This window comes from Alishewanella agri BL06 (genome assembly GCF_000272005.1).
GTDB classification, from domain to species: Bacteria; Pseudomonadota; Gammaproteobacteria; order Enterobacterales; family Alteromonadaceae; genus Alishewanella; species Alishewanella agri.
The window spans coordinates 1-57671 of sequence record NZ_AKKU01000006.1; the positions used below are offsets into that span (position 1 = coordinate 1).

A 57671-nucleotide genomic window follows, 5' to 3' on the forward strand; every position below is an offset into this window, starting at 1 on the left:
ACAACTCTCAGACTCCGGTACGCCCGCCGTACCGGAGTCATCCTGCGATAGTGATAGAAAATATTAAGCCAAACGCCACCAAAGACTTATCACAGAGAACTGTAGCAACAATATCAACCGCCAAACAGTGCTACCAGGGTAGCAAGCAGCCGTGAATACAATCCTTTTAATTTAACAAAGTAGTGAGAGGTCGCCGCATACCAAACAATTTGCCGCAACCATTCTGTGACCTTTGCCGTATAACTTATATCTAAGATTTCTGGAAAACGTATGACGCAAAATAACTCAAAAGTACCGGCACATCGCTTATCGCGCTTTGGTAATTTAGCTTCTCTTGCCGGTCGGGTTGCTGGGGGCATGTTGGCAGAAGGCGCGAGGCAGTTGGCTAAGGGGCAGTTGCCAGCAAAAAAAGATTTATTACTGACACCAGCCAATATACAGCGAGTGGCAGATCAGTTAGCACATTTACGTGGTGCTGCAATGAAAATTGGTCAGCTGTTATCAATGGATGCTGGCGAACTTCTACCACCGGCGTTGGCTGAAATTCTTGCCAGGTTACGAGCCAATGCTAATCCAATGCCAGCAAAACAACTGGCTCAAGTGTTACAGCGGGAGTGGGGCGATAACTGGCAGCGTCATTTTGTTGATTTTACCTTTGTTCCTATGGCTGCCGCGTCGATCGGTCAGGTACATCAGGCTTACCATGATAATGGCAAATGTTTAGCGGTGAAAATTCAGTATCCTGGGGTTAGGCAGAGTATTGATAGCGATGTGGATAATGTCGCAGCACTATTGCGGATCAGTGGCTTATTACCCAAAGAGGTTAATTATCAGGGGTTATTAGAAGAGGCGAAAATACAACTAAAACATGAAGCTGACTATTTACTGGAAGCGCGTCATTTAAATCAGTACCGACAGTATTTGATACACAATACTGATTATCGTTTACCTGAAGTACTTACCGAACTCACGACCCAAAATATCCTGGTGATGAGTTATGTTGAAGGCAGTCATATTGAATCCCTTGTTCATGCCAGTCAGGCTGAGCGTGATCGGGTGATGACTTTGTTATTTAGTTTATTCTTTCGGGAATTATTCGAATACCGACTGGTACAAACCGACCCGAACTTTGCAAATTATTTATATGATCACACCCGCCAGCAACTCGTGTTATTAGACTTTGGCGCTTGTCGGGAATATCCTGCAAGCTTTAGTCAGGGTTACCAGCAGCTTTTTAATGCTGCATTACATGATAATCAGGCATCTATGGTGCAAGCGCTGACACAAATTGGCTTTTTTAGCCAGCAGATATTACCTGAACAGAAGCAAGCTGTACTTAACCTGGTGAAATTAGCCTGCGAGCCATTAAAACATGCGGGTGCTTTTGATTTTGGTGTCAGCGATCTGGCAATACGACTACGAGAAGCAGGAACAGCGTTAAGTATGCAACAAAATTATTGGCATACCCCACCGGCCGATGCCATTTTTTTGCACCGAAAAATCGCAGGTTTATATTTGCTCGCCGCACGCTTAAAAGCCAGAGTAAACGTCTGTATATTGCTAACTCCCTACTTAGATTCCCCGACATTATTATCGGTTGCTGACGCGCAGCTATAAGTGAATTGCCATGGTATCTGTTGCTCGGAAAATTCCCGGGTGGTACCAAGAACGAGCAGTGCAAGTGCTGCGTGGTCATGCTGATTAGCCTGACCGCGCATCTTTAACCTGCGCCTCGAATCTAAATGATAAAAACGGAACGCGACGTTAGTAATACCATCAATATGGTGCAAATCCTGAGCTAATTGACGCTCGGCCAGTGACAAATCATTTGGATGGCGTTTCTAACGCACCAGATGCCACTGAGTTTGGCGGCCCGCCAAATAGATCACCTGCTTACCATCAAAGTAAGCACTTTGTTCCAGCATAATTTGGGCAAGCTGGTTTCGCCATTCCGGAATAGCCTGTTTGATATTACCTTCGATAGCATAGGCGGTATTGGCATACAACGGCCAATCACCCTGGACGGGAGTGGTGCTCTGATTATCCCACATGCCGATGGTTGGCCCCGGCGCATGCCCGAAAAAACCCAGCGGATGAGAATAGGTGCTGCTTAGAATACCTGCCGCCTTTGCTTTTTGCTGGGTCGCTTTCAGGATTTCATTGCCGGTGCGCCCGGCGACAAATTGCCTGGTTAGGATATCCTGCCACTGATTGCCGGTAGCCAGAGCTGCTTTTAAACCTTCAGGCACATCTTGTTCATCTGCTTTGAGGACATACGCCATCTCTTGAGTATCGGTGCACAGTTTTAAATAACAAATACCAACGTCAGTATGCAAAATGTCGCCGCGCCGGATAACGCCACTCTGGCCACAAAATGCGGTATCCTGCTCGCAAGTTAAACCTGGTCGTTGCAGGGTAACGTAAGGCATAAACCACACGGGCAACTGCAGCTGGCTAAAGCGCTCCCGTAAATACCAGGCGACGTCTTCAGTGGTGGTAACACCCGGCGTAATGACTTTGCTGCTGAACGCTTCCGCTATCGCGCTTCTGGCCAGACTGACAATGTGTGGATAAATGGCCAACTCAGTGTCGGTTCTTTGTTCAAGCCACCGCACAACAAGCTGTTCTGCCGATACTAAACGATTATGAAAGGGTTGTGGTAACACCGACTTTAACCGACTGTGTAAGGCTGATGTTAAACCGTCTGCAACTGGCCACTCGTCAGAAACATTAATACCAATTCGCTGTGGATCTTTGGCGATTATTAACTCCGCGAGTGCCTGCCATTGTTGCTCCAGACTGCCGCCCTGCCAGGCTGCGGTAAAAGGCGCTCCCAACGGATAGCGGTTTACGGTAAGTTTTTCTACGCTACCATCGGCCAGCCGGTGAAAGATCAACATTGTGGTGCGGCGTGCGGCGAAAGTAGGTTGGGGCACCAACGTAAAGTAAATTGGGTCTTCGGCTTTTTCGCGATTAATCACCAGCCACATATCAAGCTGCTGCTCGGCCATTAGTTTTGGCAACAGCGTATCCAGCCGCTCGAGTAGCAATTGGTTCTCTGGTGCAACGCGCTCGCGTGGTGACAGGATGGCAAAATCATTGACGCTGCTCATCTGCCTGCCTTGAGCAAAACTGGAGTTGGCTTGAGTAGTACTGAAAACAAGATTCAGCAGCACTGCGCTGCATGTTAATAAGACTAATGATTTCATCGGTTAAATACCTGGAATGTCAAAGGCTAGTAGCACGCCCTTGCGCCGGCATAGCAGTGTTAAGCCGCTACCGGCGCAAAAGGCTAGAGTTTTAAATACGAAATTTTTGTACTAATTGATGTAACTGTTCTGCCAATTTGGCTAATTCATTACTCGACGCGCTGGTTTGATTTGCGCCAGCAGAAGTCTGTACCGACAGATCGCGGATATTCACCAGATTCCGATCCACTTCACGTGCTACCGTGGCTTGCTCTTCGGCAGCACTGGCAATGGTAAGGTTTTGTTCGTTAATCTGGACAATCGAGGTTGCGATTTGCTCCAGCGCTTCACCCGCTTCCTGAGCGATTTGACGGGTGCGTTCGGCCTTTTCGGTACTGACTGTAATAGCTTTTACGGTATTAGACGTTTCATGCTGAATAGCCTGCATCATGCTTTCAATTTCTTTTGTTGACTGTTGGGTGCGATGAGCTAGAGCCCTAACCTCATCAGCTACAACGGCAAAGCCGCGTCCGGAGTCACCTGCCCGGGCGGCTTCTATGGCTGCATTTAAGGCCAACAGGTTAGTTTGCTCAGCGATAGCCCGGATCACATCCAGTACCTGACTGATGTCTTTGATTTGATTAGCCAGAGTTTGCACACCGCTACGGGTATTGGTGATTTCCAGCTCCAGCTCGCTTACTGTACTGATGGTATGTTTAACTTTATCTCGTCCGGATTTAGCTTTAGTGTCTGCCAGATCTGAATTTTGCGAGGTCGCCGCTGCATTGCGGGCGACTTCTTCTACTGCTGTGGTCAGTTCAGTTACCGCCGTTGCGGCTTGTTCCAGTTCATCACTTTGGGTATGCAGGATCCTGGTTGATTGCTCGGTAACCACGCTGAGCTCTTCGGCAGTTGTCGACAATTGATTTGACGAGTCATTAATCGCGATGATGGTATGCTTAAGTTGTCGTTGCATAACAGCTAACGAGCGGATCATTTCAGCCATTTCATCCTTATTTTCATCCTGAAACTGGCTAGTCAGATCACCGCTTGCGATGGTTTGGCTAGCGGTAAGCGCCATTTTTATTGGTTTTAGCAAACTGCTGCTAAATATCCAGGCAAATACCACCACCAAGATCACCGCGATAATAATGGCCGTGATCATTAAGGTATTTGATGTTGCGATAATACCTCGGACGTCATCACCAGCACTGGCTGCACGCTGCTGCTGGTAACGTCCTAATTCGTTGAGAGTATCGGTTACCTTAAAGCCGAGCTCGTTGAAACCCTGATGACGAAAACGGTCGGCCTGCACCATATCGCCGGCACGGATATATTCCATCAGGCGGGCATGCTGCGCGTCATACTCGTTGCGGCTACTGGCGATTTGATTAAGTAGTTGCTTGCCATCTGCAGACTCAACAAAACCGGCCATTTTTTGCATATTGGCATTAAAATTATTGTTTAACTCAGTTAACTGATTAATCGCTGTATTACGACCTTGCTCATCGGCAGCATAGATAGCATTTACGGTTTGTAGCCGGGTGAGCAGAAAGTCACGCCTTAACTCACCCACAGTAATAGCGGCAGGCACCCGCATATCAACCAGCGTGTTGACTACCTGGCCGGTGCGGTTAAATTGGCTGATTGCGATAATGCCCAGAATCAGGGTAACCAAACCAAGAATACCGAATGCCAATATTGCACGCTGACCGATTTTAAGTTGTCTGATCATCCAGGCTCCCTCCATATTTTATTAGTCGAAATGAACAACACCAGCCGCGGCAGATGCAGGTAAAGGTTTAGCAGATGTAAAGAAAAAAGTAAACCAATTAGCAGCTTAGCGTAAGCGCTGTCAGAAATCATTAATCTGACTGAAAAGGCGACACTTGCTTAAAACGACACTGGCTTATTTTTTCAGGCGGCTTATCATGAACGCCTCTGGACCAAAAAATACAGGAAGCATTAAAAGTGGCAGAATTAAATACGGGTTTTTACGGTGTGCTGGCTGCGGCTGCATTTGGCGCACTGTTGCTGGGTTATTTATTGGCCAGTGTGCGGTTAAAACAGCAACTAAGTGCTGTTATCACCGAGTCAGGCGAGCGGCAACAGCAGTTAACAACCTGTCAGCAACAGTTGGGGCAGTTACAGCAACAGTATCAATTGGAACAGGAAAAATTACAGCAATTGCGTTTGGTAGAAATCAAGCTCAGCGAGCAGCAGCGTTACAGTGATGCGACCAGTCAACGCTTGCAGCAGCAGTTAACGCAAACGTTAGAGGAATTAAAACAAGCTCAGCTTGAATATCATAACCTGACTAACCGTTACACCCGGCTAAAAACGGAGCTGGATGAGCGTGACGCCAGTCACCAGCGCGAGCTGGTGAACTTTGAAAAGCAAAAACAAAGCTTAGTTGAACAGTTTAAAGCGCTATCCAACGAGATCCTGGACGCGAAAGCACAAAGTTTGCAAGAGAGCAGCAAAACCAGTTTGAACGCGATGTTAAGTCCGTTTCAGCAATCCATCGATGCGTTTAAAAAGGAAGTTCAGGATATTCACCACCGTGAAACGACCGCTCAAGGGGAGTTGAAGAAGGAACTGCAATCGCTAAAAGAGCTGAATCAGCAAATTACGCAGGAGGCACATCAATTATCGACCGCGCTGCGTGGTCAGAAAAAGCTGCAAGGTAACTGGGGTGAACTGGTGCTGGAAAATGTCTTGGATCGCTCAGGTTTACAGCTGGGTAAAGACTACCAACGCGAAGTAAGTTTTAATACTGACGAGGGTAAATTCCGCCCGGATGCAATAGTGTATCTGCCACAGAACAAGCATCTGGTTATCGATGCTAAAGTTTCCCTTAATGCCTACACCCGTTATGTTAATGCTGAGCATGAAGCCGAACGTGCTCAGGCACTAAAAGAGCATGTGCAGGCGATAGCAGGCCGGATCAAAGAGCTTTCAGCCAAAGACTATTTTCGTCTGCCAGGTTTAAACTCGCCAGATATGGTCTTTATGTTTATCCCAATCGAATCGGCCTTTGTTGAGGCACTAAAAGCAGATGAAAACCTGTTTCAACAAGCGATCGAAAATAACATTCTGGTTGCCACGCCAACCACCTTATTAACCAGCCTGAATATTGTGCGCCAGCTGTGGCGCTATGAAGATCAAAATAAACATACTGCGGCGCTGGCGGATAAAGCAGAGGCGGTATTTAAGAAATTAAACAGTTTTCTGGGCAGCTTCGAGAAGATAAAACGGGGCTTAGATACGGCCGGAGCCGCCTATATCGCGGCGGAAAATCAGCTTGTCAGTGGTAGGGGCAATTTGGTGAAACAAGTCTCTGATTTTAAAAATCTGGCGCCCGCGATTAAAGCAGAGTTACCACAGTACTTTGTCGAAAAGGCCGAATTGGAAATTGATTTTATTGCCAATGAGTCTGAACAGACACCAACACAGCCATCGGAATTCTCTGATGATTAACAAGATCAGGGTAAGGCAGTGAGTTGATGAGTGGACAGGCCTGGAAAGGGTTTGGCTTTGCTGTCAGACAGTAACAGTTGCTGGGCAATGCGAATATCGGCGGTGTAATACAGCGACGCAAAGCCCAGCCGGTTGCGGCCAAGATTGTGGAATACCATACCAAAGGCAATATCACCGGCACTAAATTGTTGATGGTTAGCGGCGAAGTAGGTTGCTGGTTTATTTAACTCTGCATCAAGCAACAGCGATCTGACGCGTCCGGGCCCGCCATGGTAAGCCTGGATCAATAATAAGCGATACAGCTGCTCTTGTTTATCCTCCGGCAGATGTCCAAAGGTTGCGGCGAAAACCGGTTGCAACATCCGATGATTGCGTTCGAATAACCAAAGTGCGCAGTCTACTTGCGCAATGCGATGTAATTGTTTATTGGCAGGGACACCACAATCTTTTAGCGCAGTGGGCGTAAGCTGTAAAATACCGCGTGCGTTGGCTTTGGATTTCGCCTCACGCACTCCGCCACTTTCAATAATTAACATACCCGCTAAATCCGGTAGTAAATTTGCCGGCAGTGTAATGCGCTTTTGTTGTACCCGACGCTTATATACGGTTTGTAGTACGTCGTGTAATGAGGCTTGTTTTTTAGGTGTACCAACAGAAATACCATTCCAGTTGCCAGATAAACGGCCATCGGGATGCTGACCCAAGTAGCGGGCTATAGCTCGTGGTAAATCGACATAAGGCTGGTGACAACGGATAGCAAACGGATAACCAACGGAGTTACTGCTGCCGGCAACCCAGGTCGGTACTAAACCTTGCTGAGCTAACTCCTGACGGCTTTGATTAATTTTTACCTGGGTTTGCTGCGAATTAGCCGCATCTTCTACGTATTTCAGCAGGTTGCCCCGCATATCAAACAACAAATGGCGATTCAGGTCGCTGCAATAACCAGAGCGAGTTAGAATAGCGCGCCGCACACTCATCATATTGTCATAAACACCGCGGCTGTCATCGAAGGCTTTGGTGCGCACTACATCGGTCCAGCTGGAAAACGGAGCAACAGCGCTTTGCGATAGCACTGCGGGTGAGAAAACTGAGCAAACCAAGCTAGCCAAGGCCAGGCGACGGCTGCTGTTACGTTTGAAAAACGTCATCTTTGCTCCGGAATAACAAAACTGAAATAGCGCAGAACACATGGCCTGAATCATATTACTGAACCGCCCCTGAATACAATATGCCCGACACTAATCTGTTGGGCGTTTCGCGCGTATAAACTGCAGTAATAGACAGGAAGGATTAGTCATGAAAATTGCTATTTCGATACTAGTCAGCATGTTGTTGATTGGTTGCTCAACATTCGGGCATTCGGAAGTAGAAATTGCGCCTTACACAGTACTTAAAACTGACGAGCAACAGGCAATAGAGGTGCGACGCTATGAACCTATGGTGCTAGTGTCTACCAGTATGGCCGGTGATGGCAGAAATAGTGCTTTTCGCAAATTATTTCGTTACATCTCCGGCGAAAACGAGGGGGCGGCTGATATTGCTATGACAGCTCCGGTGATAATGACAGGGCAGCCTGCCACTGCGGGTACTAAGATCGCGATGACGGCACCCGTGTTTATGTCGGGTAACAGCCAGCAAGCCCGGATGGCCTTTGTAATGCCAAAACATTTTACGCTCGACAGCACGCCCAAGCCGACTAACCCAGATCTGAAGGTAGAGGAAGTGCGCGACTATACCGCCGCTGCTATTCGCTTTAACGGCACCTTATCACGACGCAATGTTCAGCGTTACAGCGAGCAATTACAGGCCTGGATTGCCAGCAATGGCTACAGTGCGGTCAGCGAGCCGGTTGAGGCCGGATATAACGGCCCTTTAACGCTGCCGATGCTTAGGCGGAATGAAATTTTGATCGAGGTTCGTAATACAATAGACTGACATTAGAAAAGTAATTGCTGCTGGAAAATTGCCGCTGCTTTGTGTAATGTCGGACCAGTTGCTAATGCCAGGTTATTCATCTTCTAATGCAGTTACATATTCTTCAAGGCTATATTCAGCATATTTATCTGGTGCAGCATGACAACAGCTTGTTACTGCTCGATGGTTGCAGCCGCGCCGATATCACTACGGTAAGTGATTATATTCAGCAGCAATTAGGCTTGCCGTTGGAGGCGTTAAAGCTGATTATTGTGACCCATATGCATCCTGATCATGCTGGCGGTGCACATAAACTCAGGCGTTTAACCGGCGCCCGCATTGCCAGCCATCCCAAAGCGCGGCGTTGGTATAGTGGTCTGTTGGGCCGTACTGCGCATCTGATTGATGTTAGTCTGACCTGGTGGGTAGCCACCAGGCTGGGTAAGCCAAAACGGCATATTTGGTATAACCCGCTGTTAAAGCCAGACTTGTTATTACTGGACGGGCAGCAGGTACCAGGCTTTGCTGAGTGGCAAGTGCTGTTCACCCCGGGCCATACCGATCATGATTTGTCGTTGCTGCATCTGCCAACCAGGCAGTTGTATATCGCGGACCTAATCGTATCGGTTAAAAAACGGCTGGTACCGCCATATCCGGTGTGTCATCCGAACCAATATAAGCAATCATTGCAGCGGGTGCAGGAGCTTGCACCCAGTCAGATCTATTTTGCCCATCTGCCGGCACGTGCAGCTGAGAGTATCGACTTTGCCGCGATACTAGCGCAGGCACCAACCTTACCAAAAAATCATTGGCACTCGATGAAAAACCGCATCTTGCACACTCTAGGCCGACAAAACCGGTCGCATTAACTGATTGTGAGCGATCTGATCTTTGTGAAGAGCGAACCGGCGACCTTCGGGTTTTTCCGAATTCGACACCGGCGATCCTTATGAGAAAGGTATAAGCCCCAAATGACGACCTTTCTTTGTCTAAGGCGGGATGCTATTTCAGTCAATAGACAATGATTTCTTGATATCGCAGATCCTTGCCATGAGTACTAAAGGATCAAACATTGATTCTTTAAAGCCAAATTTTTTGTAAAACGCTTGCGCACTGTTATCGATAGCATGTACTAAAATTCCGGCACCACCGACAGCATTCATTGCTTGGACAGAGCGAATAATACAATCTTTTAATAAACCTGCTGCAATACCGCGACCTTGATAAGCGCTATCTACCCCAAGCCTTGCTAAAACTACCATTGGAATGGGATCAGGGCTATTTCTTCGTAGTGAGCTAAATGCTTGCTCTCTCGATACTGAGCCCATGGCAATAGCATAGTACCCAACGACCTGTTGAGCCCTTGTTTCATTGACAACATACACTCTCGCGGTTCCTCGCTGTTGGCTCTTCAACGCCTGTTTTCTTAACCACGTATCGAGTTCTTCAATACCACATTGAAAGGTATTAAGCTGATGCCCATCATTCAATAGCGTTGGTGCACTTATTCCCAAGGCGCTCTCCTATTGAACAGATCTTTCATGCCTTCAAGCGTCTGAGGCTCTGCACGAAGTTCATTGTCGAAAGCTTCAAAAGCCTTTGCTTCAAGGGCAAAATCCCGCTGTTCGGCCAGTATGCTATGCGCCTCATTGAGCGCTGCTTGCTGAATAAACACGGTTCTATCTACTTTTTTTAAACTTGCTGCTGCATCAATAATATCCCTCACCGACGGCTGTACTCGCATATTGATTGACGCTGTTTTTGTAGTCATAACACCACCCTGTATATCTATTTAATACACAGTCTAAATGATCTATCTGTGTAGTCAATAGATATACTTTTTTTAGGTTTATCATTCAGCAGCTCAGACGAGATAGCCTTTACTTTCTGAGAGCATACGCCCAATAATCAAGTGGGTTTTCTTTCATCTTAAAGCTCTGGCTGGTTCTTTGGCGGGTTATAAGTTCTTAAATTGCGTAGTCTAGTGGCACACTAAATATTGCCACATGTTTAAAGATAATTTGCTGGGTTCACTAAAAATCGAATGTCTGTAAAGAGGGCATCGCAGAGATTCATTTGTTCGAAATCGCCTGATCTGAACAGCTGCAATTCGCTCAAAGCGCCAATTAGCAGAAGTTTGAACTGAAAAAATTACTAACCCAATAACGCTGCAAGCTTTGTGGCGTGAATTTTTATCTGTGTTGTGATGGCCTGGTTTATTTAACCAATAGGCGTTAATGTCTTTTGATGCCTGCTGGCGCGCAATACCAAAGCTATTACACAAATGATTGGTAGTTAACCGGCCTTCCCACAGTGCGACGATTTCAATCAGCCGGTAACGCATCAGGAGCTCCCAGCGCAGTGGCCAGCCGCTGTCATCCAGGCAGTTTGGTAACTCAGTTTTCAGGTTATGCATCCCAGCTCCTGTCAAATATGTCTGTTTAGTATGCTGAACTGCGACTTATTTTGTCGTGGTAAGAGGTTAGACTGCTGTCATGATTAACTCCATCGTCTGATATAGCGTTTATTTAATGAGCAGGATAGTATAGTGAATCAGCCAGCAACCAAAATCGTGATTATCAGTGGCGCCGGTATCAGTGCTGAGAGTGGCTTAGCGACCTTTCGCGATCCCGATGGCTTATGGCAGCAATATGATCTGGAAGACCTTGCCACCCCACAAGCCTTTGCGCGTAACCCCGCATTAGTTCATCGCTTTTATAATTCGCGGCGCATACAAGCAGCGAAAGCCGAGCCCAATGCAGCGCATTTAGCTATCGCCAAGTTAGAGCAAGCCTTTAATGTGGTGGTAGTAACACAAAATGTTGATGATTTGCATGAGCGGGCAGGGTCGAGCAAGGTTCTTCACCTGCATGGCAAACTTAATGAAGCTCGCAGCAGCAAAAATCCAAATCTGATTGAATTTATCGGTCAGCGCGAATTAAAAGTGGGAGAGCTCGCCGCTGATGGCTCAGCGCTGCGCCCTAATATTGTCTGGTTTGGCGAAGAGGTACCCGCCATGGAGCCTGCCATTAAAGAGATCCAAAGTGCCGATAAAATTTTAGTTGTCGGCACCTCGCTGCAAGTTTACCCAGCCGCGTCACTACTGTTTTATGCGCGCAAGGAAGCGGAAAAAGTCCTGATTAACCTGGAAGCTACCGACAATGATGCTGGCTATCAATTTATACAAGGAAAGGCGGCTACGGAAGTTTCGAAGTTAGTAAAGAAGTGGTTAGGCTGATTGCAAATTAATATCAGTTTCTCTAAAGTTCTAGCTGTTGCTCAGTTCAGCCGGGATAAGAGCATTTAGTAGCCGATATTTCGGGTGTTTAAAAGGATTTAAATGAAAGTCTATAAAATTTATGACGTTTGGATGGCGCTTCGAAAAGCCGGGGCTAACCTGTTAATTTTAAGCGCTATTGCAAGTTTTATTTGCTACCTGTTCGATTTGCTGCAATTTCTGCCGCTGATCCTGATAGTGATCTTAATCCAAAGCACAATTATCTATCGGGCAAATCATCTTTATAAAATTGATCAGGTAACTCAAACCTTTACCTTTCCAGCAAGTGATCTTGAAAACAGTATTCTGGCTATTGTGCTAATGCAGCCATACTGGAATTTGATGCGACGAAAATCGGTACCACTTTCTACAATTGAGAATCTCTATCTGGATACTCAGCGCTGGAGCACTAAGCAGCAAGTCGTTACCGGAACAACTGCCAAAGGGAAGACAAAATTCAAACAAACTACTAAACAGCATGTTCGATATTGCCTGAATGTAGCTGGTGCTTTTGGTTCAGCGAATCTTGATTTTCTAAGTCGTCAAAAGCGCGATGAGGTACGCAACGCGTTACAGCAAAGTGTTAAAAATGCCTCCATAGATAGCAAAGTTTCTGAGATGGCATAATTTTCAAGCAACAAGGATGTTTATGAAAATATTACGTTTTATTGTTTTCGCCATGTTCTTTTGGGGTTCCGGCATTTTCCTGTTGCCACTGGCCTATGATTCGGTATTGTTTTTCGTTCACCAACACGCCAGCGAAGCTATTGCTAGAGTGCATCTGCGTTTTGTACCAGACAAAGAGTTCAATATTCACCTTAAAGCTGCGCTAGAGGAAAATGAAATTGAGCTTGCTAATATTATCCGTGAAATTGGCACAGAGCAGGGTATCGAATTTGAACCCGCTCTTATCAGCCAGCTTGATAAAGAGAATGGTTCCTGGCAAACGGTCTCACGCAACAGTCGTAAGGTTTTAGAGGGAGCTAAAACAGGCGAAATTACTTCAGGATATGCAATGGCTGGTGCTTTGGGTTCTGATCTATTTGGCATATCGGATTTTCGTGATCATGCAAATGAATTGCAAGCTTATCCGGATTACAACTCCTTTAACGTGGGCTTGTCCCTAGTCGGCGTGGTTGGCACCGCACTGACTGTGTCAGCAGTTATTAATGGTGGTAGCAGCGCTTTAGCCGGCGCACCTTTGCGATTTTCCGTTACTACCATAAAAGGAGCCAAAAAAGCCGGTAAATTATCAAAGAAACTTGAGAAGTTTGTCTCAGGTCATCTGGATAACATCGTAGATAAAAATGCCGTTGACGAACTAGCTCTCGCTTTTAAAAAAATCGACATTGACTCAATCAATAAAAAGCAAGCCGATGAATTGCTTGAACTTAGCAAAAAGTCAGTCAACATTAAGGCTCTTGAACCCTTGGCTTCCGGTGTTGATGATCTGCGAGTTATCAGCGGTAGTTCCGGATTTCTGGGACTTTCACGAACCCTAGCTATTGCAGATGACTTTAACGATACCGCCCGCTTGTCAAAACTTGCTAAAGCTACGAAAAACCGCTACGCGGGCTACATCACTCTGGCTCCGAAGTTGGCAAAATCCATCACTAAAGCGCTACGCATACTGCTCGAGGCTATAGCAACCCTTATTAGCGCCCTGATTTGGTTGCTGGGGGTAGTTTGGTACTTCTTCAGCGCAGTAAGGCTAGTTTTCCGGAAGACATAGTTTTTAAGTACTATGAAATTAACAAAAATACGCACAAAGCTTGCAGATTAAGTGCTTATAATCATAATGCTTGTTTTTCATTTAGGAACATTGATTGGCTTAGCACGATTAAAAATTTATCTGCCACTAAAGAGACGTCCAAACTGTACAACCATGACTAATAAGGGTAAATTTAGTAGTAATTGCTAATTCAGGGACGAGCTGATTTGTGCGGCAGTTTACAGTATACAACTTAAGCTAATGCCCAAGCCGACACTAACAGGGAAAAATGCAAAAGATGATATCAACCAATTTTGAATTTTTAAGACCAGAAAACGACAACCTGGCAAACCTGTGCGCCTTAGCTGAAGCAGTGTTGTATATCGATCCGGGTAGCACATTAGTGCGCCTGCGTAGCTTTGCTGAAGAACTCACCAAAACCATTTATAAAGAAGAATTGCTGCCGCGTATGCCGCAGGCAAGTTTTTATGAACTGCTGAAAAGCCCCGTTTTTGAAGATTGTGTAAGTAAATCCCTCATCTACCAAATTAACTTTATAAGGGTTAAAGGCAACGATACCGCCCACGGTGCTGAAGGGGAGATACAAAATGCACAAATGGCGCTGCGTACTGCTCATCAACTGGCCATTTACCTGGCGGTAAAATATTACGGTAAAGATCAAAATCAATTACCCGGCTTTGCCGAGGTGCCAGATCCGAGCAAAACACTTATTCAGCTGCAAAAAACGGTATTTGAGTACGAAAAAGAGCTGAAAAAGCAGCAAGAAGATCTGGAAAAGGTTTTTGAAAAACTGGATGCCGAACGCGCTAAAAATGCCGATAAAATTGGCTTACCGCCTAAACCTGTACTGCAACGGCAGAAGCAGCAAAGCCAGCAAGTGGCTGATAGCCTGCAGTGGAGTGAAGCAAAAACCCGGGCATTAATGATCGATGCCATGCTATTACAAGCGGGTTGGGATGTCTCTGATCCGGAAAAGGTCGGGCAAGAAGTTGAGGTCGACTTTCCCAATAACCCAAGCGGAAAAGGCTTTGTCGATTATGTGTTGTGGGCCGACAACGGCCAGCCATTGGCGGTAGTCGAGGCGAAAAAGTCGGGTAACACCAGTTTACAGGCTGGGCGTGAGCAGGCGCGCATGTATGCAGACTCACTTGAACGAATGGGGTATCAACGGCCGGTTATCTTTTATACCAATGGTTATGAAACCTTTATCTGGGATGATACCCAATATAATACCTACCGGCCGGTATATGGCTTTTATGGCAAAGACAGCCTGGATTATTTGATTTACCAGCGAAACTACCGCGCTGCAGAGTTAGAGCGTTTTAACCCAGATTTAAACATCGCCGATCGGCCTTATCAAATTGAAGCGATAAAAACCGTAGCCGAACATTTTCAGAACCAGCGACGTAAAGCATTAATCATTCAGGCTACTGGCACAGGCAAAACCCGTGTTGCCATTGCTCTGGCAGAATTATTACTTAGAACCGGTTGGGCCAAACGTGTGCTGTTCCTCTGTGATCGCAAAGAGTTACGGGTACAAGCTGACGATGCATTTAAACAAAACTTACCCTCAGAGCCACGCTGTGTCATTGGCGAAACGAATAAAATAGATCAAAGCGCCAGGGTATATATCGCTACTTACCCTGGCATGATGAACCGTTTCGCCCAGCTGGATGTTGGTTTTTTTGATCTGATTATTGCTGATGAGTCACATCGTAGTATTTACAATAAATACCGCGACTTATTCGAGTACTTTGATGCGTTACAGGTTGGCTTAACCGCAACGCCAGTGAAGTTTATTAGCCGCAATACATTTGATATTTTTGATTGCGAAGCCACCGATCCTACCTTTGAGTTTGGCCTGGATGCCGCTATTAATAACGAGCCACCTTATCTGGTGCCGTTTCGGGTAAAAGATCTTACTACGGATTTTTTGCGTGACGGTATTCACTATAGCCAGCTAACTACAGAGCAACAGCGTCAATTAGAAGAAGATTTGGGCGAAGACGAAGCGCGAAAAACAACCATAGCGGGTAAAGATATCGGCCGGAAAATTTTCAGTGAAGATACGGATCGTATCATTCTTGAAAACCTGATCAACAATGGCATCAAAGATGAAACCGGCTCCCTGGTTGGGAAAACCATTATTTTTGCCCAGCGCCAAGACCATGCTGAACATTTAGCCAAGTTATTCTGTGAAAAGTTATATCCACAATATGGCGCAAAGGTTTGCAAGGTTATCCATAACGATATTCCGCATGTTGAAAGTTTAATTAAAGAGTTTAAAAAGGCCGATAACGATTTTCGCATCGCCATTTCGGTAGATATGCTCGATACCGGCATCGACGTACCCGAGGTAGTCAACCTGGTTTTTGCTAAACCGGTTAAAAGCTGGGTGAAGTTCTGGCAAATGATTGGCCGTGGCACTCGGTTGCGGCAAAATTTGTTTGGCCCGGGTAAGCACAAAACAGAATTTCTGATTTTCGACCATTACGGCAACTTTGAGTTTTTCGAGCAGGAATATCAGGAGCCTGAAGATACCGGTGGAAAATCTTTACTACAATCCACCTTCGAAGCACGTTTAACGCTGGCACAGGCGGCATTAAAACATAATCATGCCGAAGCATTTGATGCCGCAGTGGCCTTGTTGCGGGCAGATATCAATGATCTACCCGATAACAGTGTCGCAGTTAGGCGGAAATTGCGTATCGTTCATCAACTACAACAAACCGATTTACTAAACAAGCTGGATGCGAAAACCCTGCATCTGTTGCTAAACGACATTGCTCCCTTAATGTCGGCTCGCGTACTGCGTGATAAGCATGCAACGCAGTTAGATAAATTGATGGCCACTATAGAGCGCTGCATGGTAGAGCAAGCCAGCTGCTTCGCAGATGGCCGCAACGAATTATTAGCTGATCTGGATAAATTGGCCGTCAATATTCAGGCTGTGCGGCAAAAAGATGAAATTATTGCCAAAGTACGCAGTGGCGCATTCTGGCAAAACCCCAGTATTCCTTCGCTAGAACATGTTCGGGAAGAGTTGCGTGGCATTATGAAGTACCGCCAACCAGGCACCGGCCCGTTTTATGAAACTGCCACAACCCGCACCCTGGATGGTGGGATAAAAGAAGCTGTGCGAGAAGTGAAAATTGCTGGTGCAGACGAGGCCATGTTATACCGGCGAAGGCTAAAAACCATTTTAGAGCAAATGATTGCCGCTAACCCGACATTGCAAAAAATCCGTAAAGGCGAGCCTATTGCTGAGCACGAGCTGCAAAGCCTTACCTCAACCATACTCACCAGCCACCCAGGCGTCAGCCTTGAAGTGCTAAACGAGTTTTATGGCAGAACCGCCAAAGAGCTGCATATCACAGTACGGGAAATGATTGGGGTAGATGTGCAAGCCATAGAGGAACACTTTAAACGGTTCCTGCACAGCCACCCGAGCTTAACAGCAAAGCAGGTAAATTTTATGAACCTGCTAAAAACGTATATCGCGCAGCATGGCAGTATTGTCATTGAAAAGCTGTATGACGCCCCCTTTACTGCTGTATCGCACGAGGGTATCGATGGCGTATTTGCTGCTGACGACATTACCGATTTAATTTCTGTGCTTAAACCCTTTATGCAAACTGTACCGCCAATAACATCAAACCAACCTATCGCTTCACAGGAGTGACAATGCAGAGTATTGAATGGACAACAAGCCTGATCGTAATGGCAGTTATTGCCGCCATAGTGTTACTGGCGCTGGGATATTTTATCGCCAAAGCAGTTGCTAGCAGTATGGTTGCCGCATTAAACGTGCAGTTGCAGCAAGCCCAACAAGCAATGGAGCAAGCCAATAGCCAAAACCAGCAGCTACAGCTAAAACTGGGCCAGGCAGATGATGCGCTGCGGCAAAAAGAATTGTCAGAGAGCAAGCTACAAACCCAGCTTAGTGCTGCGGAGAGCACCGAGCAGCGTCTAACCGCAGAGCTTGGTGACCGTAAAAATGAATTCAACAATCAAAGTCAGGTATTAGAAGTTGTAAGAGCGCAGCATCATAATGCGGAGAAACTGTTGGAAACGGCGCAGGCAGATAACCGCAGTCTTAAAGAGCAGGTTCAGGAGTTACGTAGCCGCTTAGATAAATCGGAGCAGGGTTTGCAGCAAGAGCGGTTACAAGTAAATCAGCTAAAAGATTTATTGGCGGAAGAGGGCAAAGCAACGGAGTCCTTGAGTAGTAAATTGGAAGAAGCTCGAAAACATTTCGCAGAACAAAGAGAAAGCCTGATGGCAGAAAAACAGCGGAATGAAACGTTACAAGCTGAACATCAAGCTTTGGTGAAAGCACATACTCAACTTAAAACAGAATTAGACGAACGAGAAGCTAGCCATGCTCGTGAAGTAGCCAATTTTGAGAAGCAGAAGCAGAGCTTAGCTGAGCAATTTAAAGTTCTGTCGAATGAAATATTAGAAGCTAAGACTAAGTCATTGCAGGAAAGCAGCAAGCTGACGTTAAGTTCGGTTATGAGTCCATTTCAACAGTCAATTGATAGCTTCAAAAAAGAAGTACAGGAAATACATCACCGTGAAACTACGCAGCAAGGTGAGTTGCGCAAAGAGCTAGAATCACTGAAAGAACTTAATCAGAAAATCACCACAGAAGCGCATGAGCTATCAACGGCTTTGCGTGGACAGAAAAAATTACAAGGAAATTGTGGTGAATTAGTTCTTGAGAACGTGCTGGATCGTTCTGGTTTGCAGCTTGGAAAAGATTATCAACGTGAAGTGAGTTTTACTTCGGAAGAGGGCCGTCAAAGACCTGATGCCGTGGTGTATTTGCCACAGGGCAGGCATTTGATCATCGATGCCAAAGTGTCACTTAATGCTTATACTCGCTTCGTTAATTCGGAAGATGACCTGGAGCGGTCTCAAGCTTTGAAAGAGCATGTTCACGCTGTAGGTAGCCGCATTAAAGAGTTAGCCGATCGCAATTATTACAAGTTGCCAGGTTTAAACTCGCCAGAAATGGTATTTATGTTCATCCCTATTGAGTCGGCATTTGTTGAAGCGCTAAAAGCTGACGAAACGTTATTCCAACAGGCGATAGAAAATAATGTTTTGGTTGCGACTCCAACCACGCTGCTAACCAGTCTTAACATAGTGCGTCAGTTATGGCGCTATGAAGATCAAAACAAACACACTGCAGCTTTAGCGAACAAAGCGGAAGCAGTATTTAAAAAATTAAACACCTTTCTTGGAAGCTTTGAACGGATTAAGAAAGGTTTGGACACCGCTTCTGATGCTTATGCCATGGCTGAAAACCAATTGGTTAGTGGTAAGGGTAACTTGGTAAAGCAAGTTGGCGAGTTTAAGAATCTTGCACCGGCTATCAAAGGTGAACTTCCAAGCTATTTTGCCGATAAAGCGGCGCTTGAAATCGACTTTATTGCAGCAGAGCAAATGCTGATTGCTGAGACACAAACTGAAATTAAGGATGCCAGTGCTGATGACATCCAAGAAACTGAAATTGAGAACAACTAAATGCTAACAGGCCACATTCGTAACGATATCGACAAACTTTGGGAAAAGTTCTGGACCGGCGGTATCACTAACCCGCTTACGGTTATCGAGCAAATCAGTTATCTGATGTTTGCCCGCATGCTGGATATGCAGGAAGACATGGCCGAACGCAAAGCTAACCGAACCGGTAAAGCCTTTTCGCGTATTTTCCCCAATACACCAGAAGGCCAACTGCTGCGGTGGAAAAACTTTAAGCAAAAAAGCGGTAAAGAGCTGCAAAACCATTTAAAGCAGCAGGTGTTTCCATTTTTTGCCACGCTGGGTAAAAAGTCTGATCAGCAAAACGGTTTGGGCGAAGAGGGTAGCGCTATAGAGGCGCTTGGTCACATTGGCGAGTATATGCAAGATGCCGATCTTGAGATAAAAAACGAGTCGGTATTGGTAAGCGCCATAGAAATGGTAGATGCCTTGCCGCTAACGCAAAGCGATGTAAAAGGCGATATATACGAATACCTGTTAAGTAAGCTCACGACGGCCGGTATAAATGGCCAGTTCCGCACGCCACGGCATATTATTGATGCCATGATCGAGCTGATGGACCCGCAGCCAACTGATGTTATCTGCGACCCTTCTTGCGGCACCGCAGGCTTTTTAGCCCGCACTATGGAATATCTTAACCGGGTGCATTCCAGCGAGGCTGGCACCTTTACCGATGAAGACGGCAATAAGCACTACACCGGAGACAAATTAGAGCCGTTCCGTGACCATATTAACAAACAGATGTTTTGGGGTTTTGATTTCGACACCACCATGCTGCGCGTCTCAAGCATGAACATGGCGCTGCACGGTGTTAATGGTGCCAATATTCTGTATCAGGATAGCTTAAGTAAGTCGATTAAAGAGAATTACCCACGCCAGGAAGAAAACTTCTTCGACGTTATTCTGGCCAACCCGCCATTTAAAGGCAGCCTAGACGAAACCAACACCAACCCCGATGTACTAGGTTTGGTTAAAACCAAGAAAACCGAGCTGTTGTTTGTCGCACACATTCTGCGCTCGCTTAAGCTTGGCGGCCGCGCCGCGGTAATCGTACCCGACGGCGTGCTGTTTGGTTCATCCAAAGCACACCAGCAATTACGCCAGGAGTTGTTGGAAAATAACCAGCTTGAAGGCATCGTCAGCTTACCAAGCGGTGTCTTTAAACCCTATGCCGGGGTAAGCACGGCGATATTGCTTTTTACCAAAGGTGGCACGACCGAGCGGGTGTGGTTTTACGACCTGCAAGCCGATGGTTACTCACTGGATGACAGACGCACCGAGCTAAAAGGCGAGGGCTGTAACGACCTGCCCGATGCCATTGCCAAATGGAAGCAGTACCGCCAACTGGTTGAAAGCAATGCTGAAGAGGGTGATATTCAAAAACTCTTTGGCGATAAAACACAAAAAGCCTTTGTGATAGACGCCAAAGATATAATCGAGCATAAATTTGACCTGTCGATAAACCGCTATAAAGAAGTGGTGTATGCCGAGCAGCAATATGAAGACCCTAAGCTCATTCTGAAAAAGCTTAAAGCGCTGGAAAGCGAGATTATGGCTGATCTGGATGAGCTGGAGGACATGCTGTGAGTTGGCAGATAGTAAAGCTAGGTACGTTGGTTGCTATTAAAACAGGTAAGCTCGATGCAAATGCAGCAGATATACAAGGCTTATATCCTTTCTTTACTTGTTCTCGCGAGCCTTTGAGAATCAATTCATATGCGTTTGATTGTGATGCAATCTTGATAGCTGGTAATGGCGACCTTAATGTTAAGCATTACAACGGCAAATTCAACGCTTATCAGAGAACATATGTAGTTACATCGCTATCAGATGAAATTTTATGTACACGATATCTTTTTCATTTTATGGATAAGTATGTTGAACGCCTTCGTGAATTGAGTATCGGTGGGGTGATTAAATACATCAAGCTGGGAATGCTGACAGACGCAGAAATCCCACTGCCACCACTAGCCGAGCAAAAACGTATTGCCACGATTCTGGACGTAGCCGACGCCATCCGCCGCAAACGCCAGCAAGCCATCCAACTCGCCGACAATTTCCTACACGCCGTGTTTCTGGAGATGTTTGGCGATCCGGTGATGAATCCAAAAGGCTGGGCAATATCATCGGTGACTGCACATGGTAGCTTTAAAAACGGTCTCAACTTTGGTAAAGGAGAATCCGGACACTCTCTGCGATATTTGGGTGTTGGTGATTTTAAATCATTGAGCACTATAGATGATATTGGTTCGTTAGGGAGTGTTACGTTAGATTCGTTGCCTGGGAAAGATTATCTACTTGAAAATGGCGATCTGGTATTTGTTAGGTCAAACGGCAATAAAGAATTGGTTGGTCGTTGTATTACTATATATCCTGACGGAGAGCCGTTAACTTTTAGTAGCTTTTGTATCCGTTATCGAATTGAAGATGATTCTGTAGCTTCTGAATATCTAAATTATTTATTCCGGACTCCGTCCATGAAGCAAACGATGCTGAAAGGAGGACAAGGAGCAAATATTCAAAACATAAATCAAAAAATATTAGGTGCACTTGAGTTTCCATTGCCGCCTAAAGCACTTCAGGAAAAGTTCTCAAAAATTGTACAAACATATAGAGGTTCAAAGCTCTTTTTAGATTGTGGCTTTGTACATGCTGAAAGTTTGTTTGCAGCAATCAGCCAAAAAGCTTTTTCCGGCAAACTATAAACTCATTTCAGGGATGAAAAATGAAAATTAAAAATGTGCGCATTAAGAACTATCGTTTGCTCAAGGATGTCTCGTTTTCAATAGATGATAAAACAACACTAATTGTTGGGCGCAACAACACTGGGAAAACGTCATTTGCTGAGGCATTTCGTAGTTTTCTGAACCCTTCAGGGCCAAAGGTCCGTTACGAAGATTTCAACCAATCTTGCCTGAAAGGTTTTGAAGAAGCGTTAAATGCTGTAAGGAGTGGCGCTGAAGAAGATGCTGTTAGGCCAATGCTTCCAACGATTGAGTTAGAGCTTCAGGTTAATTATCGTGATAATGCTGATGAATATGGTGTTTTGGGCGATTTTATAATCGATTTTGATGATAAGTTGTTTGATACGATTATCCTGGTTTCATACCAATTAAAAGATGGCAAGATTGCTGAATTTTTTAGCCAGCTCGACAACGAAAACCGCAAGCAGTATTTCTCTGAGCTTAGAAAGCGTATTGAGCGTTATTACGAAGCTGTCGTCTATGCTATAGAACCAACTAACCTAGGCAACAAAATTCGTGTTGAGTTTGCATCCTTTAAAAAGTTACTGCTATCGGGGCTCATAAATGCTCAACGAGGTTTAGATGACGAAACGCATAATGAACGTGATGTGCTGGGTAAGTCGTTAGGTAACATATTCAAAAGTTCGAGCAGTGTTGGTGCGCCGGAGGCTTTTAAAGCTCAATCGAATGAGATCAATACTGTTGTCGAAGAGCTGCAACAGAGAGTAGATACTGACTTTCAACAAAAAGTTCAGGCACTACTGCCAACCTTAAATATTTTTGGTTATCCGGGGCTGCATGATCCTAACTTAAGTGCTGCAACTGACCTTAATGTGAAGTCACTGTTGGAAAGCCACACAAGAGTCTATTACCAGCGTGACGATCACTTTACTTTGCCTGAAACCTATAATGGTTTAGGGATGCGGAACTTAATATTCATTTTGTTCCGCATTTACGAGTACTTCCGCGAGTTTCAAAGCTATCAAACGCCTCCGAAGGGACATGTCATTTTTATTGAAGAGCCCGAAGCTCATCTTCATCCGCAAATGCAGGAAGTGTTCATTCGGCAACTTGAGCTTATTGTTGGGCAATTCCAGAGGGAGTTAAATGATCAGCGAGTGTGGCCAGTGCAATTTATTGTGAGCACCCATTCGTCCCATATTGCTAATGAAGCTGATTTTAGCAAAATTCGATATTTCCTCTCAAAAAATGGAGATGAAACTAGGGTTAAAGACCTTGGAATTGCTTTTCGCAGTCCTGAGGATGCAAATGATAAAGAGTTCTTGCATAAATATCTGACGCTAACAAAGTGCGATTTGTATTTTGCTGACCGGGCCATTCTTGTTGAAGGGGCAACAGAGAGAATACTGTTGCCTGAAATGATCAAAAAAGTGGATTCCACGACAGGGACTAACTTGAAACAAAAATACCTATCCGTTGTAGAAATTGGTGGGGCTTATGCGCATCATTTCTATAAATTCATTGATTTTCTTGAGCTGAAGACCCTCTTTATAACTGATCTTGATTCAGTAGATTCAAAGCAAAATCATTCTGGAGTAATGGTAAGCAAGGGGGACAGGTCAAGTAACGTAGGGATTTCAAAATGGTTTGGTGGGGATGGTTACTCTGATTTGGCGGCCATTCGTGCTAGAGATTCAGATTCAAAAATTCATGGGTGTCGACGGATTGCGTATCAGATAAATGAAGATGCAAGTGGTTTATGTGGCCGCAGTTTTGAAGATGCCTTTATTCTGGCAAATAGCCAATTGTTTAAACTTGATAACCTAACGGGTGATGCACTTGAAAGTGCAGTTTTTAAGACGGCAAAGGAGATAGGCAAAAAGAGCAAAGCTGATTTTGCGATTGATTACTGTATTAAATCTACAGATTGGCTCGTCCCAAAATACATACAAGAGGGTTTGGCGTGGTTGGATCAGACGCCTAATGTTGTTGAGGATGTGCAGCCATGACGCCGCTTAACCCAGCGCAGAGAGCATCAGCTGAGACACTTGAAAATGTAAGACGTTGTATTGAACAGGGGCAATGCTTCAGATTGGAGGCTGGGGCTGGCGCGGGAAAAACATATTCGTTAATCGAGTCTATTAAATACCTAATTTCTGTTCGTGCCAATGAGTTTGCTGCAGTTGGAAAGCAGGTAGCGTGTATTACTTATACCAACGTGGCCAAAGACGAAATTAAGACTAGAACGGATAATAACCCGATGATTTTTGCGGATACTATTCACGCCTTTAGCTGGAGTATTTTGCAAAATTATCAAGAAAAATTAAGGGAACTTATCCCTACTTTGGGGGGGAAATGGCATGAAAGAATTTCAGAATCAGTTGGGATACATCGCCAGACTGTAAAGTACGATTTAGGGTTTGCGTCCATAAAAGATAATGAAATATCACTACATCACGATGACGTAGTTGCCCTTATGGCCCGTATGTTGGAATTTCCTAAATTTCAGAAATTATTGAAAAGTAAGTTCCCGTTTATTTTCATCGATGAGTATCAAGATACAGATACTGAACTTGCTGCAAGCATTGTGCATAACCTGATTGATAATGACTCTGGAGTTGTTATTGGGTTCTTTGGCGATCATTGGCAAAAAATTTATGGCTCTAAAGCATGTGGATTGATTGTGAGCCCTGCCGGGAAAATTACAGAGATTGGCAAACGAGCAAATTTCCGTTCAGATAAAAATATTGTTGAATGCCTGAATCGTATGCGCCCTGAATTACCGCAGGCTGAATCAGATCCAAACTCTCAGGGAACAATAAAAATTTATCATTCGAATGATTGGCAAGGAGTCAGGCAAACAGGAGGTCATTGGAAGGACGATCTTCCAGAAGATGAATCTAGGGAATTTATTCAGCAAACCAAATCATTAATGGTCGAACAGGGCTGGGATATGTATTCATCTAAAACAAAAATACTTTTTCTGACCAATAACTTGATAGCTGCTGAGCAAAAATTTATAAACCTAGCGAATTGCTTTCAATATACGGATGACTATCTGAAGAAAAATGACAAATATATTGAGTTTTTCGTTGATGTTGTTGAATCGACCGCTTTTGCTTTCCAGCATAGAAAGTATGGTGAATTACTTCAGATAAAAAAGAAAAGCCGATCTTACTTAACGTCGCAAATGGACAAAACCAAGTGGATTACAAACCTTTCTGAACTAATGCAGCGAAGAGCGAATGCCAGTATTGGTGATGTTTTAGATTTATTAATGTCAACCAATGTGCCTAGAGTTCCAGCGAAGGTTTCAGATACTGAAAGTCGTTACAAAATACTATCAGCGAAGCCTGCAGCTGAACTGACTGCTGACGAGTTGAGTTTTGTAGAGAAGATTAGCAAGTTGCGGGCAGTTCAATACAGCGAGGTTTCAAACCTGGCTGAATATATAAATGACAAAACACCTTTTTCGACAAAGCATGGGGTAAAAGGTGCTCAATTCGATAATGTTCTGGTGGTTTGTGGACGTGGCTGGAATCATTACAACTGGGATCAAATGCTTACATGGTTGCAGGACGGCGTACCAGCGGGAAAACAAGAGACATTTGAACGAAGTAGAAACTTGTTTTATGTAAGTTGTTCCAGAGCTAAACATAACCTTACGCTGCTTTTTACACAGAAATTGTCAGAGAAATCCATTAGCGTGCTTGAGCAGGTTTTTGGCAACACTAATGTTATAGGAAGCCCTTTTTAAGGTAGTAAAAACTCTAATTAATATAGAGAGCAACTAAAAAACGTATGCCAACAGGGTGCGCATGGCGCTGAGCAGTTTACTCGATCGCAGGCGAGAGCTTTGCTTGGTATGACGATGGTTTTGTCAGCAGAACCTATAGTGGGTTACCACAAGTTTCTGGCTGGAGAAAAGCCAGAAGCAACGGAACAACCGCAGGTATATGTACAACTGTAACAACAAGAAGTAGAACAGTGAAAGGATGAGGCATTATCAGGTGTTCGGCCTGTGCAGGTCTGAACAAATACACCCATTACTAGAGCACTTGGTACGGAGTTATGAGCTTGGAAAGCAATATGGAAACGACTAATTATAGTTTAATAAAATTATGGCCTGAGTTTTCCAGGCTGTTGGCTGGCGATTTTACCTCAGCTGAGGGCTTAAGTGCGGCGTTTGTTGCGGCGCTTTTTGCTTTAGCCATCATCTTTTCAGCAATGTCGCTTGTTAACTACATTAGAGCAAGTCGTCATTTGAGTTTTTATAAGCGTTTATTAAAAGGGCTTACGGTTGAGCAATTATTAGATAAGCGCCGTGAGTTAATCAATACCGCCTTACAAAATCAGACTTATGGCCGACTATGGCGGGAGTTTGATGAGTCTCTGGTGCATATTCCGCAAAAGCAACGCCTTTGCAATACGCTTGATGCCGCTCACTTTTTTAATACTCACACTATCTCACGCGGCTTAACCGAAAACCGTTTGTTAGCTGCAGTACCAGGTTTTCTTACGGCTATTGGTGTTATAGGTACTTTTGTAGGCTTGCAGCTTGGTCTTGAATCTCTGAGGGAGCTTCAGCCTGCTAATACTAGCGTAGGTGATCTAACCCACGGTATTTTCGGCATGATTGGTGGGGCATCGATAGCCTTTATGACCTCAGTCTGGGGGTGTGTTTATCAGTGTGCTGTTTAACTTTTTTGAAAAATGCCTTGAGCGTAATATTCGTTCTGCCATCAGTTCGTTCCAGAATGAGGTTGACTATTTATATCCGCGTATTACTGCTGAGCAAAGCCTATCAAATATCGAAGACTTTACCCGCCAAAGTAACGAGAGCTTAGCTGCGCTGGATGAAAAGATTGGGCATAAAATGCAAGAGGCGATGAAAGAAGCCTCTAATTTGATCAGTGCTAGCGTGGCGGGGCCGAAGCCGGAGCTGTCGAATGATTTTTGAGCAAGCTTACGTCTTTATTGATGGCCTGGAAGATTCACCGGTGATTTGCGGTGTGGTAACACTGGATCCTGCACGCCGCTATGGTGAGTTTCGTTATGGTAAAAGCTATCTGCGCCGTTGGCGCCTCGGGCCGGTTCGGTAGTGCAGAAAACTTACTCAGTCATGCCAGCCGTTTTGGGTTAAAAACGGTAAAAGCCAGAAAACTGATATCGCAGGTGCAGGATTTAGTAAGTGAGTGGCCTAGCTATTTTGCCAGACTGGGCGTGGGAGAGGGGGATATCGAACGTTTACACGGAATTATTCCGCGTATTGATTAAGATTTTGTTGTAGTAAAGGCAAAGTAAGATCGCGTCTTTGGTACGGTAAGCATACCGGAGACGGGCGCGTTGTAGTCGGCTTAGTTGGTTGCGGGAGCCCAGCTGTTTATGGAGAGCGAACCGACGACGTTCGGGTTCCCGAGGTCTTAAAACAAAAAAACCGACTTTAATAGTCGGCTTAGTTGGTTGCGGTAGCCCTGCTGTTTATGAAAAGCGAACCGACGACCTTCGGGTTCCCGAAATTTAGATACAAAAAAACCAGCTAAATGCTGGCCTTTAAGTTGGTTGCGGGAGCCGGATTTGAACCGACGACCTTCGGGTTATGAGCCCGACGAGCTACCAGGCTGCTCCATCCCGCGTCCGTGTTATTACAACTGAGCAGTGGTTGTAATAAGTTGTCTGCAATGTTTGGTTGTTTTATACAATCAATTTGGTTGCGGGAGCCGGATTTAGACCTTCGCCCCGTGGTTATAAAGAGGAGCCCGAGGGCGACTTTCTATCATCACTTGTCACAATCAATTTGGTTGCGGGAGCCGGATTTGAACCGACGACCTTCGGGTTATGAGCCCGACGAGCTACCAGGCTGCTCCATCCCGCGTCCGTCATTGCGGGGCGCATCTTAGAGCTTTCGCTTTACATACGCAAGCGTTAATTTCGCTTATTTGGTTCGGTTGCCTATTTGCTAAGCAAAGCGGCGGTTTGTTGCTGCTATTGCTCCCTAAATGCTTACCAGGCTGCGCTGAAATAACCTTGGCCGCAACGCTGAGAAAGTGCGGCGCCAGGGTTGTCGATTCTGCTATACTAGCGGCCATTTTATTTTAAGGTTTGCTGCAATGCTGGAATTTTGGGCTTTAACGTCTAAGGGCGTGGAAGAGCTGTTAGCGGATGAGATCCGCAGTTATCAGGGTGAAGTGTTAAAGGTCTCAATGGGCGTAGTACGCTTTAAGGCCGATATTAAAACGGCCTACACCCTATGTTTATGGTCACGTCTGGCAACACGGATCCTGCGCTTAATTCAGTCGGAGCCGGTTACTGCCGAGTCGGATCTGTATCAGATCGCCAGTAATATCGACTGGGGCCAGTTAATGTCGGTGCGGCAAACCTTAGCCGTCGACTGTGTTGGCAAGCATCCCAAAATTGATAATACCCAATATGGCGGCATGCGCTTAAAAGACGCCATTGTCGATCAGTTTCGCGAAGAAACCGGCGATCGGCCGGATGTGGATCGCTTAAACCCCGATGTGCGGTTTCAGGTACGTCTGGATAAACAGCATTTTCACTTCCTGCTGGATTTCTCAGGCCCATCGTTACATCAACGCGGTTACCGTACCGGGCAGGGCGAGGCACCGTTAAAAGAGCATTTAGCGGCAGCCTTATTAAAGCGCTCTGGCTGGACTGTCGGTACCCCTTTGTACGATCCGTTCTGCGGTAGCGGCACTATTTTAATTGAAGCGGCGCAAATCAGCCTGAATCAGGCGCCGGGACTGGCACGGGAAAGCTTTGCCTTTGAGCGGGCACCGGGTTTTCGGGCCGCGGTATGGCAGCAATTAAAAGCCGATGCTAAAGCGCAGGCCTTGCCCGCGGGCGACACTATCCAGTTTTGGGGTACCGATACTGACGAGCGCAGCCTGAGTAAAGCGCGGCAAAATGCGGCCCGCGCCGGCGTGGCAAGCCTAATCAAATTTGATTATGCCGATGCCACTGCGTTAAAAGGCGCCGTGACGGATACCCCGGGTGTGATAGTGACTAACCCGCCTTATGGCGAGCGCTTGGGCGATCTGCCGGCACTGATCCCGCTTTACAGTAATTTCTCGCTGGCGCTAAAAACCCACTATCAGGGCTGGCGCCTGGCAATTATTACCTCGAACAGCGACTTACTGCGTGCACTGCGCTTATCTAAAGCCAAGAGCTACAAATTTAGTAACGGCCCGCTGGACTGTGAATTCACGCTGTTTGACCTCACAGAAAAGCAGGTGCAGGTAAGCTCCAGCGCGCCAGCGCTGTTTTTTAGTGAGAGCAGCGCCTTTGGTAACCGGCTGGCGAAAAACGTAAAAGCCATTCAAAAATGGGCCAAACGCGAAGGCTTAAGCTGCTATCGCTTATATGATGCCGATATTCCGGAATATAACGTCGCGGTAGATTGGTATGACGGCGAAGTGGTCGTGCATGAATATGCCGCGCCGGGCACCGTCGATGAACAAATTGCCCAGAAGCGCTTGTTCGATGTGGTGAATCAGGTACCAACAGTGCTGGGGATTAGCCCGGATAAGATGATCCTGAAGGTGCGGGAAAAGCAAAAGGGTACTAACCAGTATCAGGCACTGGCTAAAGCCGGCCAGTATAAAGAAGTGTCAGAGTATGGCGCTAAGTTCTGGGTTAACCTGCGCGATTATCTGGATACCGGGTTATTTTTAGATCACCGTATTACCCGGCGTATGCTGCAGCAACAAGCGCAGGGTAAGCGGGTATTAAACCTGTTTGCCTACACTGGCAGTGCCTCGGTGCATGCGGCTATTGGCGGTGCGACCAGTGTCACTACCGTTGATATGTCCAATACCTATCTGGATTGGGCTAAACGCAACTTTATGCTGAACGGTCTTAATGGTAAACAATACCAGTTTGAACAGGCAGATTGCTTACAGTGGCTCGCCCGCAGCCGGAATTTATTTGATTTGATCTTTGTCGATCCGCCAACCTTTTCCAACTCGAAACGGATGGAAGATAGCTGGGATGTGCAGCGCGATCATGTCAAATTACTGAATATGTTGATTAGCAAGATGGCACCGGGCGCTAAGGTGATTTTCTCTAATAATAAGCGGCGCTTTAAGCTTGATTACGCGGCGCTGGAGGAAGCCGGCTGGCAGGTGAAAGATATCTCGGCTGCGACCTTACCGGAAGATTTTAAGCGCAACCCGCATATTCATGTCTGTTTTGAGCTAACCCGGCCATGAGTGATTTAACCCTATACAGCACCTGGGGCTGCCATCTGTGTGAACAGGCCGAAGCCCTGGTGCAGCGAGCTGGCCTGGCCGATAAACTGCAGGTACGGGATATCGTCGATGATGAGGCGTTATTTGCCCGTTTTCGGGTGCATATTCCGGTGCTGGCAGCCAGTGATGCGCAGGGGCAGGAACAATTATTGTATTGGCCTTTTGATCAAAGTGCGTTAGTCAGCTGGCTAGCCGCTTTGGATCTGACAACAACCGATTAAAGCAGGATAGGGTAACGTGGAGTTATTACGTTTTCAGCAGGCTTGCCTGGCCTTTGGTACCCACCCGGTACTGGATAAGGTGGATTTTAGTTTATTTACCGGTGAGCGGGTGTGTCTGGTTGGCCGTAATGGCGCCGGCAAGTCGACCTTTTTAAAATTGCTGACCGGTCAGCAAAATTTGGATGATGGCCAAATTGTGATGACGAACGGCGTGGTGCTAAGCCGCTTAGAGCAAGACCCGCCAGCCAAAATGGACGTGAAAATTGCCGACTTTATCCGTGAAGGTGCCGGTGATTTAGCAGAAAAGCTGCAGCAGTTTTATACCTTATCTGAGAATCTGGACGGTGCCGGCGATGCTGAGTACCGGTTATTTGAACGCTTGCAAAGTGAGCTCGACGCCCGCGATGGCTGGGGCTTAGAAGCGCGGGTTGAGATGCTGTGTCAGCAGTTTGATATGGACGGTAACGCCAGTTTATCCACCTTATCTGGCGGCTGGTTACGCAAAGCTGCGCTGGCACGGGCGTTAATTGCCAAACCCGATATTCTATTACTGGATGAGCCGACCAACCATTTGGATGTGGCTGCAATTCAATGGCTGGAGGGCTTTTTAAAGAGCTTTGCCGGCGCCATTATCTTTATCTCACACGACCGCGCCTTTATCCGTGCTTTAGCCACCCGGATTATCGATCTTGACCGTGGCTTATTGACCTCACATCCGGGTAACTACCAGGAATATCTGGATCGCAAACAAAAAATGCTGGAAGACGAACAGCAAGCTAATACGCTGTTCGATAAAAAACTGGCTGAAGAAGAAGTCTGGATCCGCCAGGGTATTAAAGCCCGCCGCACCCGGAACGAAGGCCGGGTGAGAGCGTTAAAAGCGCTACGCCGTGAGCGAGCGGCGCGGGTAGAGCAGTTAGGCAAGGTCGATTTTGCGATTGAGCAAGCGGCGCGATCCGGCAAGCTGGTGTTTGAAACCAAACAACTCAGCCATGCCTTTAATGGTGTACCGGTTATTCGCGACCTCGACTTACTGGTAATGCGTGGGGATCGTGTGGCCTTAGTGGGCCCCAATGGTGTCGGTAAATCCACGCTGATTAAGCTGTTATTAGGCGACTATCAGCAAGATAGTGGCGAGATCAAGCGTGGCACTAATCTGGAAGTAGCATACTTTGATCAGCACCGGATGGCGCTCGACTTAGATGCGACGGTGCAGGATAACGTCGCCGACGGTAAGCAAGAGATTAACTTAAATGGCCAAAGCCGGCATGTACTAAGTTATCTGCAAGACTTTTTATTTCCACCGCTGCGGGCCCGCACACCGGTACGCGCCTTATCCGGTGGTGAGAAAAACCGCTTATTACTGGCCAAGCTATTTGCTAAACCCAGCAACCTACTGATCCTCGACGAACCGACCAACGATCTGGATGTGGAAACGCTGGAGCTGTTAGAAGATATTCTGGAGCAGTATCAGGGCACCGTCTTGCTGGTCAGCCACGACCGCGAGTTTGTTAACAATACCGTGACCAGCTCACTGCTGTTTGCTGGCCAGGGCCGGATTATTGAAATTGCCGGCGGTTATGACGATGTGCTGGACTGGCAAGCGAAGCAGGGCGCTGATCTCACCGCAAAAAAAGCCGAGCCGGTAGCCGAAGTTAAAACTAATGCGCAGGAAAAACCGGTGCAGGCTTCTGTTAGCAGCGCTAAGAAGTTATCATACAAAGAGAAACGTGAATTAGAGCAGCTGCCGGCGCTGATTGAAAGCCTGGATCAGCAGCTTAGCGCCTTACAGACTGAAGTGAATGATGCCGACTTTTTTAAGCACAGCGCAGACTACACCCAGCAAAGGTTGAACCTAATCCAAGAAACCGAGTCGAAGCTGGCGCAGGCGTATCAGCGCTGGGAAGAATTAGAAGCCGCAATATCGTAAATTTTTAGGGGCCCGTTAATGAAATTATCACCGATCAGCTTAGCAGTATTGCCGTTGCTGACCATGCTCTCGGCGCAAGCCGCGGTGTATCAGATTGTTGAATTAGATACCAATAATAAAGTCCGTGCCACCAGCGGCGCTGCTGCAACCTTACAGGGCGCCGTTGTGACCAATGGCAGCACTTTTCTGGATATTACATTAGATCTAGATACGCTGGATTTTGAAAGCGAAACGATCAAAAGCTTACTGACTGAAGAGCAGTTGGAAAATGCAAAAAATGGCAATATTGATGCGGCGGTGACCAATATTTTAGTCAGTTATTTGGCGAACAATCCGTCAGTTCGTAATCAGCCAATTGGTGTTAGCCGGATCTTTAATCAGTCACAAAATGGCTTGGTGGCTCCACTGGTAGTACGTGATCTTAATGGTAGCCGCACTAACACTGAATTTGCTTATGCAGTGAATAATAGTGGCCAGATTGCCGCTATAGCGACCGCACCGGCCGCCAAACTGAATTTTACGCCGGTGCCAGAGCCAGTCGAAGAAGATGATGAAGAAGAAGCAGAAGAGCCTGAAATTCCGGTTATTCCACAGCCTTATACAGCTTGGGTACCAGAGCCGGGCTATATGCTGGGGTATGTATTAGATGGCGCGAATCGCATTGTATTACCGCCGGCCTATACTGATTTAGGCGGCGGTATGTCTGCGGCGCAGGATATCAATAATAACGGCCAGGTAGTGGGTTTTACGTCGGCCGGAGTTACCGATGCCATTAAAACATCAATTAATGGCATCTGTACTGGTAATTCGCAGCCATTGCAATATTGTCAAAACCTCGCGATGTCTAGTCGTGGTATTAGTCTGAGCACCTTAATTGGCCAAATTCGGCTGTATCAAACGGTCGATTCGCTGCCACAAGGCTATGATGAGCGTGGCGCACTCTGGCAGCTAAATACCGATGGTTCAGCGAGCTTAGTCAAAACTTACGGTTTCCTTGGTGACAAGGCAACCGGGCAGTTGGCGCCAAACTCTGAGGAGTATCCAACTCCTACCTACTACAGCCGTGCAAATGCAATAAATGATGCCGGAATTGCGGTAGGGCACTCTTTGTATTCCGATAAGGATCGCATAGTAAGTTTCTTCGATAACTTTGGTTTTGAGTACCGGCGTATTTATACTGCGCCACATGCCACTGTTTATCAGGGGGATGACGTAAAACCGATAGTCGATCCCGCGGAATGGTTAGCCAGCGTCGCAGTTGATATTAATAATCAGGACTTAGTCGCAGGTTATGCATACAAAAATATTAACAGTGCAGTGCGGGCAAAACTTTTTACCTATGATTTGGCTGCTAATGAACTGACGTTTGTTGATGGCTTCTTTAATAGCTCGGGTACAGAGCCAAGAGCGATGAATAATCAAGGACAAATTGTTGGTCGAGCGGAAGTGATTATCGGTGGTACTGTTGACCGCCGTTTACATGGGTTTCTGTATGATTCACAAAGCGGCACCTTTAGTGATCTGAATGATTTAGTCGCTTGTGATGCGCCTTACACCTTGGTTGATGCGACAGCGATTAATGATAATGGTGAGATTATGGCGACCGCTTTGGTACGCCGGCCACTGTTAGATGCAACGGGTCAACAACAAACAGCTGAAGACGGTTCTGTAGTGTTGCAAGAACAAGCCACAGCGGTGAAATTAAGACCCATCGCTAATGGCCAGCCTGCCAATTGTGATGGCGAAGATACCCGCTATGAGCGCAAAAGTGGTAGCTTTCAGCCCGTTTGGTTGCTGTTACTTGCCATGTTCCCATTATTCCGTCGGCGCTTTGCTAAAGGATAAACACTCGCCCTTTGGTTGATGACCGTCAAAACCCCACCGCGTTATCCCGGTGGGGTTTTTGTTTGCCGTAATCAATATTCGATTCCTTATAGCATTTTCGTCTAAAACGGCATATCACTAATTCTTAATAGATCTCATGCGCTTAGGGAAAGTCAAGACTTTTATTCGTTAGATCAACATTGAACCTTTGCTAAGCCTTGGCTATCTATTAACTGTAACATTGTTGTGCTAAGCGCAGCCTTGTTATTGTTAAAAACACAAAGTTGAGGAAGACTGCCGTATGAAAAGACAAAAACGTGATCGTCTGGAACGTGCTCATGCTCAAGGTTACCGTGCTGGTGTGACTGGCCGCTCAAAAGAAATTTGCCCTTATCAGAGTTTAGATGCCCGCTCAGAATGGCTAGGAGGTTGGCGGGAAGCGATGGCAGACAGGAATGTCGGATTATTTAACAAAGGTGCCTGATTACGGCCTGTAACGCAAAAGCCCCGTCAACTAGCGGGGCTTTCTGGTTTAAGGGGCTAAGCGCTTAGAAGCTTGACGTATCCTGGAATAAACCCACTTTCAGATCGGTTGCGGCATAGATTTCACGACCATCGACACTCACCACACCATCACCAATACCCATAAACAGCTTACGTTTAATCACCCGTTTCATATTGATGGTGTAAGTGACTTTTTTCGCCGTTGGCAGAATCTGACCGGTAAACTTCACTTCACCCACGCCAAGCGCGCGGCCTTTACCCGGACCACCTGACCAGCCTAAGAAGAATCCTACCAGCTGCCACATTGCATCTAAACCTAAGCAACCTGGCATCACCGGATCACCTTTAAAGTGACAGCCAAAGAACCATAAGTCCGGGGTGATGTCCAGTTCGGCAATGATTTGGCCTTTGCCATATAAACCACCTTCTTCAGAAATATGGATAATGCGGTCCATCATCAGCATATTGTCAGTAGGTAACTGGCTGTTGCCCGGGCCAAAGAGTTCGCCGTTGCCACAAGCGATTAAATCTTCTTTTGTAAAGCTATTCTTAGTCATGTATGTTTAGTCCAATATTAAAGCTGCGTCAGCTTAGCGAACAGCTGTACGCCAGACAAGTCCGATTTGTACAACTTTACCAATTTTATCGCAGATAACTGGCGAAGGTGGCAACAAATTTCCGTATAGTTAAGCTGACATCAGCATCTGGTGTGAGGTCATACCGGTACCGGAGTGCTGTGGATAAGTTGAGGGTGCTATGAGTGATGAGAAGGTCAGCGCGCTGAGTAATGCTGAGAAACAGCGGCGCTATCGCGAACGGCAAAAAGGTTCGGGTAAAAAAGAGCTGCGCGGCTATTTAACGCCGGAAGCCTTGCAGTGCTATCAGGAAATTGCGGAAAAAACCCAGTGGAACGATAGTACCCTATTAAGCAATGCCATTCGTTTAATGTATGCCGCTCATAAATTAGGCCAAATTGGCATTTTGAATAGCTGGCTAAACGAGCATAAACGTTAAGCCGGTGAATTATGCTGCAGCGGTGACGCTGCAGCCACTTCGCGTTATAATAGCTGCCGTTTAATAACACGCTTTGCGTGGTAGCTTCTTTTGCCAAGTCAGGAACCCAGCATGATTTTATTTGTCCGCGATCTCACCGTTATCGACTTTTCTTACCTGCATCGCCAGCGCGGTATGCTGGGAGAGAGCTATATTGTCGATGTCGAGCTGCATGGCGCGCTGGACGATACGGCTATGGTGTTCGATTTTGGCAAGGTCAAGAAAGTCATTAAGCAGGCGATAGACCGTCTGGTCGATCATAAATTAGCTGTAGCAGCGGATTGTCCGGCTTTTAGTCAACAAGTCTGCGATGACCTGAGCATTGTTCGCTATCAGAGTGAGCGCGGCCTGATCCAGTTAGCGTGTCCGGCTCAAGCCTTTGCGGTGATCCCTGGTGCAGAAATCAACGAAGCCACTGTAACGGCATTTTTGCAGCAACAGATCAAGCCATTATTGCCGGCTAATGTCGAACAGCTGGTTCTGACTCTGCGGCCGGAAGCGATCAGCGGTTTCTATTATCATTACAGCCATGGTCTGAAAAAGCACGATGGCAACTGTCAGCGGATTGCCCATGGCCATCGTTCGACCATTCAAATTTATGAAAACAATATGCTGGCGCCAAAACTAAACAAATTATGGGCCGAGCGCTGGCAGGATATTTATCTGGGTACACAAAGCGATCTCGTTGTGCCACAGCAATTACAGCATTTAACGCCAGCAGTAACCGACTACAGTTTCCGTTATCAGGCATCGCAGGGCTGGTTTGAGCTTTGTATGCCGCAAGCGCATTGCGAAATTGTGCCCTGTGATACCACAGTCGAGTGTCTGGCCGATTTTATTGCGGATACGCTAAAAGCGCAGAATATCAAGCAGACATATAAGGTGGTTGCTTATGAAGGTGTGGGGAAAGGCGCTGTTGCTATGCGCCCTTAATGGGGTGCTGCCGGCGCAGCTCAGTGCTGTTGAAGTGATACTGGACGGGCACTTGACTCAGGGTAGCCTGATCCGCGGCACCGTGCCGGCAGGGGCCAAAGTGTGGTTTAACGATAAACCACTGGCCGTCAGTGCACAGGGACATGTGGTATTTGGCATTGGCCGTGATGCCACACTAAATCATCAGCTAACCGTTGAGCATCATGGTGAACAGCGGCAGATCCCACTAAGCTTTAGCGCGCGGCAATACGATATTCAACGGATTACCGGTGTCGAGCAAAAATATGTTGAACCACCGCAAGAGGTCAGGGCCCGCATCGCCCGCGACAATAAACGTGTACGAGAGGTGCGGCAAACCTTTACCGACAAAACCCTGTTTTTAAGTGCGCCACTTCAGCCGTCAGAAGGGCGGATTAGCGGGGTATATGGCAGTCAGCGGGTTTTTAACGGTCAGCCACGCAATCCGCATTTTGGTTTGGATATTGCAGCGCCGGTTGGCGCACCGGTGCTGGCCCCTTGGGATGGCAAGGTGCTACTGGCTGAAGATCTATATTTCTCCGGTTTAACCTTGATTATCGACCATGGCATGGGTGTGACATCCACCTTTATGCATTTGCATCGCTTTCATGCCGCGGTGGGCGATACGGTTAAAGCCGGTACAAAAATCGCCGAAGTGGGTGCCACCGGCCGCGTGACAGGACCGCATCTGGACTGGCGCATTAACTGGTTTCAGGAGCGGCTGGATCCACAATTGTTGCTGCCAGCGTCAGATCGGCCTGAACCCAGACGTATTCCGTTAAATTAAACCGGTATCACGCACAGAACTGGTTAACGATAACGCCGGCAACTGCCGGCGTTATCGTTTAGTGTAAAAATATTGAATCGGTTAGGTGTTGGCTGACAATGGCGTTAACCAGCGCTGTAATTTAGCGTCATCAGCGACACTTAGCATCGCAACCTGCGCTTTAGCAGCTTGTAAGGTGAGCGGCAGCGTCAGTAACCGGTCTTTACGAAATATCGTCAGTGGTTGTTCCGAGCCATAAGGCAAACGCTTTAACAACTGTGGCAGGCTTTTGTCGGTAATTTTATAACCGGCTATAGCCAGCAGTTGATCGCCTGCCATCAAACCTGCCTGATGTCCTGCTGAGTCAAGATAAAGCTGCTGTATTGTGACCAGGCCGTTTTGCGTTTTCAGGCTACAACCGAGAGTTGCTGGCGCGTTTTGCTGCTGTGTGCCATGAGTGTCATCAAAGTGCTGAGGGCTACGCCAGTTGAGATTTAAGCCAAGTTTGGCAAAGCTGTCGGCCAGTGGCAAAGGCTGTGCCCGGTAAACCCAGTCTTCAACCTGCGCGGCCAGCGCTTTAAAACCCGCTGCACTGAGTGCGTCGAAGAAACTGCGATCTGCAGTACCCGTTGCCAGATAATGCTGATAGAAATCACGACAGAAGCGACTCAGGTCCTTATTGTTGGCTTGCAGCTCGGCCTCTACTGCCAGCGCAACCAGAGCGCCTTTAGCGTAATAGCTGACAATGCTATTCGGGGCATTTTCATCCTGCAGGTAATACTTGGTCCAGGCGTTAAAACTACTATCACTGAGGCTCTGCCGGCTATCAGAAGGGTTTCGCGTAACCCGCGTAACCAGTTGTTCCAAGGCGGTCAAATAGGCTTGCTGGCTAATGCGGCCACTTTTAATCAGGGCTAAATCGTCAAAATACGAGGTAAAACCTTCGTAGAGCCACAGCTGTGGCGTATATTGTTCCTGCGAGAGCTGATAAGCATGAAACGGGGCCGGCTTTAGGCGCTTCACCCACCAGGTATGAAAATACTCATGGCTGATTAAGCCAAGTAACGTCTGGTATGCGTCATCGGGGGCCGTCATTTGTCTGGCGGGTAAATCATGGCGGCTGCATAGCAGCAGTGTGCTGTCTTTATGTTCGAGACCGCCATAACCGTGTTCGGTGATCCAGAGTAAAAACCAGTAATGGTGTAAATCGTCCGGTAAACCACCAAAAACTGCCCGCTGTGCCTGACACAGTTGTTCGGTATCGGCCAGCAGCCGTTCGCTGTCATAGTGATTCTGGCTGCTCACCACCAGATAGTGTGGCACGCCATCGACCGCAAATTGCTGTACTGTGAATAAACCGACCAGCAATGGGCTATCAATCAGTTGTTGATAGTCCGTGGCCTGATAAATACCAAAATCCAGCAGTGCTGTGCCCTCAGCACGAGGTAACGCGGTCGCAACCCGCCAGTTTTCGGTTACGTGAAACTCTGGGCGTAGTAGTTCAAATTGCTGCGGATAATGGGTTTGCTCGCTAACCGCCAGGCACAAGCAAGCCGGATTAAGGATCGCCGTTTCATCATCGAGATAAGCCGCGCGTACCGATAAATCATTGGCGTAAATCAGATAACTGACCGTAACTTCCTGTTGTCGACAGGCCAGATTCCAACGTTGTTTGTCCAGTTGCTGCAGTGCGAGTTCGCCGCTTGTATCGCGGGCGCTAATTTGCATTATGTGTCGCGCGAAGTTGCGAATCATATAACTGCCCGGGATCCAGGCCGGTAAACTGAGTTCATGCTGGCTGGCGCTTGGTATAAAACGTAACTCCACCCTCAGCTGATGGGCACTGATATCGCTGATTTGCACCTGATAACGGACGCTGTTCATACTACCTCTTTGCTGTGTTCGCTGATGTTTACCGTCTGCTCTGCCAAAATGACGTTTTATTCCGGCTAACGGAGCAACTGCCGGTTAAATAACCGGAAAATACACCGGCAGTTCTGCAGTAGGTTACGGCTTACCGTATAATAGCATTTTTATTTTACCGGCAGGTTTTGTTATGGCAAATGAAGCGCTTATCCAAAAAAGAATCGAATACGCGGTTACGCGTGTCACTAAAACGGTGTTTCCCGGCCGTACCAACCATCACAATACCCTGTTTGGTGGCGAAGCCTTAGCCTGGATGGATGAAGCTGCATTTATCGCGGCCACCCGCTTTTGTCGCAAGCCACTGGTAACCGTTTGTTCAGATCGGGTCGATTTTAAAGAGTCAATCCCGGCCGGTACTATTCTGGAGCTGGTGGCAAGGGTCGCGCATGTTGGCCGTACCAGTATCAAGGTACAGGTCGATATCTTTGTGGAGCATATGTACAACGACGACCAGCATAAAGCTATTTCCGGTAGTTTTACCTTTGTTGCCCTGGATGAAAATCGCAAACCAACACCGGTATTAGGGGATCTATGAATCGCAATAAGGTTCTCTTGTGTAACTGGCCAGACCTTGCTATGTTGCTGCTGTTAATTTGTGCCGTCAGGTAAATTGTCTCTAAGCCCCGTGAAGAAGAGGTTGCTATGAAAACTGCCGAGCAATGGTTTAGCGAGTATGCGGTAAGCCATCAACATCCGACTAATAAACTGATCCACTGGTTTGCCGTGCCTGTCATTTATATCACGGTGCTGGGCTTGTTGTGGCAAATTCCTATGCCCTTTGCCGGCTTCGCTGAGCAGGGCATTAATTGGGCTTTATTGCTGGTGCTGCCAGCGCTGGTATTTTACTTTTTACTGTCTTTTAGTATTGGCCTCGGTATGACGATTTTTACTGCGGCGGCAGTTACGCTGTTGCGGGCCCTGGAGCAGCAAAGTGTGCTCCAGATCTGGCAGTGGTCATTATTGGTCTTTGTGGTGATGTGGGTATTCCAGTTTGTTGGTCACAAAATAGAAGGTAAAAAGCCGTCTTTTTTTCAGGATCTGGCATTTTTGCTGATTGGCCCGGCCTGGTTACTCGGCTTTATCTTAAAGCGCCTGCATATTCGTTATTGATATCATTCCCCGGTTTGGTCAGCACACGAGCTTGCGATTAATGTCTGGCTAAACACGGCAGGTGGTAGCGGTTTTTGCGCGGTGCCGCTTTATAATAACAGGATGATTTTGTAAGACTCGGCATAAATTTGAATAAGCTGTTTGAAGATCGTAACCGACAGTTCTGGATCCTGCATACGCTTGGTTGGCTGGGTTTTGCCATTGTCAATTATCTAAGCTCACTGGTACTCGATACCCGTGATGCTTATCTTATTGTAATCAGCCTGGACGCCTATGTCGGCTGGTTGCTGACCATTCCGCTGCGTTACTTCTATCGCCATATCTGGGCCTGGGAGCCGTGGAAAATGATTTTGACCGTGCTGGTCGTCGCTTTGTTAATAGCGATGTTCTGGACGGTGATCCGTAATTTCAATTACTGGGAAATCTATCGTCATGGTTACCGGCCAAGCGATTGGTTGCTTTACATCAAAGACACGCCAGCGGCCTTTTATGTGATGCTTAGCTGGAGCGGCTTGTATTTCGGCATCAAGTATTATCAAACCTTGCAGGCCGAAAAGCAGAAATCCTTGACGGCGATGAACAAGGCGCATGAAGCTCAGCTGAAAATGTTACGTTATCAGTTAAATCCACATTTCTTGTTTAACACCTTAAATGCGATTTCTACTCTGGTGCTGATTAATGATAATGATACTGCCAATAAAATGGTAAGCCGGTTAAGCGATTTTTTACGCTATTCTTTATACAAAGATCCGATCAACAAGGTGCCACTGGAGCAGGAAATTTATGCTGCCAGGCTCTATCTGGAGATTGAGAAAGTTCGGTTTTCAGAGCGCTTGTCGATAGTGATTGATGTTGAACCCGGTACTGAAAAGGCGCTGGTACCTAGTCTGATTTTGCAACCTCTGATTGAGAACGCGATTAAATATGCCGTTGCACGTGAAGTAAACGGTGGTGAAATTGCGATAACCACCCGCAAGTTCGGCCATGATTTGTTGCTCGAAGTCGCAGATAACGGTCCGGGTTTACCCGAGATTGTCGATAGTAGCAAAACCGCTGATAATAAGGGCAGTGGCGTCGGGCTGGTAAATACCCGAGAGCGGTTGGCTGCATTGTATGACAATGATTTTGCCCTGGTGCTAACCCAAAATCAGCCGCGCGGCGTAAAGGTAAATATTAGAATTCCATTACAATTAGAACAAACGGAAACCAAAGATGCTTAAAGTCATAGTGGTAGATGATGAACCGCTGGCGCGTAAAGGGATGTTGGTCCGCCTGACAGCTTTTCCTGAGCTGCAGGTGGTTGCAGAGTGTGCTAACGGGCCGGATGCGATAGCGGCCATTCAGGCGCAAACCCCCGATCTCGTGTTCTTAGATGTTGAAATGCCCGGTATGGATGGCTTTGCAGTGTTAAAAGCGTTGCAGGAACGGCATATCCGCTTACCCTATGTGGTGTTTGTTACCGCTTATGATCACTACGCTTTCAACGCTTTTGAAGTGCAGGCGGTCGATTATGTGTTAAAGCCTGTGGAGCCAGAGCGCTTAAAAGCTGCGGTCGAAAAAGTTCTGACCTTTCACAATGCGGCCGATAGCCAAAAACGCACTGATAAACTTGCGGCGGCGGTAGCCCGTTTAACTGGCGATCAGCCGGATACGATTTTAGAGCGGCTGGATAACGCTGAGCCGGTGGTCAGTGATCGTTACCCGGAAGCTATTAGCATTAAAGACAGCGGGGAAATCACCCGGGTACAGGTACAGGACATCGACTGGGTTGATGCCGCAGGTGACTACATGTGCATTCATACCCGGGATGGTCAGACTCATATCCTGCGCCGGACGATGAAAGAACTGGAGTCGGAATTAGATCCACGCTTGTTTGTGCGGGTACATCGCTCCGCTATTGTTAACGTCAACACTATTGCTAAACTGCAAATGTTAACTAACGGCGAGCATCAGCTGGTGCTGACCAATGGTCAGGCGGTTAAGGTGAGCCGCAGCTATAAAGATAGGGTGAAACAGGTATTTAGCCACTAAGTTTCAGCTAGCTTCCAATCAAGGCTTGCTTAACAAAAAGGTGCGAATGCGCACCTTTTTTTGTGCTGAATTTTAAACTGACAACAATTAACTACTGCCAACTTGTTGCTGCCAGCGCACGAGGAAGGGGTCAATCGCTTTTCTGCGGTCACCGGTTTTACTAAGCGGGTATAGCACAGCTTCACCATTCACTTCGCCGGCCATTTGCAGATGAGCACCTTGTAATAGTTGCTCTACGGCAAAGGCCCCTAATTTAGTTCCCAGAATTCGATCGGCACCAACAGGGCTGCCTCCGCGCTGAATATGCCCCAGAATACAGGCACGGCATTCAATACCGATGGCCTTGCTTAATTCATCCGCCAGTGCGGTGGTGCCGCCCGGATAACTGTTTTCGGCCACGACGATAATATAGCTGCTCTTACCCATTAGCAGCTGGGCGTGCTGAATCGGGGTGATCACCGATCGTAAATCACCAGGTTGTAACCGGCCAAACTCCGGACAAATAATCTGTTCAGCGCCAGCGGCAATACCGGCTGAGAGCGCAATATAACCACTGTGGCGGCCCATCAATTCCACTAAGAAAATCCGCTCAAAGGCATCAGCGGTATCGCGAATTTTATCAATGGCATCCAGTGCCGTATCAATGGCAGTTGCATAGCCAATAGTATTGTCGGTACCGTCAACATCGTTGTCGATGGTACCCGGGACGCCAATAATCTGGCCGTTATAATGTTTGGCAATTTCTAATGCGCCACGAAAGCTGCCGTCACCACCAATTACGATCAGCGCATCGATATCCAATTGATGCAAGGTTGCGGCAGCTTGCGCCGGACCATCCGGTGTTTGTAGTGCAGGGCAACGGGCGCTTTTTAGAATGGTACCGCCACGCTGAATAATATTTTGCACATGATGGCCGAGCAGCGTTTTATATTCCGACTCCAGCAGGCCGTTATAGCCATGTTTGAAGCCTATTACTTCGATATTACAGGCCGCCGCGGTGAGCTGTACTGCACGGATTGTGGCATTCATGCCAGGAGCATCACCGCCAGAGGTAAGAACCCCGATACGTCTGATCCGATCCATTCTCTATCTCTCCAGTTAACTGTTACCCACGAACACTGCAGAGCAGTATAAACATTAATCTCTACTTTAGTTTGATTTGTCGCAATAATGCGAAAAGCACGGGACAGAACCTGCGCTATCGGCGACAATACGCCAACTAACGCAACGTTAGTGTTTTTTTGGAATCAAGTCTGATGCATCAAATTACCGGTAAAACCCTGGTTGGCTTTTTATTGGCGCTAACCACGGCTGTGTTATGGGGCGTGCTGCCTATAGCGTTAAAAATCCTGTTAGAAGTCGTCACCGCAAATACTATTACGGCAATCCGTTTTCTGGCGGCAGCGGTGATGGTGGGCTTATGGTTGGGGCTACGTGGTAAATTGCCCGCGTTAGGCGTATTAAAACAGCCAAAGCTGGCGTTGCTGCTGGCCATTTGTATCGTTGGCTTACTACTGAATTATATTTTATACCTGACAGGCCTCGATCGTTTAACAGCCGAAACCGCGCAGACGGTGATCCAGTTGGCGCCATTTTTAATGATGCTGGGCGGGATCTGGATATTTAAAGAACGCTTATTGTTGTGGCAGAAAATCGGCGCCTGGACGCTAGTCGCTGGCTTGTTGCTATTTTTTAACGAGCGTTTGCTCACGTTACTGATGCAAGCCAGTACCGAAACCTTTGGCGTCCTGCTGGTTATCGCCGCTGCGATTACCTGGGCTGCTTACGCACTGGCGCAAAAGCAGCTACTGGTAAACTACAGCTCGAAACAGATTATGTATCTGATTTATTTTGCCGGTGCGCTGGCGTTTTTACCGGTATCGGATCTAACCCCACTAATCGACTTTAGTGTCTTACAGTGGGGATTATTGGTTTTTTGTTGTTTAAATACTGTCGTCGCTTATGGTGCCTTCGCCGAAGCATTGCATCACTGGGAAGCGTCGAAAGTTAGTGCCGTGCTGGCTATTACCCCCTTAATCACCATTGGCAGTGCTAAGTTGCTGGCGTGGATCTGGCCGGAACTGGTGCAGGCGCAACTATTAAATGGCTGGTCGTTGTTTGGTGCTTGTCTGGTCGTCGCCGGCTCCGCTTTAACAGCGTTAGCGCCGCAATTTGTGCAATACCGCGCTGCACGTAAAGTGCGCAAGTTGCAGCGTGATGTGCTGTAACTAAAAGCTACTTAGTTAAAAATAAAAAGGCCCCGCAAAGCGGGGCCGGTGCTTTTTGGCAAGAGGTTATTTAACTGTAACGATCTTGCAGGTATTAGAGGCGCCTACGGTTTCCATTACATCACCGTGCGTGATAATGACCAGATCACCGCTTTTTAAGCCAGCTTTATTTCGGATTACTTCGATGGCTTTGTCGGCCAGTTCGGCTGCGGTCACTTCGGTACTGTCAAAAAATGCCGGATAAACCCCACGGTATAACGCCATCTTGTTCAGAGTACGGGTATGACGTGACAGCGCATAAATTGGCTGAGGTGACGTAATACGCGACATCAGCTTGGCGGTATAACCTGACTCAGTCAGCGTAATAATGGCTTTGATGCCTTCCAGATGATTGGCGGCATACATTGCCGACAGCGCAATAGTTTCGCTCACTTCTGAAAACGACAGGTTCATCCGGTGCTTGGAGGTTTGTACTGACGGATGCTTTTCAGCACCGTTACATACCCGAACCATGGCTTTAACCGTTTCTACCGGATATTTACCGGCAGCGGTTTCAGCTGACAGCATCACGCCATCGGTACCATCTAATACTGCGTTGGCAACATCCATCACCTCAGCGCGAGTTGGCATTGGATTTTCGATCATGCTCTCCATCATCTGGGTAGCGGTGATCACAATCCGATTCAGCTGGCGTGAGCGGGCAATAATGCGCTTTTGCTGACCCACCAGCTCAGCATCGCCGATTTCCACACCCAGATCGCCGCGGGCGACCATCACTGCGTCTGAGGCTTTAATAATGTCATCCAATGTCGCATCATCGGCAACGGCTTCAGCGCGTTCAACTTTGGCCATAATACGGGCTTCGGAACCCGCCGCTACCGCCAGTTCACGGGCATAGCGTAAATCGTCGCCGCTGCGCGGGAAAGATACTGCCAGGTAATCCACATCGATTTCAGCGGCGGTAATAATGTCACGCTTATCTTTTTCGGTCAGGGCGGGGGCAGTCAGGCCGCCACCCTGGCGGTTAATGCCTTTATTATTACTCAGTTTGCCGCCAACTACGACGGTAGTGGTCACACGCTCGCCCGCAACGGCGGTTACCTGCAGTTGAATACGACCATCATCCAGCAGCAGTAAATCGCCGGCTTTAACATCCTGTGGTAGCTGTTTGTAATCGATCCCGACCTGAGTCTCATCGCCTTCACCTTTCGGCAAGCTGGCATCGAGTACAAAATCTTGTCCTTCTTCCAGCATAACGGCATTGTTTCTGAAGGTTGAGACCCTGATCTTCGGACCTTGCAAATCACCTAAGATAGCGACATGAGCACCGACTTTCTCAGCCGCTGCACGTACCATCTGCGCCCGGGCTTTGTGGTCATCGGCTGAGCCGTGAGAAAAATTAAGCCGGAACACAGTGGCGCCGGCTTGGATAAGTTTTTCGATAACAGCCTGGCTGTTGGTCGCTGGCCCCAGGGTGGCAACGATCTTGGTTCTTCTTAACATTAGAAACTCCCGCTGATGACGCACTTGGCATAGTGTGCCGTAGTCTAATGTAATTTTATTACAGAATACAGGTTAAATCTGAATATAAATTACACGTCTGAGCAGTAACATGCTTTAGAGTGACATATCTTTTTTATCAAAGCGTGAGCCACGCAGACTGTCTTTAACTTTTTTCAGGTTCTCTCTAAATTTGCTACCACGTCTTAAAGTAAAACCCGTTGCCAGGATATCAATCAGTACCAGCTGTGCGACCCGCGATGCCATTGGCATATAAAGATCAGTATCTTCAGGTACATCCAACGACAGAACTAACGAGCACTCACGCGCCAGGGGACTGTCATAAGCAGTAATACCGATGACGGTGGCATCATTTTCTTTCGCAATAGCGGCAATTTCACACAGATTTTTAGTGCGACCGGTATGGCTGATACAGACTACGACATCACCTTCAGTACTGTTTATTGCAGACATCCGCTGCATCACGATGTCGTCAAAGCAGACTACCGGCACATTAAAACGGAAGAATTTATTCTGTGCATCGTGAGCGACCGACGCCGAGGCCCCCAAGCCAAAGAAGGAGATTTTTTTTGCCTGTGTCAGCACATCAACTGCTTTATTAATGGTGCTGATATCGACCCGCTGACGTGCCGTATCCAGCGCTGCCATTGTTGATTCAAAGATCTTAGCGGTGTAGGCTTCAGGGCCATCTTCCTCTTCAACATGTCGGTTTACATAAGGGGTGCCATTCGCCAGGCTTTGTGCCAGGTGTAATTTAAAATCCGGAAATCCTTTCGTATCCAGGCGGCGGCAGAAACGATTGACGGTCGGTTCACTCACATCGGCCATCTTGGCCAGCGCCGCAATACTACTGTGGATCGTCACCTGCGGATTCGCCAGAATGACATCGGCAACTTTGCGCTCAGACTTGCTAAAGTTGTTGACACTGCTTACGATTTTTTCCAGTACATTCATTCGTGGTTACCTGCGCTTGTCCGTCCCCGTGCTAGGAGGGCTATGCTATAGTGCGTTTTTATCGGCGTATTATGACGACGCCTTGTTAGCTGAGTTGTCTGCTTTCACTCTGGCGGACAAAACGGTATTAAATTTACCACAATTTATCCGGAATGCGATCAAGGCTACATTATAATAATCCATTCACGCTTAACAGCCAGTATTTTGTAATTTAATTACAGTATTTGGCGTTTACAACCGCTTTTCAGTCCGCTAGACTGGGTCAAGTGTTGTAAAATTACATCTTCTTTATAGGCTGAGTTATGACAACCACCCCAAACCAGGCATGTGATTTAATTTTATTCGGTACCAAAGGCGATCTCGCCCGCCGTAAGTTACTGCCAGCCTTATATCAGTTAGAAAAAGCCGGGTTACTGTGTGAACAGTCGCAAATCATCGGTGTTGCCCGGGATGAACTGGACCGCAGCAGTTATGTTGAGCTGGTTAAAACCAATCTGGTACGTTTCCTAAAGAAGGAAGCCTTAGACGATAAGGTATGGCAGGCATTAGCCGCCAAACTGCATTATGTGCAGCTGGATATGACCAAGATTAGCGATTACCAGAAACTGGCGGCGGTTACTGAGCCGAATAAAAGAATCACTGTCAGCTATTTTGCTACCCCGCCTGCGCTTTTTGGTGATTTATGCCGTGGCCTGGCTGAAGCCGGCTTAGCAGCCGAGCCATCACGAGTCGTGCTGGAAAAGCCGATTGGTCACGATCTGGCATCGTCTAAAGTCATTAATGACCAGGTTGCTGAATACTTTAAAGAATCTCAGATTTACCGTATTGACCATTACCTGGGTAAAGAAACGGTGTTAAACCTGTTAGCACTGCGTTTTGCCAACGCCATTTTTGCTTCGAATTGGGATCATAATGCCATCGATCATGTGCAAATTACCGTGGCGGAAGAGGTTGGGGTAGAGGGCCGTTGGAGCTACTACGATGATGCAGGTCAGATGCGCGATATGGTGCAAAACCATCTGTTGCAAGTGTTGTCACTGATTGCAATGGAGCCACCGGCACGACTGGACGCTGATAGCATTCGGGATGAAAAGCTCAAAGTATTAAAAGCACTGCGTAAAATCGATCAGAGCAACGTGCAGGAAAAAACCGTGCGTGGCCAATACAGCGCCGGCTTTGTTGCTGGTCAGGCGGCGCCTGGTTATTTAGAGGAAGAGGGCGCAAGGCCCAACAGTAAAACCGAAACCTTTGTTGCGATTAAAGTGGATATCGATAACTGGCGCTGGGCCGGTGTACCTTTCTACCTGCGTACCGGCAAGCGGATGCCGAAAAAGCACAGTGAAGTGGTGATTTGTTTTAAACCACAGCCGCACAATATTTTTCGCGACACCTACCGCGATCTGCCCGCCAACAAGTTGATTATCCGCTTGCAGCCGGATGAGGGGGTCGAAATTCAAATGATGAACAAAATCCCGGGTCTGGGCGAACATATGCGACTGCAGCAGAGCAAGCTAGACTTAAGTTTTGACGAAACCTTTAAGTCGCAACGCATCGCTGATGCTTATGAGCGTCTGTTGTTAGAGGCGATGTTGGGAAATCAATATTTGTTCGTACGCCGCGACGAAGTTGAGCAAGCCTGGAAGTGGGTTGACAGCATTCTGCAAGCCTGGAAAGACAGTAATGAACCGCCAAAAGCCTATCAGGCTGGTAGCTGGGGTCCGGTAGCGGCCATTTCAATGATGGCGCGCGATGAACGTAACTGGGATGAGTAAGATGCAACTACAACAGTTTGTGAACAGCGATGCGTTAAACGACGCCTTTGCTGCTCAGCTAGTCACCATCTTAGAACAGGCAATTGCTGATCGCGGCGCTGCTTATCTGGTGGTATCGGGTGGCCGCACACCGCAGGTGTTATTTGCCAAATTGGCGGACACACCTCTGGCTTGGGAAAAAGTAACAGTGTTACTGGCGGATGATCGCTATTTACCGCCGGATGCCGAGCATAGCAACGAGCGTTTAGTACGTAATACCTTGTTGCAACGCCATGCTGCCAGCGCCCGTTTTATCAGTTTATATGCCGCTGCCGATGATGCTTATGCCGCGGTGCCAGTTATTGCCAATCGGCTGTCTGCGTTGCCGACCTTTGATGCGGTGATCCTCGGCATGGGTGAAGATGGCCATACCGCTTCTTTATTTCCGTGTTGCGCAGAGTTAGCGGCCGGCATGGCGGATAATGCCCCTGTGGTATTGGCCACCAGCCCGACCACAGCGCCTTATCAGCGGATCACCCTGAGTAAAGCGCGATTGTTGCAAAGTCGTCAGCTATTTTTGCATCTGGTGGGCAGCAATAAACTCGCTGTACTGGAGCAGGCGCAAGCTGGTACGGATCAATTAGCGATGCCAATTCGGGCTTTTTTACAACAAACTGCCGTGCCAATGGCAGTGATGTACTCGCCAAGTTAGAGGTTAACCATGAACCCAGTTATTCAGCGCGTCACCGACCGCATTATTGCCCGTAGCAGCAAAAGCCGGGCTATTTACCTGGACCGGCTTGAAGAAGCACGTCGCAAGGGGCCTCATCGCGGGGCGCTCAGTTGTGGTAACCTGGCACATGGCTTTGCCGCTTGTAATGCCTCCGAAAAAAGCGACCTGCGTAGTCTGACAAAAGCCAATATCGCTATTATCTCGTCCTACAACGATATGCTGTCAGCGCATCAGCCTTACCAGTTCTACCCGGAAATCATTAAAAAAGCGGTGGCCGAAGTGGGGAGCGTGGCACAGTTTGCCGGTGGTGTCGCCGCCATGTGTGATGGTGTGACTCAGGGCCAGCCGGGGATGGAACTTAGCCTAATCAGCCGCGATAATATCGCGATGGCGGCAGCTATTGGCTTATCCCACAATATGTTTGATGGCGGCCTGATGCTTGGGATCTGTGACAAGATAGTGCCGGGTTTATTGTTAGCTGCGCTCAGTTTTGGTCATTTGCCCTTTGTGTTTGTGCCCGCCGGCCCCATGCCGTCTGGTATTCCGAACAAAGAAAAAGCCCGGGTTCGCCAGCTGTTTGCTGAAGGCAAGGTCGGTAAAGAAGAGCTGCTGGAAGCCGAAGCAAAATCCTACCATGCTGCCGGTACCTGTACTTTCTATGGTACCGCCAACTCTAACCAGTTAGTGGTTGAGGTGATGGGCCTGCACTTACCTGGCTCGTCTTTTATCAACCCTTACACGCCGCTGCGTGATGAGCTCACCCGCGCAGCCGCGCGCCAGGTGACCCGCTTGACCGATCTGGGTACTGATTACCTGCCAATTGGTAAGTTGGTTGATGCTAAGGTGGTGGTTAATGGCATAGTGGGCTTGTTGGCAACCGGTGGTTCTACCAACCATACCATGCATTTAATTGCCGTGGCCCGCGCGGCAGGCTTTATTGTGAATTGGGATGATTTTGCGGAGTTATCACAAGCTACACCGCTACTGGCAAAAATTTACCCGAACGGTCAGGCCGATATTAACCACTTTCAACATGCCGGTGGCGTGCCTTTGCTGATCCGGACGCTATTAGACGCAGGCCTGTTACATGAAGATGTGCAGACGGTAGCCGGATTTGGCTTACGTCGTTACACCCAACAGCCGCTGCTGGAAAATGGTGAGTTGCGCTGGGTGGATGCACCGCTGCAGTCTCAGGATCCTGACGTCTTAACCACCGTTGATAAGCCCTTTAAAGCTACCGGTGGTTTACAGGTGTTATCCGGCAATATCGGTCGCGCGGTACTGAAAACGTCAGCACTACGGCCTGGCACCGAAGTGGTTAAGGCGCCAGCAGTGGTCTTTCATAGTCAGCATGAATTGGAAGCCGCTTTTAAAGCCGGTGAACTGAATAAGGATTGTGTGGTGGTGGTACGGTTCCAGGGCCCCAAAGCCTGCGGTATGCCCGAGCTGCATAAGTTAACGCCACCACTTGGTGTGTTACAGGATAAAGGGTTTAAAGTGGCTCTGGTTACGGATGGCCGGATGTCGGGTGCCTCAGGTAAGGTCCCGGCGGCGATCCATGTCACACCCGAGGCACTGGACGGTGGCAATATTGCCCGTATTCAAACCGGTGATCTGCTGCTGGTTGATGGCGAAACCGGCAAACTGGAAGTATTGGTTGATGCCGCTGAGTTTGCAGCTCGGACCCCGGCCACAGCGGATCTGAGCCATAACCTGTACGGTATGGGCCGCGAGATGTTTGGTGCCATGCGTCTGCAGTTAACCGGTGCCGAGCAGGGCGCTTGCAGCTTATTTGTCACGGAGGAGCATCTGCATGGCTGAACGCCAATTCGCGATTGTCGCTGATATCGGCGGCACTAATGCCCGCTTTAGCAGGGTGGCACTGGATACGCTGGCACTGGATCAGGTGGCGGTTTATCCGTGCGCCGACTTCCCAACTCTGGCTGCGGCGTTACAACATTATCAGCAGCAACTGGGCTTAACCGCGATTAAAGACGTCGCCATTGCTATTGCCTGTCCGGTGAACGGCGATAACGTGAAAATGACCAATTTCCATTGGCAATTTTCGATCAATGCTATGCAAGCTGAGCTACAGTTAAACACCTTATTGGTGATGAACGACTTCACTGCAGTAGCGATGTGTTTACCGGCGCTCGCAGAAGATCAGAAAATCCAGATTGGCGGCGGTCAGGCGCAGGCCGGCAAACCCATGGCAGTTTTAGGTGCCGGTACCGGTTTAGGCGTCGCGCATTTACTCCCGGTCGACGGTAAGTTTTTACCTTTACCAGGTGAGGGCGGTCATGTGGACTGGGCAGCGCAAACTGAGCAGGAATGGTTTATTCAGCGTCAGCTCGCTGCACAATATGGTCATGTATCGCCAGAGCGACTGCTATCAGGTCCCGGACTTGAAGCCATTTATCAGGCACTGGCGGTTTTTCAGAAACTCGAGGTAGCACCTCTTACTGCCGGTGAGATTGGTCAGCAGGCATTATCTGGCCAATCGCAACTTGCGAAAGATGCAGTAGCGCAGTTTTACGCCAGTTTAGGCGCGGTAGCCGGCGATTTGGCGCTGACACTCAGCACCTTCGGTGGAGTTTATGTCGCGGGTGGCATAGTACCCAAGTTACTGCCGTTGCTCGGTAGCAGTGAGTTTCGCGCCCGCTTTGAAGCCAAAGGCCGGTTCGCTGGCTTTAATCAACAGATCCCAACCTTTATCGTCACCGCTGAGCAGCCGGGTTTACTGGGCGCAGCCGTCTATTTAAAACAAACATTGGCAGGTTAAGTTATGGCATTTACGAATTGGCAGTTACAACCGTCAGTGTTGTTTGCAATGGGCCCGGTGGTACCGGTTATTGTGATTAAAGATTTAGCCGACGCCGTACCAATGGCGAAAGCTTTACTAGCGGGTGGCATCAAAGTATTAGAAGTGACATTGCGCACGCCAGTAGCGCTGGAAGCCATTAAGCTTTTAGCCGAGCAGGTACCAGAGGCCGTAGTTGGCGCTGGTACCGTGACTAATCCGGAACAACTGGCCCAGGTTGTCGCTGCCGGCGCCAAGTTTGCGATCAGTCCGGGCTTAACCCGCGAATTACTGCAAGCCGGCAAAGAGGCCAGCATTCCGCTGATCCCCGGTATCGCCAGTATCTCTGAGCTGATGGAAGGCACAGGTTTGGGTTATACCCATTTTAAATTCTTCCCGGCGGAAGCCGCCGGTGGTGTAAAAACGTTAAAATCGATTTATGGTCCCTTTGCTGATATCCGGTTTTGCCCAACGGGTGGCATTAACGAGCAGAACTTCCGTGAATATCTGGCCCTGCCAAATGTCAGTTGTGTCGGCGGCTCCTGGATCGTACCTGACAGCGCGGTAGCCGCTAAGGACTGGGCAAAGATCACTGAGCTTACCGCCAAGGCAGTCGCTGAAGCGCTCTAATGTAATACAGTTTAACCAGCAACGGGCCTTTTCTGGCCCGTTGTGTTTTGCTGGCGCACTAACTTTGAGTTTTTCCGCATAACAGCGTATGATACGCCCCTTTTTTCCGGCAGCAACAATAGGTTCCCGCAGTGATTTCTACCAATAATGTAACCATGCAGTTTGGCGCTAAGCCGCTGTTTGAAAATATCTCCATTAAGTTTGGTGACGGTAATCGTTATGGCTTAATTGGCGCCAATGGCTGCGGTAAGTCAACCTTTATGAAAATTCTGAGCGGTGAACTGGAGCCTACTGCTGGTAATGTCTTTGTTGAGCCGAATTACCGTGTTGCTAAACTGCATCAGGATCAGTTCGCCTTTGAACAGTACTCAGTGATTGATACCGTGATTATGGGCCACGCTGAACTGTGGGCGGTAAAAGCCGAGCGGGATCGGATCTATGCGGATCCGGAGATGTCAGAAGAAGACGGTATGCGCGTCGCCGATCTGGAGGTGGCTTTTGGTGAGATGGATGGCTATTCCGCCGAATCTCGCGCCGGTGAACTGCTTTTGGGCGTAGGTATTCCAATTGAACAACACTATGGCTTAATGTCTGCGGTGGCGCCGGGTTTTAAACTGCGGGTATTGCTGGCGCAGGTGCTGTTTGCTGATCCGGATATTATGTTGCTGGACGAACCGACCAACAACCTGGACATCAATACGATTCGCTGGCTGGAAAACGTGTTAGCCGAGCGTAACTCGACCATGGTGATTATTTCGCACGACCGGCATTTTTTAAACAGCGTCTGTACCCATATGGCTGATCTGGACTTTGGTGAGTTGCGGGTTTATCCGGGTAACTACGATGAGTATATGACAGCGGCGACGCAGGCGCGGGAGCGTTTACTAGCCGATAACGCCAAGAAGAAAGCACAAATTGCCGAGTTGCAGACCTTCGTTAGCCGTTTCTCGGCCAACGCTTCTAAAGCCCGTCAGGCTACCAGCCGTGCTAAGCAAATCGAAAAAATTAAATTGGAAGAAGTTAAAGCCTCCAGCCGGGTTAACCCCTTTATCCGCTTTGAACAGCAAAAGGGCCTCTATCGTCTGGCTTTAGAAGTTGAAGGGCTGACCAAAGGCTTCACCGAGCACAAGCTGTTTAAAAACCTGAAGCTGACCGTTGAGGTGGGTGAAAAAGTGGCGATCCTCGGTACCAACGGTATTGGTAAATCAACCTTACTTAAATGTCTGGTAGGGGAGCTGGCACCAGAAAGCGGCACCGTAAAATGGTCAGAAAATGCGAATATTGGCTACTATGCGCAGGATCATGCGCATGAATTTGCTGAAGATATGACCTTATTTGACTGGATGAGTCAGTGGAAGCAACCTTCGGATGATGAACAGGCGATCCGTGGCATTTTAGGCCGCTTATTATTCTCACAGGATGAGATTAAAAAGTCCGTTAAGGTGTTGTCGGGTGGTGAGCAGGGCCGGATGTTATTTGGCAAGCTGATGTTGCAGCGACCAAATATTCTGATCATGGATGAGCCAACCAACCACCTGGATATGGAATCGATTGAGTCGCTAAACCTGGCGCTGGAGCACTACAAGGGTACCTTGTTGTTTGTTAGCCATGACCGCGAATTTGTGTCATCGCTGGCCAGCCGGATCATTGAAATTACCGATCAGGAAATTCGCGATTTCGCAGGTAGTTACGACGAATATCTGGCGCGGCAGTTGGCACTGCAAGCCTGATATTTGCAGCCTATTTATTTGTTAGACCACAACCCCGGATCTGAACCGGGGTTGTTTTTTTATTTTTAGGCCCCAGATCAAGGAATAAGTGAAAAGGTTAATTCAGAAACTCAGGTATCTATGCTACTGTTTTTTGTACCTGAATATATAACGGGAGTGTCTAATGAAGATTAATATTGGTATTGATGAAGAACAGCGTAAAGCCATTGCTCACGGTTTATCGGTCTTACTTGCTGACACTTACACCTTGTATTTAAAAACCCACAACTACCACTGGAACGTAACAGGCCCAATGTTTCAAACTTTACACACTTTGTTTGAAACCCAATATACCGAGCTGGCAGTTGCGGTAGATGATATTGCCGAGCGGATCCGTGCTTTAGGTGAGTTTGCACCCGGCTCATATAAGGAATATGCCCGCTTGACCAACTTGAAAGAAGCCGATGGTATTCCGTCTGCCGAAGAGATGATTAAAGACTTAGTCAAAGGTCAGGAAGCGATTGCTAAAACAGCGCGCTCTATCGTACCGGTAGCCGATGGCGCTTCAGATGAAGTGACCTTGGATCTACTGACTCAGCGTATGACTGTGCATGAGAAAAATGCCTGGATGTTGCGTAGCTTAGTTGCCTGATTATTAATCACTTTCCTAAGGCCGCGTTCGCGGCCTTTTTTGTCAGGATTTTTTACATCTAATTCTTAATGGTTAGGGCGAAAAAATAGCATCAACAATAAAATTGATTATAAAACAATGAAGTAATTTGGTATAGGTAAGTGCTTCCTCTAACTAGAATGGTAGAGCTATTTACACACTACTAATCGAAAGGTTGAGCAGATTAATAAATTATATTGAAAACAACATCTTGCGCCTTTATCAATTGTGGCGTGTTTCTTGTGTATTTTTGGGCATAATCCAAATGGAGAATTGTTATGAAACCGTTCAATTTAAATCTAGCTGTCTTGGGTGGTGCTTTACTGTTTTCAGCGTCTGCGTACGCCTCACTGATGACCGAAGGCGTTGTCTATCAAAACTGTAATGCCGTTACGATTAACTTCATCGGTGAGACCCCAAGCTCAACCAACTTGCTGGAAGGTGCTCCGCCGGTTGCTGCCAGCTCTTGTGTCCGGTTTTCTGGTAACGATTCTACTTACGGCTCTGGCGGTAATGACAATACAGGTGAATTTGGCGATGGCTCATTGAATAAACCACCGTTTTCTCTGCTTGATGGCTATGAAAATTTGTTTGCTGATTGGGTAGCCTATGACAGTAATGGTGATGGGGTAAACGATGCGTTTAAACCAGGTTGGATTGGTTTGGCCAAAATCGAAAATGGAGTGTCTTACTTTAGTGTCAATGGTGTTATGCTAAATAATGATCCGGTTTATGGCGACATTATTGACCTAATGTTTTCCAGTAGCGACGGTTGGTTAACTGGCACTTGGTTTTTACAAGTTAACGAATCAGCTATTCAGGCAGCTAAAGATTTACTGGGCAATAGCTATTTTGATCACCTTAACATTATCCTGAAAAGTGGCAACAGCGGTTTTGCATCTTACAACTTTGATTTTAGAGAATTATTTCCACAGGTAAATTTAGAAAGAAACTACTCCATCGGAGGTGCTTGGAGTTCCGCCAATTTGCTCGGTCCCAGAGGGCAGCAACAGCAGCTGTCTCATGCCGTATTTGCGGCACATGACCCGCTGTTGACTACTACAACCACTATCCCTGCACCAGCACCATTTTGGTTATTGGGCTTAGGTTTGGGATTATTACTGGTTAATCGCAAAGTCCGGAGTTGAATAGTTACAAGATGCATTAAAAGGAGCTGCGGCTCCTTTTTTGTTGTATCACACCACTTTTTATCTTTTACCACTTTACTCCTAAAACTGTACTTTATCGTGGCATTTTGATAGTTCATTTGGTAGTGAAATGCTGGGTGATTTGAGCTCTTTAGTTAAAATTTACGGTGATGGCGGTTAACAGGCCGTCATTGTCGGGTTTTTCCGGGGGTTATGTCGCTGCTTTACTAAAAAGCACTAAGAATTTTTAGCAAAACCTTGTAAAATCCCCGAGTCAAGCAACACTTAACGTAACGCCTGTGTAGTGAAGGCGTCCAGACTCAAACCGGAGAGGCTAAAATGAATGCGTTACAGTACGCGCAGAATGTTGTAGAGCTGTTTTCATTACCCGACAGCTATTTCCGGGTGCGGGAATTGATGGAATCTGACACGGCTAATCTGGATGATATCGCCGAAGTCATTCTGCTCGATCCGGTATTAACCTCCAAACTGCTGAAACTTGCCAATTCTGCGATTTACCGTTTACCGTACCAAGTTGACTCTGTTAGTAAGGCATTATTAGTTCTGGGCAAAAATCAGGTCTATAACCTGATACTCAGTATTGGTATCAGCTCTGCCTGTAGCCAGGTCAATACCAATGCTATCGATTTGGATCGGTTTTGGGAGCAGAGTGTCAACGCGGCTTTAATTGCCCGTTATCTGGCTGCGCATCTTGGCCTCAAACATGCTGATCGCGCTTATGTCTCGGGTTTGTTACATAACGTTGGCGAGTTAGTTGTGGCACAACAAAAGCCGGAGTTGGCGCGTGACTGCCAGCAATATACAACTGAAATTAAACCCTGGCAGCAGCAGGAGAAAGTTTTAGGCTTTAGTTACGCTGCCTGCGGTGCTGAATTGTTGAATTTATGGCAATTACCCGATGCTATTGTTGAGCCGGTTGCCTTACAACATAACTGCCAATATACCACCCGCTCGAATGAGGAGCTGGTAGTTAATCTGGCGGTAAGACTGGCCCTGGCGAATCAACATCCCGAACTTTATAATATTAAAAAGCTTGTCGACCCGTTTTTACTGGAGTTGTTGCAGCTTACTCAG

49 protein-coding genes, 2 tRNA genes and 1 pseudogene (1 of these 52 running past the window's edge) are annotated in these 57671 nt (G+C 47.3%); 39 read left to right on the plus strand and 13 right to left on the minus strand.

Annotated features, from left to right (window positions below; all coding sequences use genetic code 11):
• Positions 1–270: 270 nt before the first annotated feature.
• A complete protein-coding gene (locus AGRI_RS02650; RefSeq protein ID WP_008983464.1) occupies positions 271–1617 on the plus strand; it encodes an ABC1 kinase family protein in 1347 nt (448 codons plus the stop codon).
• A 224-nt stretch (positions 1618–1841) separates the two neighbouring features.
• On the opposite strand, the gene AGRI_RS02655 is transcribed toward AGRI_RS02650, so the two are convergent.
• Positions 1842–3113, minus strand: coding sequence for a M24 family metallopeptidase (locus AGRI_RS02655; RefSeq protein WP_237713012.1), 1272 nt, complete (start codon positions 3111–3113; stop codon positions 1842–1844).
• 187 nt (positions 3114–3300) lie between these two features.
• A complete protein-coding gene (locus AGRI_RS02660) occupies positions 3301–4923 on the minus strand; it encodes a methyl-accepting chemotaxis protein (RefSeq protein ID WP_008983466.1) in 1623 nt (540 codons plus the stop codon).
• 236 nt (positions 4924–5159) lie between these two features.
• Between AGRI_RS02660 and AGRI_RS02665 the strand changes: the two genes are divergently transcribed.
• The gene (locus AGRI_RS02665; RefSeq protein WP_008983467.1) at positions 5160–6668 is read left to right on the plus strand and encodes a DNA recombination protein RmuC; all 1509 of its coding nucleotides are present in this window, start codon (positions 5160–5162) and stop codon (positions 6666–6668) included.
• Positions 6669–6673: 5 nt separating this feature from the next.
• On the opposite strand, the gene AGRI_RS02670 is transcribed toward AGRI_RS02665, so the two are convergent.
• The gene (locus AGRI_RS02670; protein WP_008983468.1) at positions 6674–7819 is read right to left on the minus strand and encodes a transglycosylase SLT domain-containing protein; all 1146 of its coding nucleotides are present in this window, start codon (positions 7817–7819) and stop codon (positions 6674–6676) included.
• A gap of 148 nt (positions 7820–7967) precedes the next feature.
• Here AGRI_RS02670 and AGRI_RS02675 point away from each other — a divergent pair, with 148 nt between their 5' ends.
• Both AGRI_RS02675 and AGRI_RS02680 read left to right on the plus strand, forming a co-directional pair.
• On the plus strand, positions 7968–8606 hold the full coding sequence (locus AGRI_RS02675) for an SOUL family heme-binding protein (protein WP_008983469.1): 639 nt from the start codon (positions 7968–7970) through the stop codon (positions 8604–8606).
• Positions 8607–8692: 86 nt separating this feature from the next.
• Positions 8693–9454, plus strand: a complete 762-nt coding sequence (locus AGRI_RS02680; RefSeq protein ID WP_008983470.1) for an MBL fold metallo-hydrolase — start codon at positions 8693–8695, stop codon at positions 9452–9454.
• Positions 9455–9592: 138 nt separating this feature from the next.
• Here the strand turns inward: AGRI_RS02680 and AGRI_RS02685 are convergent, their stop codons facing one another.
• The 3 genes and pseudogenes from AGRI_RS02685 to AGRI_RS16290 form a co-directional block, all read right to left on the minus strand.
• Complete coding sequence (locus AGRI_RS02685) at positions 9593–10099, minus strand: GNAT family N-acetyltransferase (RefSeq protein WP_008983471.1); 507 nt, start codon at positions 10097–10099, stop codon at positions 9593–9595.
• Positions 10090–10356: a type II toxin-antitoxin system TacA family antitoxin gene (locus AGRI_RS02690; RefSeq protein WP_008983472.1), complete on the minus strand. Its 267-nt coding sequence runs from the start codon at positions 10354–10356 to the stop codon at positions 10090–10092. The genes AGRI_RS02685 and AGRI_RS02690 overlap by 10 nt, the downstream gene beginning before the upstream one ends.
• 420 nt (positions 10357–10776) lie before the next feature.
• Positions 10777–11001: pseudogene (locus tag AGRI_RS16290) on the minus strand (BrxR family helix-turn-helix transcriptional regulator); the annotation flags it as partial.
• A 132-nt stretch (positions 11002–11133) separates the two neighbouring features.
• On the opposite strand from AGRI_RS16290, the gene AGRI_RS02700 reads away from it, so the two are divergent.
• From AGRI_RS02700 to AGRI_RS16490, 13 genes are all read left to right on the plus strand, one after another.
• Positions 11134–11823 (plus strand): SIR2 family NAD-dependent protein deacylase, encoded by a 690-nt coding sequence (locus AGRI_RS02700; protein WP_008983474.1) that lies wholly within the window; start codon positions 11134–11136, stop codon positions 11821–11823.
• Between the two features lie 102 nt (positions 11824–11925).
• Positions 11926–12489 carry a hypothetical protein gene (locus AGRI_RS02705; protein WP_008983475.1) on the plus strand — a complete coding sequence of 188 codons (564 nt, stop codon included), beginning with the start codon at positions 11926–11928 and terminating at the stop codon, positions 12487–12489.
• 22 nt (positions 12490–12511) lie between these two features.
• Positions 12512–13594 (plus strand): hypothetical protein, encoded by a 1083-nt coding sequence (locus AGRI_RS02710; protein ID WP_008983476.1) that lies wholly within the window; start codon positions 12512–12514, stop codon positions 13592–13594.
• Between the two features lie 277 nt (positions 13595–13871).
• A complete protein-coding gene (locus tag AGRI_RS02715; protein WP_008983477.1) occupies positions 13872–17276 on the plus strand; it encodes a type I restriction endonuclease subunit R in 3405 nt (1134 codons plus the stop codon).
• A 2-nt stretch (positions 17277–17278) separates the two neighbouring features.
• Positions 17279–19126 (plus strand): DNA recombination protein RmuC, encoded by a 1848-nt coding sequence (locus AGRI_RS02720; RefSeq protein WP_008983478.1) that lies wholly within the window; start codon positions 17279–17281, stop codon positions 19124–19126.
• The gene (locus AGRI_RS02725) at positions 19127–20731 is read left to right on the plus strand and encodes a type I restriction-modification system subunit M (protein WP_008983479.1); all 1605 of its coding nucleotides are present in this window, start codon (positions 19127–19129) and stop codon (positions 20729–20731) included.
• On the plus strand, positions 20728–21849 hold the full coding sequence (locus AGRI_RS16160; RefSeq protein ID WP_008983480.1) for a restriction endonuclease subunit S: 1122 nt from the start codon (positions 20728–20730) through the stop codon (positions 21847–21849). The genes AGRI_RS02725 and AGRI_RS16160 overlap by 4 nt, the downstream gene beginning before the upstream one ends.
• A gap of 20 nt (positions 21850–21869) precedes the next feature.
• The gene (locus AGRI_RS02735; RefSeq protein WP_008983481.1) at positions 21870–23858 is read left to right on the plus strand and encodes an AAA family ATPase; all 1989 of its coding nucleotides are present in this window, start codon (positions 21870–21872) and stop codon (positions 23856–23858) included.
• Positions 23855–25606, plus strand: coding sequence for a UvrD-helicase domain-containing protein (locus AGRI_RS02740; RefSeq protein ID WP_008983482.1), 1752 nt, complete (start codon positions 23855–23857; stop codon positions 25604–25606). Before AGRI_RS02735 ends, AGRI_RS02740 begins: the two co-directional genes overlap by 4 nt.
• Before the next feature lie 314 nt (positions 25607–25920).
• Positions 25921–26550: an anti-phage ZorAB system protein ZorA gene (gene zorA / locus AGRI_RS02745; RefSeq protein WP_202800779.1), complete on the plus strand. Its 630-nt coding sequence runs from the start codon at positions 25921–25923 to the stop codon at positions 26548–26550.
• Entirely contained in the window at positions 26540–26809 is a 270-nt protein-coding gene (locus tag AGRI_RS16615; protein ID WP_202800780.1) for a hypothetical protein, read from the plus strand. Before zorA ends, AGRI_RS16615 begins: the two co-directional genes overlap by 11 nt.
• Entirely contained in the window at positions 26799–26951 is a 153-nt protein-coding gene (locus AGRI_RS16485) for a hypothetical protein (RefSeq protein ID WP_156808350.1), read from the plus strand. The genes AGRI_RS16615 and AGRI_RS16485 overlap by 11 nt, the downstream gene beginning before the upstream one ends.
• Complete coding sequence (locus AGRI_RS16490) at positions 26905–27126, plus strand: hypothetical protein (RefSeq protein WP_156808351.1); 222 nt, start codon at positions 26905–26907, stop codon at positions 27124–27126. The genes AGRI_RS16485 and AGRI_RS16490 overlap by 47 nt, the downstream gene beginning before the upstream one ends.
• A 282-nt stretch (positions 27127–27408) precedes the next feature.
• Here the strand turns inward: AGRI_RS16490 and AGRI_RS02750 are convergent.
• Positions 27409–27485, minus strand: a tRNA-Met gene (locus tag AGRI_RS02750).
• A 162-nt stretch (positions 27486–27647) separates the two neighbouring features.
• Positions 27648–27724, minus strand: a tRNA-Met gene (locus AGRI_RS02755).
• Between the two features lie 235 nt (positions 27725–27959).
• Between AGRI_RS02755 and rlmKL the strand changes: the two genes are divergently transcribed.
• The 5 genes from rlmKL (at position 27960) to rmf (ending at position 34575) form a co-directional block, all read left to right on the plus strand.
• Positions 27960–30077 carry a bifunctional 23S rRNA (guanine(2069)-N(7))-methyltransferase RlmK/23S rRNA (guanine(2445)-N(2))-methyltransferase RlmL gene (gene rlmKL / locus AGRI_RS02760; RefSeq protein WP_008983483.1) on the plus strand — a complete coding sequence of 706 codons (2118 nt, stop codon included), beginning with the start codon at positions 27960–27962 and terminating at the stop codon, positions 30075–30077.
• Complete coding sequence (locus AGRI_RS02765; protein WP_008983484.1) at positions 30074–30337, plus strand: glutaredoxin family protein; 264 nt, start codon at positions 30074–30076, stop codon at positions 30335–30337. Before rlmKL ends, AGRI_RS02765 begins: the two co-directional genes overlap by 4 nt.
• A 16-nt stretch (positions 30338–30353) precedes the next feature.
• Entirely contained in the window at positions 30354–32267 is a 1914-nt protein-coding gene (gene uup, locus AGRI_RS02770; protein WP_008983485.1) for an ATP-binding cassette ATPase Uup, read from the plus strand.
• An 18-nt stretch (positions 32268–32285) separates the two neighbouring features.
• The gene (locus tag AGRI_RS02775; RefSeq protein WP_008983486.1) at positions 32286–34112 is read left to right on the plus strand and encodes a DUF3466 family protein; all 1827 of its coding nucleotides are present in this window, start codon (positions 32286–32288) and stop codon (positions 34110–34112) included.
• Between the two features lie 280 nt (positions 34113–34392).
• Positions 34393–34575 carry a ribosome modulation factor gene (gene rmf, locus AGRI_RS02780; RefSeq protein WP_008949194.1) on the plus strand — a complete coding sequence of 61 codons (183 nt, stop codon included), beginning with the start codon at positions 34393–34395 and terminating at the stop codon, positions 34573–34575.
• 64 nt (positions 34576–34639) lie between these two features.
• Here the strand turns inward: rmf and fabA are convergent, their stop codons facing one another.
• On the minus strand, positions 34640–35152 hold the full coding sequence (gene fabA / locus AGRI_RS02785; RefSeq protein WP_008983487.1) for a bifunctional 3-hydroxydecanoyl-ACP dehydratase/trans-2-decenoyl-ACP isomerase: 513 nt from the start codon (positions 35150–35152) through the stop codon (positions 34640–34642).
• A 199-nt stretch (positions 35153–35351) separates the two neighbouring features.
• Here fabA and AGRI_RS02790 point away from each other — a divergent pair, with 199 nt between their 5' ends.
• The 3 genes from AGRI_RS02790 (at position 35352) to AGRI_RS02800 (ending at position 37386) form a co-directional block, all read left to right on the plus strand.
• Positions 35352–35609, plus strand: a complete 258-nt coding sequence (locus AGRI_RS02790; protein WP_008983488.1) for a hypothetical protein — start codon at positions 35352–35354, stop codon at positions 35607–35609.
• 111 nt (positions 35610–35720) lie between these two features.
• A complete protein-coding gene (locus AGRI_RS02795) occupies positions 35721–36581 on the plus strand; it encodes a 6-pyruvoyl trahydropterin synthase family protein (RefSeq protein ID WP_008983489.1) in 861 nt (286 codons plus the stop codon).
• Complete coding sequence (locus AGRI_RS02800) at positions 36541–37386, plus strand: M23 family metallopeptidase (RefSeq protein WP_008983490.1); 846 nt, start codon at positions 36541–36543, stop codon at positions 37384–37386. Before AGRI_RS02795 ends, AGRI_RS02800 begins: the two co-directional genes overlap by 41 nt.
• Positions 37387–37467: 81 nt before the next feature.
• Here AGRI_RS02800 and AGRI_RS02805 read toward each other — a convergent pair whose 3' ends face one another.
• The gene (locus AGRI_RS02805; protein ID WP_008983491.1) at positions 37468–39249 is read right to left on the minus strand and encodes a M61 family metallopeptidase; all 1782 of its coding nucleotides are present in this window, start codon (positions 39247–39249) and stop codon (positions 37468–37470) included.
• Positions 39250–39421: 172 nt separating this feature from the next.
• On the opposite strand from AGRI_RS02805, the gene AGRI_RS02810 reads away from it, so the two are divergent.
• From AGRI_RS02810 to AGRI_RS02825, 4 genes are all read left to right on the plus strand, one after another.
• The gene (locus AGRI_RS02810; RefSeq protein ID WP_008983492.1) at positions 39422–39826 is read left to right on the plus strand and encodes an acyl-CoA thioesterase; all 405 of its coding nucleotides are present in this window, start codon (positions 39422–39424) and stop codon (positions 39824–39826) included.
• Between the two features lie 107 nt (positions 39827–39933).
• Positions 39934–40401, plus strand: a complete 468-nt coding sequence (locus tag AGRI_RS02815; RefSeq protein ID WP_008983493.1) for an Mpo1 family 2-hydroxy fatty acid dioxygenase — start codon at positions 39934–39936, stop codon at positions 40399–40401.
• A gap of 128 nt (positions 40402–40529) precedes the next feature.
• Entirely contained in the window at positions 40530–41621 is a 1092-nt protein-coding gene (locus AGRI_RS02820) for a sensor histidine kinase (protein ID WP_008983494.1), read from the plus strand.
• Complete coding sequence (locus tag AGRI_RS02825; RefSeq protein ID WP_008983495.1) at positions 41614–42432, plus strand: LytR/AlgR family response regulator transcription factor; 819 nt, start codon at positions 41614–41616, stop codon at positions 42430–42432. Before AGRI_RS02820 ends, AGRI_RS02825 begins: the two co-directional genes overlap by 8 nt.
• Positions 42433–42519: 87 nt before the next feature.
• Here AGRI_RS02825 and AGRI_RS02830 read toward each other — a convergent pair whose 3' ends face one another.
• A complete protein-coding gene (locus tag AGRI_RS02830; RefSeq protein WP_008983496.1) occupies positions 42520–43515 on the minus strand; it encodes an ATP-dependent 6-phosphofructokinase in 996 nt (331 codons plus the stop codon).
• Between the two features lie 173 nt (positions 43516–43688).
• On the opposite strand from AGRI_RS02830, the gene AGRI_RS02835 reads away from it, so the two are divergent.
• Positions 43689–44660 carry a DMT family transporter gene (locus AGRI_RS02835; protein ID WP_008983497.1) on the plus strand — a complete coding sequence of 324 codons (972 nt, stop codon included), beginning with the start codon at positions 43689–43691 and terminating at the stop codon, positions 44658–44660.
• A gap of 66 nt (positions 44661–44726) precedes the next feature.
• Here AGRI_RS02835 and pyk read toward each other — a convergent pair whose 3' ends face one another.
• Entirely contained in the window at positions 44727–46163 is a 1437-nt protein-coding gene (pyk, locus tag AGRI_RS02840; RefSeq protein WP_008983498.1) for a pyruvate kinase, read from the minus strand.
• 114 nt (positions 46164–46277) lie between these two features.
• Positions 46278–47135 carry a MurR/RpiR family transcriptional regulator gene (locus AGRI_RS02845; RefSeq protein ID WP_008983499.1) on the minus strand — a complete coding sequence of 286 codons (858 nt, stop codon included), beginning with the start codon at positions 47133–47135 and terminating at the stop codon, positions 46278–46280.
• Positions 47136–47437: 302 nt separating this feature from the next.
• Between AGRI_RS02845 and zwf the strand changes: the two genes are divergently transcribed.
• The 9 genes from zwf to AGRI_RS02890 form a co-directional block, all read left to right on the plus strand.
• Positions 47438–48907, plus strand: coding sequence for a glucose-6-phosphate dehydrogenase (gene zwf, locus AGRI_RS02850; protein ID WP_008983500.1), 1470 nt, complete (start codon positions 47438–47440; stop codon positions 48905–48907).
• Position 48908: 1 nt separating this feature from the next.
• A complete protein-coding gene (gene pgl / locus AGRI_RS02855; RefSeq protein WP_008983501.1) occupies positions 48909–49598 on the plus strand; it encodes a 6-phosphogluconolactonase in 690 nt (229 codons plus the stop codon).
• Positions 49599–49607: 9 nt separating this feature from the next.
• Complete coding sequence (gene edd, locus AGRI_RS02860; protein WP_008983502.1) at positions 49608–51440, plus strand: phosphogluconate dehydratase; 1833 nt, start codon at positions 49608–49610, stop codon at positions 51438–51440.
• Complete coding sequence (locus tag AGRI_RS02865; protein ID WP_008983503.1) at positions 51433–52401, plus strand: glucokinase; 969 nt, start codon at positions 51433–51435, stop codon at positions 52399–52401. The genes edd and AGRI_RS02865 overlap by 8 nt, the downstream gene beginning before the upstream one ends.
• Before the next feature lie 3 nt (positions 52402–52404).
• Positions 52405–53049: a bifunctional 4-hydroxy-2-oxoglutarate aldolase/2-dehydro-3-deoxy-phosphogluconate aldolase gene (locus AGRI_RS02870; protein ID WP_008983504.1), complete on the plus strand. Its 645-nt coding sequence runs from the start codon at positions 52405–52407 to the stop codon at positions 53047–53049.
• A 131-nt stretch (positions 53050–53180) separates the two neighbouring features.
• Positions 53181–54779, plus strand: a complete 1599-nt coding sequence (locus AGRI_RS02875; RefSeq protein WP_008983505.1) for an ABC-F family ATPase — start codon at positions 53181–53183, stop codon at positions 54777–54779.
• A gap of 163 nt (positions 54780–54942) precedes the next feature.
• The gene (locus AGRI_RS02880) at positions 54943–55410 is read left to right on the plus strand and encodes a Dps family protein (protein ID WP_008983506.1); all 468 of its coding nucleotides are present in this window, start codon (positions 54943–54945) and stop codon (positions 55408–55410) included.
• A 296-nt stretch (positions 55411–55706) separates the two neighbouring features.
• Positions 55707–56576, plus strand: a complete 870-nt coding sequence (locus AGRI_RS02885; RefSeq protein WP_008983507.1) for a hypothetical protein — start codon at positions 55707–55709, stop codon at positions 56574–56576.
• 339 nt (positions 56577–56915) lie between these two features.
• On the plus strand, positions 56916–57671 hold the 5' portion of the coding sequence (locus tag AGRI_RS02890; RefSeq protein ID WP_008983508.1) for an HDOD domain-containing protein. The gene runs 90 nt beyond the window's last position; only the first 756 of its 846 coding nucleotides appear in the window; it begins with the start codon at positions 56916–56918; its stop codon lies beyond the right edge, outside the window.

What these genes read in the sequence shown, in the direction of transcription:
- AGRI_RS02865 (WP_008983503.1), top strand. Translation starts at nt 51,433, where the DNA reads ATGGCTGAACGCCAATTCGCGATTGTCGCTGATATCGGCGGCACTAAT.
- AGRI_RS02690 (WP_008983472.1), bottom strand. Translation starts at nt 10,356, where the DNA reads ATGACTACAAAAACAGCGTCAATCAATATGCGAGTACAGCCGTCGGTG.
- AGRI_RS02795 (WP_008983489.1), top strand. Translation starts at nt 35,721, where the DNA reads ATGATTTTATTTGTCCGCGATCTCACCGTTATCGACTTTTCTTACCTG.
- AGRI_RS02775 (WP_008983486.1), top strand. Translation starts at nt 32,286, where the DNA reads ATGAAATTATCACCGATCAGCTTAGCAGTATTGCCGTTGCTGACCATG.
- AGRI_RS02815 (WP_008983493.1), top strand. Translation starts at nt 39,934, where the DNA reads ATGAAAACTGCCGAGCAATGGTTTAGCGAGTATGCGGTAAGCCATCAA.
- fabA (WP_008983487.1), bottom strand. Translation starts at nt 35,152, where the DNA reads ATGACTAAGAATAGCTTTACAAAAGAAGATTTAATCGCTTGTGGCAAC.
- AGRI_RS02710 (WP_008983476.1), top strand. Translation starts at nt 12,512, where the DNA reads ATGAAAATATTACGTTTTATTGTTTTCGCCATGTTCTTTTGGGGTTCC.
- AGRI_RS02885 (WP_008983507.1), top strand. Translation starts at nt 55,707, where the DNA reads ATGAAACCGTTCAATTTAAATCTAGCTGTCTTGGGTGGTGCTTTACTG.
- pyk (WP_008983498.1), bottom strand. Translation starts at nt 46,163, where the DNA reads ATGTTAAGAAGAACCAAGATCGTTGCCACCCTGGGGCCAGCGACCAAC.
- AGRI_RS02805 (WP_008983491.1), bottom strand. Translation starts at nt 39,249, where the DNA reads ATGAACAGCGTCCGTTATCAGGTGCAAATCAGCGATATCAGTGCCCAT.
- AGRI_RS02660 (WP_008983466.1), bottom strand. Translation starts at nt 4,923, where the DNA reads ATGATCAGACAACTTAAAATCGGTCAGCGTGCAATATTGGCATTCGGT.
- AGRI_RS02810 (WP_008983492.1), top strand. Translation starts at nt 39,422, where the DNA reads ATGGCAAATGAAGCGCTTATCCAAAAAAGAATCGAATACGCGGTTACG.
- AGRI_RS02675 (WP_008983469.1), top strand. Translation starts at nt 7,968, where the DNA reads ATGAAAATTGCTATTTCGATACTAGTCAGCATGTTGTTGATTGGTTGC.
- AGRI_RS02715 (WP_008983477.1), top strand. Translation starts at nt 13,872, where the DNA reads ATGATATCAACCAATTTTGAATTTTTAAGACCAGAAAACGACAACCTG.
- AGRI_RS02825 (WP_008983495.1), top strand. Translation starts at nt 41,614, where the DNA reads ATGCTTAAAGTCATAGTGGTAGATGATGAACCGCTGGCGCGTAAAGGG.
- AGRI_RS02765 (WP_008983484.1), top strand. Translation starts at nt 30,074, where the DNA reads ATGAGTGATTTAACCCTATACAGCACCTGGGGCTGCCATCTGTGTGAA.
- AGRI_RS02680 (WP_008983470.1), top strand. Translation starts at nt 8,693, where the DNA reads ATGCAGTTACATATTCTTCAAGGCTATATTCAGCATATTTATCTGGTG.
- AGRI_RS02705 (WP_008983475.1), top strand. Translation starts at nt 11,926, where the DNA reads ATGAAAGTCTATAAAATTTATGACGTTTGGATGGCGCTTCGAAAAGCC.
- AGRI_RS16485 (WP_156808350.1), top strand. Translation starts at nt 26,799, where the DNA reads ATGATTTTTGAGCAAGCTTACGTCTTTATTGATGGCCTGGAAGATTCA.
- AGRI_RS02735 (WP_008983481.1), top strand. Translation starts at nt 21,870, where the DNA reads ATGAAAATTAAAAATGTGCGCATTAAGAACTATCGTTTGCTCAAGGAT.
- AGRI_RS16490 (WP_156808351.1), top strand. Translation starts at nt 26,905, where the DNA reads ATGGTAAAAGCTATCTGCGCCGTTGGCGCCTCGGGCCGGTTCGGTAGT.
- edd (WP_008983502.1), top strand. Translation starts at nt 49,608, where the DNA reads ATGAACCCAGTTATTCAGCGCGTCACCGACCGCATTATTGCCCGTAGC.
- AGRI_RS02880 (WP_008983506.1), top strand. Translation starts at nt 54,943, where the DNA reads ATGAAGATTAATATTGGTATTGATGAAGAACAGCGTAAAGCCATTGCT.
- rmf (WP_008949194.1), top strand. Translation starts at nt 34,393, where the DNA reads ATGAAAAGACAAAAACGTGATCGTCTGGAACGTGCTCATGCTCAAGGT.
- AGRI_RS02720 (WP_008983478.1), top strand. Translation starts at nt 17,279, where the DNA reads ATGCAGAGTATTGAATGGACAACAAGCCTGATCGTAATGGCAGTTATT.
- zwf (WP_008983500.1), top strand. Translation starts at nt 47,438, where the DNA reads ATGACAACCACCCCAAACCAGGCATGTGATTTAATTTTATTCGGTACC.
- AGRI_RS02835 (WP_008983497.1), top strand. Translation starts at nt 43,689, where the DNA reads ATGCATCAAATTACCGGTAAAACCCTGGTTGGCTTTTTATTGGCGCTA.
- AGRI_RS02845 (WP_008983499.1), bottom strand. Translation starts at nt 47,135, where the DNA reads ATGAATGTACTGGAAAAAATCGTAAGCAGTGTCAACAACTTTAGCAAG.
- AGRI_RS02800 (WP_008983490.1), top strand. Translation starts at nt 36,541, where the DNA reads ATGAAGGTGTGGGGAAAGGCGCTGTTGCTATGCGCCCTTAATGGGGTG.
- AGRI_RS02650 (WP_008983464.1), top strand. Translation starts at nt 271, where the DNA reads ATGACGCAAAATAACTCAAAAGTACCGGCACATCGCTTATCGCGCTTT.
- pgl (WP_008983501.1), top strand. Translation starts at nt 48,909, where the DNA reads ATGCAACTACAACAGTTTGTGAACAGCGATGCGTTAAACGACGCCTTT.
- AGRI_RS02740 (WP_008983482.1), top strand. Translation starts at nt 23,855, where the DNA reads ATGACGCCGCTTAACCCAGCGCAGAGAGCATCAGCTGAGACACTTGAA.
- AGRI_RS02670 (WP_008983468.1), bottom strand. Translation starts at nt 7,819, where the DNA reads ATGACGTTTTTCAAACGTAACAGCAGCCGTCGCCTGGCCTTGGCTAGC.
- AGRI_RS02790 (WP_008983488.1), top strand. Translation starts at nt 35,352, where the DNA reads ATGAGTGATGAGAAGGTCAGCGCGCTGAGTAATGCTGAGAAACAGCGG.
- AGRI_RS02870 (WP_008983504.1), top strand. Translation starts at nt 52,405, where the DNA reads ATGGCATTTACGAATTGGCAGTTACAACCGTCAGTGTTGTTTGCAATG.
- AGRI_RS02655 (WP_237713012.1), bottom strand. Translation starts at nt 3,113, where the DNA reads ATGAGCAGCGTCAATGATTTTGCCATCCTGTCACCACGCGAGCGCGTT.
- rlmKL (WP_008983483.1), top strand. Translation starts at nt 27,960, where the DNA reads ATGCTGGAATTTTGGGCTTTAACGTCTAAGGGCGTGGAAGAGCTGTTA.
- zorA (WP_202800779.1), top strand. Translation starts at nt 25,921, where the DNA reads ATGAGCTTGGAAAGCAATATGGAAACGACTAATTATAGTTTAATAAAA.
- AGRI_RS02830 (WP_008983496.1), bottom strand. Translation starts at nt 43,515, where the DNA reads ATGGATCGGATCAGACGTATCGGGGTTCTTACCTCTGGCGGTGATGCT.
- AGRI_RS02725 (WP_008983479.1), top strand. Translation starts at nt 19,127, where the DNA reads ATGCTAACAGGCCACATTCGTAACGATATCGACAAACTTTGGGAAAAG.